We start from the raw sequence: 45,254 nt of genomic DNA, 5'->3' as shown, positions 1-45,254 counted from the left end.
TTTAATTCAGGTAACTGACGCACTCGTCGCGCAGTTTCCAAGCCGTCCATGACAGGCATCAGCAAATCCATTAAAATGACATTTGGTTTAAATTCCACTGCTTTGCGGAGGCATTCTTGACCGTTTTCTGCTTCAGCAATTTCAAACCCCAAACGGGAAAGCAGCTTGGATAACATAGATCGATTTAATTGATTGTCATCCACGATTAGCACTTTCCGCTTGTCGCCCACAAAGCCCACCAGCCAACGTTGTTCCTGCAAACTCGCCACTTCTAAGTAGCGTTTTGGTGCGGTCAATTCTAAGTCTATCCAAAAAATGCTGCCTTGACCTAAAGTGCTTTTGACTTGAATTTCGCTACCCATTAGTTTGGCTAATTTTCTGCTAATTGAAAGTCCCAGACCTGTACCTTCAACAAATCTATCAGCACCTACTTGATGGAATGGCAAAAATATTTCTTCTAACTTACTTGAGTCTATTCCCGTGCCAGTATCTTCGATTTGAAAACGAATTTGGAGAGCGTGTTTATCGGCAATTATTTTTTTGCAGAAGCGCAGATAATTCTGTTTCAGTTCCGAACTCAAAGTCGAGAGTTCCGTATTTTCTGCTTGTCCTCGCCTCCAGGCTTCTGTGCCGACATACCCGACTTTGAAAGTGACTCTACCACTGTTAGTAAATTTCACGGCATTTCCCAGCAAGTTTATGAGAATTTGACGCAATCTTTTTTCATCAAAATAGACTGATTGAGGCAGGGGAGATACTTGTTCGTAACTAAAATCAATATCTTTTTGGGAGGCTCGCATTTGAAACAGGTCGGAAATGTTTTTAAGAAAGTTAGTAAGATTTAACTCTGTGGGGTAGAGTTCCATTTTCTTGGCTTCGATTTTGGAAAGGTCTAAAACATCTTCGATCAGCATTAGTAGATGTTTGCCACACTGCTGAATGTTGTTGAGGCTTTCTTGATGATCGGGGCTTAAAGTTTTATCTGTTTTGAGGATTTGAGCGTAACCTAAAACGCCGTTTAAGGGTGTGCGGAGTTCGTGGCTCATGTTGGCGAGAAATTCGCTTTTGGCGCGATTGGCTGTTTCTGCGACTAATGCGGCTTTTTGGAGGGCGGCTTCTGCTTGTTTGCGATCGGCTATTTCGGTTTGTGCTTGTTGAAATAGTGTGGATTGCTGAATGGCGATGGCTAATTGCACGCACAATTGTCTGAGGGATTCTATGTCTGAGGATTCCCAAGAACGTGGTCCGTTGCAATCGTAGGCGATCAGCAGTCCCCAGAGTGGATTTTCGGTGGTAGTTGGAGGGTAGGAAATATTTTGTCCTGCTTTTAAAATGGGGACTATTAATTTAGCTGTGACTTGAAATTGATTTAGAAAATTGATGTAGGGTTCGCTCAAATTTTCTTGATGGATGTTTTCTATAGCTCGCACCCAACCTTGTTGGTAAAGCTCAACAAAATTTTCTGCAAAGCAGGGGTATGGAATGTTTAGATCCCTTAGTGGCGTGCGGTTTTGGGCAAGGGACTCGACCACTACCAGACCGCTCCAGTCTGGATTGAAGCGGTAAATAACTGTGCGGTCTGTTTGTAATAATTGTCGCACTTGTTCGACGGCTGTGGTGAGTATTTCTTCTAAATTGAGGGAGGAACGAATGCGATCGAGCATCGCGACTACCAGCCGTTCTCGTCTTAATTGTTGTACCAATGCCTTTTCGGCTTGTTTGCGTTCGGTGATGTCGGTAATTACTCCTACTAACCCGATTAAATTTCCTGTTTCATCTTTAATACTATCGGCTCGAAATAGAGTTGGTACCAGCTCGTTGTTGTTAGTTTTGATTTTGATTTCGCCTTTCCAAGGTTTGCCTTGGCGCAGGATTTTAAATATTTTTAATAATACTTGAGTTTTCGGGTAAATAACTATTGCTCCACCGGCTTTATTTAGTTCTGCTACTGTGTAACCGTACCGCTGAATAAAGGCTTGGTTGTGATAGATCGATCGCCCTTTGAGGTCAGCAATGACGATCGCATCGCTGGTACTTTCGACGGCTTGAGTAACGCGGAGTAGGTCTAATTCTGCTTGTTTGCGATCGCTAATATCAGTAATAGTACCCACATAGCCTTTAATTTCGCCACCATCTCCGATTTCCGCTACTGCTTGACCGATAACCCAACTGACAGCACCGTCTGGACGCAAAAAGCGATATTCTGATTTAAAAGGAACTCGATCGATTACAGCCTGATACCATTCAGTGTTCACTCGCTCCACGTCATCTGGATGTATGGCATTCAACCAGCCTGTGTCTGCTGCTAATTCCGCGTCCACACCCGTGATTTCACTCCATCGTTGATTCACATAAAGGAAATTTCCCAAAGTGTCCGTATGAAATATACAAACTGGCGATGCTTCTGCTAAAGTTTGGTAGCGGAGCTGACTGGCTCGCAGGGCTGATTCGGCTTGTTTTCTGTTAGTAATATCGCGAACTATGGAAATTATCTCGCCACCTGCCAACATTGTCAGTGATACTTCTTGAGGGAAAGTAGTACCGTCTAGGCGCTGGCCAGTAGCTTCTATATGGCAATATCCTTTTTCTTGAATTGCGGGCATTATTTGGGTGTCAAACTGTTGATATTCCGAGGATGTATAGAGCATCTTCCAGTTTTTTCCCAACAAGTCAGATTGTCGAGAAAATCCATACATTTTCAGATAAGCGTGATTTGAATAAATATATTCTTCATGAGAATTGAGGATGGCGATACCGTCATAAGCAGCGGCTATTGCTACTGCTTGCCGCTGGAGTGTGGACTCTACTTGTTTGCGTGAGGTGATGTCGCGACCAACTGCATAAATTAAACCTTCTTGGCTAAATGGTGAGGCAGTCCAGAGCAACCATTTGTAAGAACCATCTTTGCAGAGATAGCGATTTTCAAAGTAAAAAGTGGGAATACCAGCCATTAATTTTTTGACTTCAGCAGCGCTGGCTTCTCGATCGTCTGGATGAACAAAATCCAGGACTGGCTGGGCGAGAAGTTCAGCAATACTGTAGCCTAGGGCTGTTGACCAGGCTGGGTTTAAGCGTTTGAAATAACCGTCAAAATCCAGAATACAAAGCAAGTCTAAGGAGATGGTAAAGAAGCGATCGCGCTCTGCTTGGGCCTGTTTCAATTCAGTAATATCAATCACTAAACCGTCCCAGATCATCTCTGATTTCCTCTCGGATTTTGAATGATTATTCAGTATTTCCGGTCTCGAACATCCTTGGAGCCACTTAACTTTCCCTGATGGCAAAATGTGCCGCCACTGTTGCTGCCATGGCTGCATAGTGGCAGCGGAAATGGCAATGGATTCTTCTACCTTTGAGATGTCTTCTGCATGAATTCTGGTGAAAATTAATTCGGCATTTTCCTGTATTACTTCTGGCTCTAGTTCATAGAGTTCGCGACAACCACAAGATACATAAGGAAAAGATTTTTTTCCCTGGGATGAGAGTTTAAATTGATAAATGGCTCCGGGTAGGTTGGCAACAAGTCTTTGAAATCTAGCTTCGCTTTTTTCTAGGGCTATTTGTTGAAGTCTGTATTCAGTGATATCTCGAATTGTACCTACTAATATTTTACTGCCGTCTGTTTTTTTAAAGACAGTTTTTTTGGTAGAAATAATGTGTTTTTTTCCGCTGATATCTGTAAAATTTTCTTCGGTTTCGTTAGGAATATCAGTATGCAATACTTCTTCATCTTTTCTCCAAAAAAACTCAGCTTCAGCTTGGGGGAAAAAGTCATAATCGGATTTACCGATAAGTTCTTGTCGTGGTTTGCCAATCAACTCACAAAAAGCATCGTTTAAAATCATCCAGCGATGTTGCTCGTCTTTGACAAAAATTGGATCGGGAATGACATTGATAGTGTGGTTTAAAAATTGCTCGGATGCTTTTAGTTGGGATTCGTATCGGTAGCGATCGCTCACGTCCAAGACTACTTTAATCATCCGATCGATCGACCCATCGCGACGACGAATACAACGAAGAGAAACTCGCGTATAAACTATTTCCCCGTCTTTTCGTACCCACCTTTTATCGGAGATATACCCGTCTATCGTACCTGCTAAAACTTGAGATAATTGTTCAATGTTATTGCTATAGTCATCTGGATGAGTCAAGTCCAACCAGTTTTTTTCTATGAGTTCGTCACGGTCATAGCCTAGCAAATTGCACAAAGCATCGTTAGTTTCGATCCAGTTAAAGTTTTCAGAAATGGCTGGTTGAATAATTGGAGCAACGATGGCAATTCCAATCAGAGAATTTTCAACTACAGAACGATATTTTTCTTCGCTTTTTCGCAAAGCATCTTGACTGTTTTGGCGCTCGATGGCGTAGCGGAGCGATCGCATTAAAAGTTCGCCATCTATTTTTCTTTTTACTAAATAATCCTGTACGCCCACGGAGATTAACCGCAGTGCAAGTTCCTGGTCATTTTGACCTGTCAGCACCACAATTGGCACACTGACACCATGCTGTTGTATGCTAGTTACTGTCTCAATGCCCCGACTGTCTGGCAGTGAAAGGTCTAATAAAATTATGTCAAATTTTTCTTGATTCAAATGGAGTATTGCTTCACTGAGGCGCTCTACTTTTGTGAGCGATATCTGCTGTGCATCGCTATCGCTCATTCCTGACAGCAAATCTTCAATCAATTCTGCTTCATAAGCATTGTCTTCCACCAACAACACTTTAAAGCAGGTAGGAGGTAAAGATAAGTCAAAAACTGCTTTCATAATAGTTAGTTATTAATCTAAAGATTATTGGTAAACCTAACTTGGATTGCACCTTTGTTGAGGAAGGTATTTACTAAATTGTAGCTACACATACATTACTATTAGAATGGCAGTGCAATGTCAGGCTATAAAAAATCTTGAAGCCAGACAATTATATCATAAACTAACCGTGATGTCAACGCACTTTTTTTTCCTAACTTGTTACTTTAGTAACTGACCAAAAAGTTGTTTTTTTATTTAATCCAAATAATAAAAATCACAAATTAACACTATTTTCATTGAGAGTAAAGTAAAAAGTTGAACCTTGACCTGGTTCCGAATTTACCCAAATACGTCCCCCATGAAGTTCCACAATTTTTTGACAAATTGCCAAGCCAATACCTGTACCAGAATATTCTTTTTGAGTGTGCAATCGCTGGAAAATTTGAAATATGCGTTCTTGATGCTGCCGTGCAATCCCAATGCCATTATCTGCCACAGAAAATAGCCAATGATCGTGCTGTTTGCAAACACTGATGGAAATAGCAGGCGGTTCATTTTTGCGATATTTAATGGCATTGCCGACTAAATTTTGGAATAATTGCACGAGTTGGGAAATCTCGCCATTAACTACGGGTAATTCACCATAGGAAACTACAGCTTGGGTATCACGAATCACCCCTTGTAAATTAGCGAGAGCTTGCTCTAATAGCTGATTGCAATTAGTAGGTTTAAAAGGCTTCTGACTGCGACCGACTCGCGAGTATTCCAGCAAATCATCAATTAAAGCTTGCATTCTCGTGCAGCCTTGAACAATATTCCCAATAAACTTATTAGCTTGACTATCTAGTTGTTCTTGGTAGCGTTTTTCTAAAAGCTGAGCGTAACTAGCTATAGTAGCCAAAGGCGCTTGCAAATCATGAGAGGCCACATAAGCAAATTGTTCTAGTTCGGCATTAGAACGAGCCAATTCTTGATTGGATTTCAAGAGAGCAGATTCGACGCGCTGGCGATTCCCTATCTCTTTTTGGAGCAACAAATTTTGTTCTTGCAGGGTTTTTTCAACAGCACAGCGAGTGCTGATTTCTTGTTGCAAAATTTGATTTTTTTCGTGGAGAACTTCTTCGACGGCTAAGCGGCTGCTGATTTCTTCTTGAAGAAGTACGTTTTGTTCTTTTAGCTGTTTTTGCAAATTCCGCAGGGTGAGATGACTTTCGATGCGTACCAACACTTCTTCAAACTGAAATGGCTTGCTGATGTAGTCTACGCCCCCTACGGCAAAGGCATTTACTTTGTCAAATACTTCATCTTTGGCGCTGATAAAAATTACCGGAATATCGCGAGTTATAGCATCATTTTTGAGATGTTGACATACTTCGTAGCCATTCATTTCCGGCATCATGATATCGAGCAAAATCAAATCCGGCGGATTAGAATTGCAGGCTCTCAGAGCCATTTGCCCGTTAATGACGCAGCGCGGCACATAACCCCGCTGACTTAACATTGTAGACAAAAGACGCAGATTTTCTGGCGTATCATCTACTACTAAAATGTTGCCTAGTGAGGTTTTTTGTTCGTTATTATTCATGAGATTTTTTTGTTTCAGATTTAACTAAAGACAGTTGTGGATATTTAATTTTAAATTAAGTGATGGGAAATTTTGTTAGCTTTTCATTATAATAGACTACCTTCCCCTATTTGACGCTTTTTTTCTAACATTGCTTCTAATTTTTGAAATATCTCTATATCTTTAGGTCTGATTTCTAAGGCGATGGAGTACAATACTGTGGCTGCGTCAAGCCGATCGCTCTCGGCAAAATTTTGCGCTACTTCACAGTAAAATTCCAGAGGATATAGTGGCTGCTTTCCATGATGATAGTAGCTAGTTACTATGTCTGAATTTACCGGAGTTCTTTTTGTTAAAGCTTCGCCTAACTTTGTGTAAAGATTAGGGAGATTTTGGTCTAGTTGCAGCGCACCCAGGTAGGCGAAAACAGCATCGTTCCAGTTGTGGATTTCCCTCAAAGCATCACCTAAATTGTAATGAGACCAAGAAATATTTGGATTGAGTTGAATGGCGCGCTGGTAAGCGGTAGCTGCTGCTTTCCACTGTTTGGTTTTTAACAGGAGTTCTCCTAAATTATGGTAAGTCCAAGAGAATTCTGGATTGAGGGCGATCGCCCGCTGATAGGCAACTATTGCGTCGGGAAAATTTTCCATTTTAACTAAAGTCAAAGCTAAGTTATATTGAGACCAGAATAATTCTGAATTAAGAGCGAGGGCTGCTGTGTATGCAGCCAAGGCTTCCGACCATTTTTCTAGTTTTAAAAGAGCATCTCCCCATTTGTGAAATGCTATAAAAGAGTTGTGATATAATTCAGTAGCGCGCTGATAAGCGGTTGCGGATTCTGACCATTTTTCTAATTTGTCGCAGGCTTCACCGATGCTGTAGTAACCCGATGAACAATCGGGGTCAATTTCAACACTGGTGCGGTAGGCAATGACAGCTTCTTGCCATTTTTCTAATTTGAACAGAACGTTGCCTAAGTTATAATAATACGAAAAAGAGTTGGGATTCAAATCAATACTTTCCCGGTAGGCTGTGACCGCTTCATGCAACAGTCCCTTTGCTTGCAAAGCATTACCTAATTTATAATAAATCTCGGAAATTTCTGGTAATATTTTGATAGCTTGGCGGTAGTTAGCAATAGCTTCATCCCACTGTTGTAGCTGGGTAGCAGCGTCTGCTAATTTATAATAAGCTTCGCAACAACTGGGGTTTAAAATAAGAGTACGTTTGTAACAATTTATTGCTAATTCTGGTTTGTTTTGTGCGGATAAAGTATTGCCTAAATCGAGGTATTCTTCTGGTATTTCTACAGGTGTCAGCATGAGTGCTTGATACCAACAATTGGCGGCTTCCTCAGCTTTGCCAACTTGGGTAAATACGCGGCTTAAATTACGGTAAAATCCTGCAAAGTCTGGTTGTAGGGAGATGGCTGTTTGGTAACAGGCGATCGCCTCTTGCCATTGCTCCAAGGTAGCACAGAGAGTGCCGAGGTTGGCAAAAGCTTCGGCAAAATCGGGTTTGAGGGCGATCGCAACTTTGTACCAATACCTTGCGTCTTCTAGTTTACCCTGAGCTTGCAGCGCCTTCCCTAGGGTTTTGCAAGTCTCGGCGGAATTGGGATCGGATGCCAAAACTTGTTGACAAAGTGCGATCGCTTCGTCTAATTTCCCTAAAGCCAAATATATTTCTGCTTGTTGTTGAAAATCGAGGGCTACTATTTCTGAATTCACTTTTTGCATTCCTGTGGAGTAATAATTACCTGTCAAAGTATATGTTACAACTTACCTAAGTTAAAATTCAACCAAGTACATCTACTGACCGACAAAAGGCGATCGAAGTCTGCAACATTAATATAAACTAAATAATAATACATTAACAGGGAGATAAATAATGTCAAAGGCCAAGGGGACACCGGAAGTAAGCGTAATTATACCTGCATATAATGGCGATCGCTACATCGTGCAAGCTGTAGAAAGCGTCCTGAACCAAACCTATACAAACTGGGAAATTATCGTCATCGACGACGGTTCTCAAGATGAGACCCATCAAGTGTTACAGCCTTATTTTGACAGAATTCGCTACATTTATCAAGAAAACCAAGGAGTAGCGGCCGCCCGCAATAGAGGAATAAAAGAAGCCACAGGTAACTTAATTGCTTTTTTAGATCAAGATGACTTTTTTTTGCCAAATAAGTTAGCAGCACAGGTAGCACTATTTACCGCATCACCTTCCTTGGGGATTGTCCATAGCGGGTGGCACTTAGTTAACGAACAAGGAGAGATAATTTCAGATATCAAACCTTGGGAATATTTCCCCAAATTAGACCTAGAAACATGGATAGTACAAATGCCCGTACTTCCCAGCGCGATGATGTTTTCACGCAAATGGTTAGAAATTGCAGGGGGATTTAATTCAGAGTTTGATTCCGTAGATGATGCCGATTTAGTCATCCGTTTAGCTGTCTTAGGCTGCGAAGCTGCTTGGCTACCCCAGGTGACAGTCGGTTATCGCCAGCATGACAAAAATGTGTCAATAAAAAAAGCTCTCCAACAAGCAAATCTGTTTATTAAATTAAAACATAATTTCTTCAATAAACCAGATTTGCCACAGCCCATCCGCGATTTAAAAAATCCTGCTTTCTACGAAGCATTGACATGGATGGCATGGCAATTGTACTATAGCGGCTATCCCGTGGCCGCAGTTGAGTATTACCAAAAATCTTTGCCATATACTCCTTACTCTGCTACAAAAACCGTAATAGATTGGATAAATCGTCTAGCTTCTATTTCTAAAGCTTATGGATTTAGCCTCGATCTGCAATCTCTAAGAAACTTATCAGAATGGAAACAGTTAATGTCTAGCATACTACCAAAAAAAACAGTACGAGTCAGCGTCATTATCCCAGCATATAACTGCGATCGCTACATTGTCAGAGCCGTAGAAAGTGCCATAAACCAAACTTACCAAGACTGGGAAATTATTGTCATTGATGATGGATCTACCGACAATATTCGCCAAGTGTTAGAGCCTTACTACGATTCAATTCAGTACATATATCAAGCAAATCAAGGAGCAGCAATAGCTCGAAATCGAGCCTGCGAACTAGCCAAAGGAGAATTTTTAGCATTTCTAGATGGAGACGACTTTTTTCTGCCAGAAAAGCTGGAAAAACAAATTGCTTGTTTTGATGCCGACCCCTCTTTAGATATGGTACAAAATGGCTGGCTAATAGTCGATAAAAATGGCAAAGACCTCTATCCAGTTATGCCTTGGGAAGAATCGCCCAAATTAGATTTAGAAACCATAGTTTTGTACAAATTTGTCCGTCCCAGCGCCATAATGTTGCGGCGAGAATGGTGGGAACGCTTAGGGGGGTTTGACTCTCGCTTTCCGCCAACGGAAGATTTAGATTTTGTCTTACGTTTAGCGTTAAAAGGTTGCAAGTCAGTTTGGCTAAAAGAGATATTAACCTGCTATCGTCAGCACGAGACTAATCTCATGTCCGGTGGATTTAAAGTAATGCAAAATATGGAAATGGTGATGGAGCAATTTTTCGCTAGGCTAGACTTACCTCAGCACATTCGCGAATTGAAACGGGCGGAACGTTACAAGTGCTTAGTATGGATTGCGTGGCGGATGTATCGCGATGGATATTTAGCAGAGATGGTTGAGTGTTTGGAAAAATCTCTTCATTACACTCCTTATACTGGTAGTGAAACTGTTTTTAAATGGTTGGAAACTTTTAGGGTTTCTGCCCAAAGTAATGGCGACCCCTTTGATTCCTATGCCTTAACTAATTTAAAAGAATGGCAAGATATCGTAGTGCTAGCTGTTAATAATCCTTATCAATTTCAAGCTGCATCTAGTTCAATTTACCAGCCGCAAAAAGCGCGGATATTAATGTACGCTGAAGACCACGGAGTGGGAGGTTTAGCTCAGTTTAATCACTCTCTCATGTGTAAATTGGCGGCGGAAGGCTACCAAGTTGTTAGCGTGCAAAGTAAAACTGACAACCCTTTAATTGCTGAACAAAAACAGCTAGGTATAGAACATATTTGGCTAGAGTTTGACACGATGAAAGAGTTTTTGCGGATTGCTTATAACTTAGGAGATGCTAAAAAGATTTATGCCCTGGCTAAACCGGATTTAATTATATTTAGTGACGGCTGGCCAATCGCCAATTTTGCAGCCAAGCAAGTTGCTATTCAGGAAAACATACCGTACATAGTTACTCTGGGTTATGTCGATGGCACTTATCAAACTTTCAATCGTGGCGATCGAATTCCCTATTTTGATGCAGTCTCCTATCAGTACGAATTAGCCAAGGCCGCAGTAGCAGTTTCACAGGAAAACTTAAACTTGTTCAAAAGCCTTTTTAAAACGCCTCTAGAACGAGGAAAAGTTATCTATTACGGCAGACATAACATTTATTTTGAACCGCCAAATCTTTCAACTCGCCAACGCCTGCGTCAAGAACAAGGAATTCCTGAAGATGCGATCGTTTGTTTCACGGCGGCGAGATTGACTCCCATTAAAGGATTTCAGTATCAATTGCAGGCGATCGCCCAACTCAAACAACTTCCAATTTGGCCACAAATTTACTTTGTTTGGGCCGGTCCTGGGTCTACTACTCACGACAACATGGAGCCTGAATTAAGAGCCACTGCGAGCAAATTGGGAGTAGAGCAACAGGTTAAATTTTTAGGACAGCGCTGGGATATTGCTGATTGGCTCGATGCCAGCGATATCTTTATATTATGTTCTGAAGCAGAGGGAATGCCGCTAGCAATTATGGAAGCAATGGCGAAAGGATTACCCGTAATTGCCACAGCAGTCAGTGGTATTCCCGAAGAATTGGGAGACACGGGAAAGTTGCTGCCCGATCCTAAAATAAATCCTGAAGGAACAGTCAAAGAGTTGGTAGAAACGGTGGAAATCTGGGTAGGAAATCCCGAATTGCGACGAGTTGCAGGACAAGGGTGTAAAGCGCGAGCTGAACAACTATTTAAAGAAGAGCGGATGCTGGGAGAATATGTAGAAGTAATTGAACAGGTTCTGGCACCGGACGCTCAAAACAACAGTCTTTCTCTGAGTCCGAAAGTTCAAAAGCAGATACAGGAAGTGGATAAGCTGCTAAAATATTATCATTTAGTTTGGAAAGCTTGGGATGCTTGCGATCGCGGAAATAGGTCGGAGATGGTTAAGCATTTGCAATCTTCTTGGGAGTGTACGCCATTTTATACCACAGAAACTCTCTTGTATTGGGTGACTATTTTTGGGATTTTGTCTTCAGAAAAGGGTGCTAAATTTGATACTTGCGAGTTAATTAACTCAGGAGAGTGGCAACAATTGATGGAATCAATACAGGGTTTTGAAGTTGTGTCATCTGTTCTTTAAGGTCATCGGCGATTGAAATCGCTGCTACACCTACAAAGCTGAATCGGCGATTGAAATCGCTACTACACATACAAAGTCCGCCTCCGCGGACTAAAAAAAGAACATAAAAGATTATGCAATTTACATTCAAGTTCCCATCTCTTCATAAACTGCTGCCAATTTGTTTGGCTCTTGTCACTGTTTTGTTAATCGTCTACTTGGGACAGCAAAGAGCGATCGCCCAAATGCGATCGAACGTCACAGTAGATTTCGGACTCCCAGCAGCCACAATTTCCATGAGTGGCATCCTCCACGGAATCGACACCACCAAGCCCCCAAATAACTCGATTAAACCATTGCAGCCCAAACTTTGGCGGGCTGGGAGACTGGATATTTACGATCGCGTAATCGCCAGCGGAGCCGAGTTTCAACTATTAGTCAGCGACTTGTGGGGCTACGGCAGCAATCCCAAAGGTTGGCCCCATCAAAACTACCCCGCATGGGAAGCATTCATACGGCAATTAGCTCAACAAAATAAAGGCAAAAAAATTATTTGGGATGTCTGGAATGAACCAGATTTAAGAAATCCGTTTTGGAATGGAAGCAGAGAACAATTTTTTGAAACCTACAAAAGAGCTTACAAGATTCTGCGACAAGAATTAGGGCCATCAGCCATGATTGGCGGACCCAGTATTACTAACTACAATAAAGAATATCTCACTGCTTTTTTGGATTATTGCAAAGCGAACAAACTGGAAGTAAATTTCCTAGCTTGGCACGAACTTAATGACACTATGATTTCATTTGTTGACGACCACGTAATTGATGCTAAGCGCAATTTCCAACAAAGTGCCTCTTACAAAGAACTGAAATTGCAAAAGATTTATGTCAACGAGATTATCGGAGACTTAGCTCAGTATCAACCGGGGGAAATTTTAGGTTATTTTTATAACTTGGAATACGCAAAAGCCGACGGTGCTTGCAGAGCTTGTTGGGATACTAAAGGACCAAATAAAGTTAGCAATTGCTTCAACAATACTTTGAGTGGGATGGTAACTCCCAATACTTTTGAGCCGAGAGCTGCTTGGTGGACTTACAAAGCTTATGCTGACGGAGTTAATTCGCGGGTGCTGAGCAAATCGGATAACGATCGCGTTGTCGCTTTAGCCAGCAAGTCAAATCCTGAAGGTAAAGCACAGGTACTTTTGGGTTATTTCGATCGCAATTATTCCTCAGCCACAACCGTCACCTTAAATCTCAAAAATTTACCACAGCTAGGTATTCAAAGCGGTCAAAAAATCCGTCTCAAATTAGAAAAAATTCCCAACAATCAAGAAGGCGCAGTGCAAAAACTGGTTAGTGTCAAAGAAGAAACTGTATCGGTTGTTAAAAATGATTTGAGTTATGTCATTCCTAACTTCAATCTACATGAAGCTTATTTATTAACCGTTAGTAAATGATTGAGGGCGGGTACGATATCCCACCGGACAATAAAATTGATTGTTTGTGAATTGATATCAAATCCGGTAGCATCTGAATTATTCAGATCTCTATTCTCTCCCTCTGTGTCCTCTGTGTTCTCTGCGGTTAAATCATTCCTATGCAAAAGTCAACGATATGATTGTTTGTAGAACGGGCATATTGCCCGTTCTTTTATATAGGCAAGATGTCACTTTGAACACATTTATTGAGCGCGGATGTTAGAGTTTAACTGGCATTGCTCAAAGACTGTTGTACCGATTCCAACCATTCTGTGACTGTTTGATTTTCGCTGCTGGGATCGTAGTAACATCCTAATTCTTCCAGAATCAATGTTTCTAAATCTGGTTCTGCGATCGACATTTTTAGCAGTTGGTTAAGTTCTGCTAATACAGCTTCAATAGTTTCTGGCGATTCGCTATGGAGGTAATTTTCCACTACTTCGCTAGCATTGCTGGCTTCTAGTGGCCAGTCTTGATGAAAGTAAGAACTGAAAAATTGGGTTAATTCAGGAAATCGATCGTTCATAGGGGATAAGCTGTGAGAATAAAGTATCCGGGAGATAATTTGGTGCTGCGCTGGAGGACAATTTTCAGTCTAGATGTGGAACTTGCTTTGGAAACGCGGCGGGTGAGTGTAATGCCAATTATTCTGTGGGTATCATATTCGATTGTATAACGATTGCTTCGTTTTTTTACCCAGGAGTCGATCGCACTTTTCTTTTCTTCCATTGCTTCGGCAATCGCCGATTCAGCCACGGAACGATAGGTAAAGGAAGACGCGGCAGAAATTCTCTTATCCTTGGCTAGTCGCTGTGCTAGTTCCGCTTCTGTTTTACCAACGTGTTTCTCTAAAGTGTGTCCTCCGGCAGCTTCGTGAAAATCTAATCCCCCCCCCGGTATGTTGGGTGCAAAGGCTACGATGGTTTGTCCAGGTATGCTGGAGATATGCTGTGCAGAAACAGGAGTTATCGCCGACTGAAATAGGACAATTATTGAGGCAATACTGCACAGGATACCTAAAAATTTTTGCCCGCGAGCGAGTTGATTTTTCATTGTATTTCGTTTAATTTTTATTGTTAGTATAGCCTCCCGCAGTATTTCCGAGCAATAGACATCTTCACACAAGCTGGTCTTGAACAGGCAGGATGCCTGTTCTACAGTAATTATGGCCTAGGTCTATTAGTAATTTTTATTTAAATATATTTATTAAAATTAGGAAAATTTAAATTCTTTTTTTATCAATGAGTTTATAAAGATTAGATAAAGTTTAAAAAGTAATATTTATTTAAACTTATTCCGCGAAATAAATGATAAGTTAGTTGATTATCTTTAAAAAATTGAAAAAATGCAAGTAGTTATCCTAGCAGGTGGCCTTGGCACTCGTCTCAGAGAAGAAACAGAATTTCGCCCCAAACCCTTAGTTGATGTGGGCGGGTATCCGATTCTGTGGCACATCATGAAAATATATGCACACTACGGCTTCCATAACTTTCTGGTGTGCTTGGGCTATCGCGGCAACATGATTAAAGAATATTTCCTTAATTATGAAGCCATGAACAATGACTTTACTATCTGCTTAGGTCGCAAAAATACCATCACGTATCATGGGGAACATCGAGAACAAGATTTTAATGTTACCTTGGCTGAAACTGGCGCAGCAAGTATGACTGGAGGGCGGGTAAAACGGATTGAAAAATATATCGATCGCGATAATTTCATGGTGACATATGGGGATGGAGTTGCTGATGTAAATATTGAAGAACTACTCGCTTTCCACAAAGCTCACGGTAAACTGGCAACTGTGACTACGTTTCGCCCTATTTCTCGTTTTGGAATTTTAGATGTAGATAGTCAAGGGCGCGTACTCCAATTTGCTGAAAAACCGCAAATAGATGGCTGGATCAGCATTGGATATATGATATTTAATCGCCGGGTATTTGATTATTTGGGCGGAGATGATTGTATCTTAGAACAGGAGCCAATGCAGCGTTTGGCGGCCGAAGGAGAGTTGATGGCTTATCGCCATGAGGGCTTCTTTTTTGCGATGGATACTTATCGAGAATACAAGTACCTAAATGAACTTTGGGAATGTGGTGAAGCTCCTTGGAAAGTTTGGTAATAGGGAATGGGGAATGGGGAATGGGGCATATTGATAGCTGTCTCTCCTCCTCTCCCGGTAACTGATTATTGCTAATTAAACCAGCCCTAAAAAATAGAATACCGAGATTCCCCACTTCTTAAATAAGTCGGAAATCTAACAGTCCGAGCATTTTATGTTAATTAGATTAGATGGATTTTACAGATATTTTAAACAACACAGAAACCTACCTAAAAAACTGCGTTGCAGCCGATGCTGAAATGATCGACAGCGACTCGGAAGCGCTGAAAACAGCGCTGGTAGGATTGGAAGATAGATCGCTTTTAGCTTTGCGAGTTCCCCAAAAATGGGGCGGCGCAGATATCGATGCGCAAACTTTTTATGAATATCAGGAATTGACAGCGCGATATTCCGGCGCTTTAGGTTTTCTGCAAACTCAGCATCACAGTGCAACTGCCATGCTTGCTAACAGCGACAATGAACTGCTACAAAGTATATGTTTGCCTGCGATCGCCCTGGGAGAGTTGCGATTGGGTGTGGGATTTTCGCATTTAAGGCGATCGGGAAATCCCGCTGTCACTGCTACTCCTGCACAAAATGGCTATTTACTATCAGGTAAAGTTCCTTGGGTAACAGGTTTTGGATTATTTCAAAATTTTATTGTAGCTGCGTTATTGCCTGACGATCGCGCTGTATTCGGATTACTACCCTTGGAAAATATTGCATCAGCATCGGGCAAAATTTCCTGTAGCGAAATCATGCCCTTAATCGCCATGAGTTCCACTAATACTGTAACAGTAACTCTGACTAATTGGTGGTTGGATGAATCCCAAATAATTTCATTTCAACCAAAAGACTGGATTGTCAAAAACGACACTAAAAATATCCTAAATTTTGTCCCCGCTACTTTTGGATGTATTCGAGCCGGATTGGATATAATTCAAGCAGCAGGCGAGACTAAAAAAGCATCTTTTATAGTTAGTGCTTATGAAAAATTAGCCCACAAGCTCGATCGACTAAAACAGAATTTCCCACAATCTCAACATAGCTCGAAAGCAGAACAATTAGCCCTGCGAGCCCAAGCAATTGACTTAGCGGTGCGTTGCGGGCACGCGGCGGTAACAGTTTCCAGCGGTGCCGCTAATAGCCAAAAGCACCCAGCCGGGAGAGTTTATCGAGAAGCTTTGGTGTATACTGTTTCCGGGCAAACTAAGGATGTGATGGCTGCCACCCTCGATGAACTAATCAAATTTTAGATATTCGATATGAGTGACAAATTAAACTCAAATAACCTCAAAACCATCGCCTACAGCAAAATTGTAGATTTAACTCATTCAATTCACCCAAATATTCCCCTTTGGCCAGGAGATCCAGCCCCAGAATTTGAAACAGTTGCTCAAATAGAAACAGAGGGATATTTCCTGCGAAAATTCTCGATGGGCGAACACAGCGGGACTCACATGAATGCACCCAACAGCTTTGATTCAGGACGGGAAAGTATTGATAATTATCCGCCGCAGTCCCTAGTTGTGCCGGCAATTGCGATCGACATCCGCCGCCAAAGTCTTGCCAATCCAGATTATAATTTAACAATCGAGGATGTATTAAATTGGGAACAGGAACATGGATTGATAAAACCAGGATGCCTGATTATATTAGATACCGGATGGCAGGAAAAATGGGAAAATCAAGCAGCTTTTTTAAATCGAGATGGTGACGGGATTTGCCACTTTCCCGGATTTGGGAAAGCAGTAACTAAATTTTTGCTAACAGAAAGGTTAATAGCAGGAGTTGGTACCGATACTCACGGAGTAGATCCGGGACGAGATGAAAGTTTATCTGTCAATAAACAAGTTTTAGAGCATCAGGGAATCGTTCTAGAAAATTTGACAAATCTCGACCAGTTACCAGCAGCAGACAGCACTTTAGTTATAGGAATATTGCGACTTGTCGGAGGTTCCGGTTCCCCGGTATCCGTGTTAGCTTTTGTGCCTTGATGGTGTAAAATTAGATTGATAGAATTCCTGTAAAAAAATCAGATTAATGATTGAACTACCAAAGGACCTCAACGAGGCGATCGCCCAATCCCGCACAGCCACTTCTGCCGCTCTCTCCGACGGCAAAACTCTACTGCAAGTCGAATTAGTATTCCCAGAAATCGCCCTCCAAGCACAGTCCATCGCCGCACAATTCGTCCCAGAATTTGAAGAAATGTACTCCGGTGTCAAAGTCTTATTTCCCGATACCGGTGCAGCAGCCCTCGCCCGCCGCGACTGGGGACAAACAGAATTTAAAGTCACAGACTTGGGCAGCAGCCGCACCCCGGTTGAAGATAAAATAGAACCGGAAGACCAACTATTTCTGCTGGTGAATCCCGCAGCGATAGAAGTTCCTCAAGTCGAAAAATTGTACATAGCTGCGGGCGATCGCCCAGTAATTATACTCAACCCCCGGCTGGAAGACGTTGCCACCATAGGTATAGGCTATGCAGGACGCCAACTGCGCGATCGATTCTTGAACAAAATAGAATCCTGCTACTACATCAGATCTCTAGAAAGTGCAGTCCTATTCCGCTGTTACCCCCAATCCTGGCAAGTTTGGCTCTCAAAAAACGACGACTACGAACTAATTTCCGAAACCGCCCAAAAACCAGTCGGAGACGATTTAGATCGGATTTTAGCTAAAGCCTTGGGAATAGCAGATCCAGATAGCACCGCCCCCACCAAACCGTTAAAAAAGACAGGCTTCATGGCAGACTTACAGAGATTTCTCAAAGCTTTGACTCAGTAACAATGGGTAGTCAAAAACAGGGTTTGGGAGAGAATAGTCAATGACAAATTTAGTTTTCTGAATTTGCAAAACCTAACAAGTTTAACAGTAATAACTATCAAATCCGGTAGCATCGTCCTGTATTAATCTCTCTCTTCTCTTCCTTCGCGTACTTTGCGCCTTCGCGGTTAAATCACCAGACGATACAACCGGAATTGATATTATTCAGAATTCTATTCTCGGACTCTGCTTCCTCTGTGTTCTAGGTCCGGTTAAATCACCTGACAATGCAACCGGAAACCCAATTTAAATTGGTCATAAATCAGAATCCTTTCGAGCCAAACCTTGAATACTAACTTGCAAAATCGACAAACCCAAAATCAGCAAAAACAACACCAGCCCGATCGTACAAGCATAACCGATTTCCAAATCTTTAAAAGCCCGTTCATAAAGATAATAAACAACAGTCTTAGAATTATTACGAGGCCCGCCTTGAGTCATAATATAAACTTCTTCAAAAACCTTAGTAGCAGAAATAGCCGAAATTACCGCCACCAAAACTAGATAAGGCTTCATCAACGGCACTGTAATATCCCAATGCTTCCTCCAACCATCAGAACCATCAATAGCAGCCGCCTCGTAAAGTTCCGCCGGAATAGCTTGCAGCCCAGCCAAATAAATTACCATATAATAACCCAAGCCTTTCCAGATAGTAACTGTCATGACACTAAAGATTGCCAACTTCGGATTAGCCAGCCAAGAAACAGCAGGCAAACCGACCATTTGCCCCAACTGATTCAGCAGTCCATTTTCAGCAAACAGCCACTTCCAAGCAATCCCAGCGACAACCATGGAAATCACCGCAGGCGTGTAATATGCTGCTCTAAACCAGTTCATCCCCCGGAGTTTCTGATTGCACAAAATCGCCATTCCCAGTGGTAAAACAACCAATATAGGCACAACCCAGGTGAGATAGAGTAGGGTGTTGCTCATAGTTTGCCAAAAAATGCGATCGCCCGCCAACCTCTGAAAATTCTTCAACCCTACCCACTGTGGCGCTTGAGTTAAGTCATACTCATAACTGGTAAAACTCAAATAAAAAGCCTGCAACGCCGGCCACAAAACAGTCAAACTCAACACAAATAAAGCGGGAAACAAAAATAAATAAGGTATTAGGTTGCGTCGGAAAAAAGTCAAAAACATAATGGGAATTGGGCATCGGGAATGGGGCATCGGGAATGGGGCATCGGGAATGGGGCATCGGAAATACTCGTTCCCATTTAATTTCTTGTCCCCCCCTTGTTAAGGGGGGTTAGGGGGGATCTAGCCTTCAATACAAACAATGGTTATTTAACTCCAGAAAACAAACCTTTCCAATCACCAGGAGCATTGCCATTTTCCCCCTCTTTCACCTCAAAAGTAACATTACAAGCTTCTGGGAAATCCAAAGCTTCCACGCACAATTGGGCAATATCTTCCCGACTAACTTTACCCTTAATATTGTCACCCTGGTCAAAGATTAAAGCTTTACCCCCCGGCTCTTCCGTCAAAGCACAAGGTCTAATCACAGTATAAGGTATCCCGCTCGATCGCACAGAATCCTCCCCCTTCAACTTCCAAGTCAAAATTCCCCCCAACATATCATTCATTCTCACAGCAGGTGGCTCTTCCTCCAAATTAATTCCGGGGCGGCCTGGGCGCGTAACACCAGCAGAACTCACCATCACAAATCTGGGCAATTCTTGTTGAGAATAAGCTTTAACAGATTCTAATTGCAGTTGAAAACCACCCGGTGTAAATTTCGGGTTCAGCGCGCCATCATACTCAAACTTACTCAGCATTAACTGAAAAGAATAAATAGTCTGAGTATTTAACCTAGAGCCATCTTTCACAGTCTTAGCGCGGAAGACAGGAATCAGTTTTTCAAAGGGAATTGTGACAGTAATCCAGATATTGTAAACCGTATCAAAAGAATAGCAATAGCCAATGCCATCCCATTTCGCTTCGCTGCGAACAATCAGTTTATAGCGCTTACCATCACCTTTCACTCGCAATTGAATTCCACTAAATCCTGTTAAATCAAGAGCACTTTCAAAATTCCGAGTCCGCACCGAAGCAAACCCCCCAGAATTGGCCGTAGAAACATTGCCTGTGAATAAAGCTGTATTATCTATCAGTCGGATCGAACTTTCGCTGACTCCACCCATCACAATATCATCAAGTGCGCCCCAAGTTTCTTTCAAATCTTCAGTGGGTTTTGTGAAGTCAAAAATAGTTTTTTCTCCGGCTTTAATTAGCTGACTGCGAACAGCTTGCACTAAATTATTCACGCCTTTGTACTCGACTATTTCGGGAACATCTACCACTTCTGGCATATAAAATTTGATGCCTTGATAGTATTTTTCACGGTTTGGGGTGTCTCCTTCTACCGGTTGAACACGAGTGCCAGTACAGCAGATAACGGCTTCTACACCCTCAGTTACTAGCGGTGTTAAGGTTTCCGCTAGGGTGATATCTCCCTCGACTAATTCGACATTTTTACCCAGAATTTCTTGAGCTCTTTTGCTATCTCTCACCAGGGCGCGCACTCTGATTCCCTGCTGTTGCAGCCGCTTCACCACACGTTTACCAACACCACCAGTAGCACCGGCTACCAGTACCAGCTTGGGTTGGTCTTTTTTAGTGTTCCCACTGCTGCCAAATAGTTGTTGCAGCCAGCTAATGCTGCCAATGAAGGGAATGACACCGAAATAAGCCAAGGTTTTGACAAATCTGCCGGCATCCCATTGGGCGGTATTTTTTTCAGTCACAGTCGCTTCCTCAGAATTTGCTCAAATCTACTTAGCCATTTGTCTACTTTAATTTTAATCTAAACTGCACGCACATTTTGTGACTTCACCGCTGCACTTTATTCATAACTTGGCTCAAGGGAATCTCAACAATAAACTCCGCTCCATCTCCGGGGGCGGAAATGCAAGTCAGTTGGCCACCGTGTTTTTCTACTACAATTTCCTTGCCTATAGCCAAACCAATTCCCGCCCCTTTACCGACGGGTTTAGTAGTAAAAAAAGGCTCAAATATTTCTGGTAGCTGCAACGCCCATATTTTGCAGGTATTCTATGTGAATGGGAGAAACACTTCTCAAAACGCTGAAACTGAGGTCTAGGGGCTGGTTAGTAACAGGATTATTTGGTGAGACAATGGGGACTGGTTTGTAGTTAATATCTGGAATTAATCTCAGCCAATTTAACAAATAAAGTTTTCTGGCTTGTTTGGGTATATCTGAACTTGGGTAGTTTAATCCTAAAAAAGGACTCAGGGTTTCTGCTTTATGTTCGGCAATAATTGCGCCGTTATATTCACTATCAAATTTATATATCATTACTCTGTCAAATCCTGTAATCTTTCTAAATTCTGATACAGTAAGTTGACATAACTTATTTAAGTTCTTGGCGTTTTGAATCTGGCTTACAGTCGATCTAACTGAATGATAAAAGCTAAATACTGAGAGATTTTCTAGGGATTGGGCTAATTCTATCTCAATGATTAATACTCCTTCCCACCTGTGGAGGATGCAGTCAAATTCTAAAATTGTTTCTGCTTTTTTTACTGATATTTTAATAGGATTGATGGTTTTTAAGTTTTCATTCAGCAAACAGGCTTTTAGCTGCTCTAGCTGAGCTTGTTCTAAGAATAAACTCAAATTTTGACCGATCGCACTTTTAGCAGCAATTCCCAGTAACTCTTGCGTATTTTCACTGATTTGCAGTATTTCTAGTTCTGGTTCGCTTACAGCCATCAGTACCCCGTGGGGCTGAATCTGTCCCGATATATGAATTGGTTCTCTGTCGCAGTTGGTCAAGTCAACTTCTTCGAGTGGTAAGATTGTGCTTTGTCTATTCATTTTCTGTGTTTTCCGTTGTACAATGTAAAGAGGGTTGTAGGGATTTCTGCTTTAATCTCAAATCCGATTCTGAGCGCGCTCCTCCCGATGGACTAACTAGGGACACTTGAGCTTGTCACTACCGCAGACTATCGCTCTACCGCTCATCCTTGACTCCCGCATCAATGGGTAGAATATTAGCTGAAAGTCCTGTTCCTTGAGCAGCGTCAGTCTTTGCGACATTTGATCAGGTCGATGTCTCCTACAATTATAAATATTCTGTTTTAATTATTACAGTAATTGTTTCCATTACTCAACGGATATTAATTTTTTTCAATAATTCATCTGTTGACAGTTTACCAGCAGTATGAACTGGAGAGAAATATGTCTGGGGAGTGACCTGCGCGATCAAATATTAAGTTATGGTGAGGGTGCTAAGATAGGAAAGTCAAATCAAGTTAAGCTCTTGAAGTATATTCAACAGGTTCCCTAATTAGATTAATGCTCGACTTTAATACAGTGACCGAATTTTCTCATACCTACTGCGTAGCTATCTGTGCATTTTTAGTCCCAGCCAACTTGCTGATGACTTTGCAGACACTGATTTGGACAGGACTAAAGCGACCTCGAATTCAAGTGGGAGCCTCTGTACTTGTTGCTAGTATCTTCGCTATGACAATGATATTTCATGTTTTTAGTTGGTTCGCCATTGGGGTAGTAATGCCTCCCACGTACATCTTACTATTAATGGCAATCACTTGTCTGACAATCAACATCTGGGCGATCGCTCATCCTGGAAGTATCATCAAATTAATGGGAGTTTTGGTCTCAGTTGTTAGGGAAAATTTCCTCAAAAATAAATCAATGGGCTTAAGATTTGATCGACGACAAAATTTACAGTAACTCACAACTGAAAACTCTATGGCTCCTACAGTTTTGATTACAGGCGCTTCTCAAGGAAGTGGCAAAGCAACTGCACTTTTATTTGCCAGTTCAGGCTACGATGTTGTGATGACAGCTCGTCAGCCGGAAAGATTAGCAGCCGCCGCGGCGATGGTGGAACGTCAAGGCAATTCGGTGTTAGCTATTCCCGCAGATGTGGGCGATGTTCAACAAGTGCGATCGCTCGTTGAAAAAGCCCTCTCTTTTTATGGTAACATCGATGTGTTAGTCAACAATGCAGGCATCTGTTTAACCGGACCGATGGAGCAAACTACCACCGAAGATTGGCAGAAATTAATGAATACTAATTTTTGGGGATGTGTTAACACAATCCAAGAACTTTTGCCACATTTCTTATCCCGAAAAATTGGTACAATCGTTAATGTCGGTTCTATTGGTGGCAAAATGCCTTTGCCTCTAATGACTGCCTATTGTGCCAGCAAATATGCGTTGACAGGTTTAACCGACACCTTGCGATTGGAATTAGCACCTCAAGGAATTCAAGTTTGTGCCGTACATCCGGGCTTAATTAACAGTGATTTTTTAGAAAGAGCTCAGTTTCGCGATCGCCACGAACCAGCAGCCGAACTGCGTCGTCAGGAAATGAGCGAAATGCTGAAATCTAACTGGGCAAATCAGCCGGAAGATATTGCCAAGGCTATTTGGGATGCGGTGAAAAATAAGCGTTCTGAAGTCACCGTCGGCCCTGCATTTATAGCCGCCGAAGCCTATCGCCTATTCCCCGGTTTAATGCAGTGGGCAATGGCAAAGGAGAAATGATAGTGGTAGAGAAATGCCACTTATTTTAACAATCTAGTTTCTCTGATTGATAAATCATTGACAACTGTTATATACTGACTAAAACACCAGGAAATATCACCATGAAAATTCAAGCATTAGCCGTCAAAAAATCTGGTGGAATACTTGAAGAATATAGCTTCGATGTCGCATCACCAAAAGAACAGGAATGCCTGATAAAAGTGTTAAATTGTGGCATTTGTCACTCCGATATACACATGATTGACAACGATTGGGGTCAATCAAAATATCCCCTAGTTCCCGGTCACGAAGTCATCGGAGAAGTGGCGGAAATAGGGGCGCAAGTGACTCATTTAAAAGTAGGCGATCGCGTTGGTGTCGGCTGGCAAAGATCCTCATGTTTGCAGTGTCAGGACTGCTTGCGAGGCAACGAAAACCTCTGCGATAATAACCAAGGATTAATTGTCACAGGTCCAGGGGGTTTTGCTGACCATTTAATGATAGATTCCCGGTTTGCTTTTCCAATTCCCAAAGGCATCGATTCCAAAGCAGCAGGGCCGCTGCTGTGTGGCGGAATTACTGTTTATGCAGGTTTGCGGAATGCGGGCATGAGTTCCGGTCAAGAAATCGGCATTCTCGGTATCGGTGGTTTGGGACACATGGCCGTCCAATTTGCGAAAAAATTAGGCAATCGCGTCACCGTTTTTACTACTTCTACAGACAAAGCAGAATTTGCCGAACAGATGGGGGCAGACGAAGCTATTGTAGTAGGAAAAGGCGAAATTCCTCCATCCCCCAGCAATAAATTAAATATCTTATTGAGCACAGTTCCTGTTGCTTTAGATTGGGTTCCTTACATCGATCTTCTCGATTCTGATGGTACGCTGGCTTTTGTGGGAGTTCCCGACGCACCGCTGACTATTCCGTTATTTCCACTGCTGATGAAGCGTCGCCGAATTGTGGCTTCCCCAACAGGCGGTCGCGCTATGATTAATGATATGCTGTCACTTTCAGAGAAATTTGGGATTGAGCCGATTGTTGAAGTTTTTGCCATGACCCAAGCCAATGAAGCTATGCAGAAAGTGCGCGAAAATAAAGTACGTTACCGAGCAGTTTTAACTGTTAGTTAAAACTCATATCTTGCACGATTTTAAGAAACCTGTAGGGCTGGGCAATGCCCAGCCCCTACCCCCAGGAAGATTGTTTAAGCTATAATTCAAAGCACAGAACTAGCATTAATAAAACGACCAGTTAAATCTGCTGGTGTTACATTCAACACAGTCCCTAACAAAGCATTGGTAAAACCGAACCTAATATTAGTAGCTTCCACACGGCCATTACCATCGGGATCGAGGTCTCGCTGGGAGATACCACCCTTGGCTAACAAGCTAGTGCCACCTGCTACAGTGGCGGGATCGATCAGCAACAGTCTGGGGTCATTTAGGCTATAATTTACCTGTTCAAAAGAGATATTACTGGTGGTAAATGCCGTGCTAATTCCCAGGGAATCATTAAATTTATCAAAATCCACAATTACGGCATCAGGAACTTCAAAGCCCAGGATTTTTTGTCCGGCTTGATCGACTCTCAACACAAAAACATTGCTGCCTGCACCACCTTTGTAAACATCAACATCTCTGTCACCAATTAAAGTATCATTGCCATCACCACCAACTAACAAATCAATACCTTGACCCCCACGCAACAAATCATTTCCCACGCCACCATCCAGGAAATCACTATTTCTGTCCCCGGTGAGGAAATCATTGCCAATTTCTCCTAAAATATCGTCATCACCCTTACCACCATAAATAGAATCATTACCCGCACCACCTAAGAGACTGTCTTTGTCATCGTTGCCAAAAATTCGTTCGGCATCCGATGAACCTGTAACAGTATCATTCCCGCCCAGCAGCCAAACTCCCCCAGGAAAATTAGCAACTTGTCCCGGTGTAAGTGTAATATTTTCGGGAGAATTGTCTCCTACCAAACGAGGAATGCCGGAATTATCTGGTTTAAGTGCCATAGTTGTAAACTGATTGAGATGTAATATTGAATATGTTGCAATATTCTGATTCTACAGTCCGTAAGGATTGATTCTGGAAGAATCTGACACAATTTTTAACTATTGCATCTTCGCACCTGCCAGCCGAGAATATACTAGATTGAAATAAAAGTTAAACCTTAAGCTAATGCCAATTATCTTAGTTGAAGACTTGAGCAAAATTTATCCCATCGCCATTAAAGAACCGGGACTAAAAGGAACTCTCCAACACTTTTTTAAGCGCACTTACCGCAATGTGAAAGCCGTTGAGGGAGTTTCTTTCAGTATTGAACCGGGGGAAGTTGTGGGCTTTCTGGGGGCTAATGGCGCGGGCAAAACTACGACGCTGAAAATGCTGACTGGTTTAATTTATCCGTCTACTGGTACTGTGAAAGTGTGCGATCGCATTCCATTTCGCCGCCAAGCCGATTTTTTGCAAAAAATCACCTTAGTCATGGGGCAAAAACAGCAGCTAATCTGGGATTTGCCAGTGCTAGACTCTCTGAGAATCAATGCCGCTGTCTACGGAATCCCTGAGAAAGATTATCGACTGCGAGTGGGGGAACTGACGGAGATGTTATCCCTAGAAGGCAAGTTAAATCAGGCAGTGCGAAAGCTTTCTTTGGGTGAACGAATGAAAGCGGAATTGATGGCAGCATTGTTGCACCAACCGGAGGTATTATTTTTAGATGAACCGACGTTAGGCTTAGATATAAATGCGCAGTTTAGTGTGAGAAAATTCCTGGGAGAATATAACGAACGCTATCAAGCAACGGTGCTGTTGACGAGTCACTACATGGCAGACATTACTGCTTTGTGCAAGCGAGTTTTGTTAATCCATGAAGGGCAATTAATTTATGATGGTAATTTGGATGGATTGCTAGATAGATTTGCACCTTATCGACAAGTTCAGGTAGAATTAGCCAATCCCCTGTCTCAAGATCGTGCTGCTGCTTACGGGGAGGTAGAATCTATTGAAGGACAATCGGTGCGATTTTTGGTAAAAAGGGAGGAATTGATGGTGGGGGTAGCGAAGATGTTGGCGGAGTTGGAAGTGGTGGATTTGACTGTTACCGATCCGCCCATTGAAGAGGTAATTGGGAGAGTTTTTCGCACGGGAAAAGTGTAATATTTTTGAATAAGCTCATTCTCAATAACAGGCAAGATGTCTGTTCCACCATAGTTTTTGTGGAATGGGCTTCTAGCCCGTTGCTAAGATGGACAAATTAAATCTAAAATTGACATGAAAAAATTTATCAGAATTGCTAAAACTTTGCTAACTGCCTACTACGCTTATATGCTAGAATACCGAGCAGAATTGCTGTTGTGGGCGCTGTCGGGAGTTTTGCCGTTTATCTTGATGGGTGTGTGGATGCAGGCAGCCGAAACTGGTCAATTTGGGCTGAAGTCGATCGACTTTGCCCGTTACTTTTTAGCAGCTTTTATCGTCAGACAAACAAATGTTGTATGGGTAATTTGGGATTTTGAAAAACAAGTAGTACAAGGAACTTTATCTAATAAGTTGTTGCAGCCTCTCGATCCAGTATGGCATCACTTTGCCTCTCACGTTTCGGAAAGGTTTGCGAGGCTACCCTTTGTATTCGGATTAACCCTGATATTTTTTGCGCTTTACCCGCAGTCTTTTTGGTTGCCGAGTGCTGGCAGATTTTTGCTGTTTGTGCTAGTAATTGCATTGGCTTTTTGCCTGCGATTCCTGATTCAGTATACCTTTGCACTGTTTGCTTTTTGGTTAGAACGGGCCAGTGCGATCGAACAATTCTGGTTTTTAATTTATCTATTTCTCTCTGGACTGGTTGCGCCCCTAGAAGTGTTTCCTGCACCAGTACGCGAAGTAGTTTTGTGGACTCCTTTTCCTTATTTGATTCATTTTCCTGCTGCAATTTTAATTGGATTACCTGTTGATATAGGGCGCGGTTTGTTGGTAATGTTTGCTTGGGGTGCAGTGTTTTTTGTATGGAATCGGTGGCTATGGCGACAGGGTTTGAAACAATATTCGGGAATGGGAGCTTAAATAATAATTAAAATTTGGCAAAAAGTAAGCATAGTCACTGAAAAAAAAATATGATTTTTCCTATCAGAGATACATAGAGATGATATTATGCAAAAAATCAATATATCTTGTTCATAAATTGCATAACAATTAATATCCTGTATCTATAAATACAAACTTTTCGTCAAAATTCTTATATCAATAAAAGAAGGACTGATAGAAGCGATTAAATAGATTCTAATGACAGCCAAAAAAAACCTCGTTGTAATCGGCAATGGCATGGTAGGCCACAAATTCCTAGAGTTAATGGTCAACTCAGATGCTGGGAAATACTGGAATTTAATTACTTTCTGCGAAGAACCTCGCGTCGCCTACGATCGCGTCAATCTCAGCGGTTTTTTCTCTGGAAAAACAGCGGGAGATTTATCTCTAGTTGCACCAGGATTTTATCAAGAAAATGGCATTCAAATTCACATCGGCGACAAAGCAGTTGCGATTAATCGGGAACAAAAAACAGTCTCTTCAGCAAATGGTTTAGAAGTTCCCTACGACAAAATTGTTCTCGCCACTGGTTCCTATCCATTTGTGCCGCCTATTAAAGGTAAAGAGGCTGAGGGGACTTTTGTTTATCGGACAATTGATGACTTGGAGGCGATGTCAGATTACGCTAAAAATTGCCAGGTTGGCGTAGTCATCGGTGGCGGTTTATTGGGATTAGAATGTGCCAATGCTTTGCAAAATATGGGTTTGAAAACTCATGTAGTTGAGTTTGCACCGCGACTGATGCCTGTACAGGTTGATGATGCTGGTGGTGCAATTCTTCGCAACAAAATAGAAGAGTTGGGAGTTTCGGTTCATACCAATAAGTCTACTACTGAAATTGTCAGTGAAGATGGCAAAGTTACCACAATGCTGTTTGCTGATGGTTCGGAATTAGCCACAGATATGATCGTGTTTTCTGCCGGGATTCGCCCCCGCGATGAAATTGCCAGAGGTTGTGGCATTGAAGTGGGTGAACGGGGTGGTATTGTGATTAACGATCGGTGCCAAACTTCCGATGCTGATATTTATGCGATCGGGGAATGCGCGCTTTATGACAATCGGATTTACGGCTTAGTTGCTCCCGGTTATACAATGGCTGGAGTAGCAGCGAATATTTTAAGCAGTTTAGTAGATGACGGCGCAGATGCCGGTGCCACAAGCACTTTTACTGGTGCGGATATGTCCACAAAACTTAAACTTTTGGGGGTGGATGTTGCTAGTTTTGGAGATGCTTTTGCTAAGTCTCCCGATGCTAAGGAAATTGTTGTGGCTGACACCTTCCAAGGTGTTTACAAAAAATTAGTTTTGAATCAAGATGGGAGCAGAATTTTAGGTGGAATTCTCGTGGGAGATGCTTCTGCTTACGGCACTTTGTTGCAATTTATGCAAAATGAAATTGCTCTGCCTCCCCATCCTGAAGATTTGTTGATGCCGCCACGAGCAGGCGGAGTCCTTGCTGGTTTGGGAGTGGATAGTTTGCCGGATTCTGCTCAAATTTGTTCTTGCAATAATGTCAGCAAAGGGCAGATTTGTGATGCTATTCGCGATCGCAATTTAACTGATGTTGCCAGCGTCAAGAAATGCACCCAAGCTGGTACGGGCTGTGGGGGTTGCGTACCTCTGGTGACAGATATCTTCAAGTCAGAGATGAAAAAAGCTGGGGTTGCTGTCAAAAACAACCTCTGCGAGCATTTTGAATATTCTCGCCAAGAATTGTACCATTTAGTGCGCTCTCAGGGGATTAAAACTTTTGAAGAGGCGATCGCCAAACATGGCAAAGGCAAGGGCTGCGAAATTTGCAAACCTGCGGTTGCTTCCATGCTGGCTTCTACTTGGAACGAACATATTTTAGAGAAGTCTCATGTTGGTTTGCAAGATACAAATGATTACTTTTTGGCAAATATTCAACGCGATGGTACTTATTCCGTGGTGCCACGGGTTCCGGGTGGAGAAATTACTCCCGATAAGTTGATTGTTTTGGGGGAAGTTGCCAAGGAATTTGGACTTTATACTAAGATTACTGGCGCGCAACGGATCGATTTGTTTGGGGCGCGTGTGGATCAGTTGCCGCATATTTGGCATCGGTTAATTGATGCGGGATTTGAGTCGGGACACGCTTATGGTAAGGCTTTGCGGACTGTAAAATCTTGTGTGGGTAGCACTTGGTGTCGCTTTGGGGTGCAGGATTCTACGAGTTTGGCGATCGAGGTTGAATTGCGCTATCGTGGTTTGCGATCGCCCCACAAACTAAAATCTGCTGTCTCTGGTTGCACTCGCGAATGTGCGGAAGCTCAAAGCAAGGATTTTGGGATTATTGCCACTGAAAATGGTTGGAATTTGTACGTGTGTGGCAATGGTGGCATTAAGCCACAGCACGCGGTTTTGCTGGCGACGGATATCGATAAGGAAACTTTGATTAAGTATATCGATCGCTTTTTGATTCTCTATATCCGTACTGCTGATCGCCTGGAACGCACCGCTACATGGTTTAATAAACTTGAGGGCGGGATTGAATACTTGAAACAGGTAATTATTCAGGATTCTCTGGGTATTTGTGCTGAGTTAGAAGCGCAGATGGAGCATTTGGTGAATACTTATCAATGTGAGTGGAAAACCACGATTGAAGACCCTCACAAGGTGCAACGATTCCAGCATTTTGTAAATTCTGATTTGCCAGATCCGAGTATTGTTCGTGTTGCGGAAAGGGGACAAACACGGCCACCTTATGAACATGAAAAGGCTTTGGTTGGAGTTTCGGAATAAACCCTCCCCAGCCACTCTTGGCAACGACGGGGGGATTGCCCCTACAGGTGTTTCAGGAATTTGGGCAGTCACGGGGGGCTTCTCCTAGAAGAGATTGAAACACCCTTGCTATAACCCCACTTAATCAGGCAGGGCTGTTTCATTCTCAGGAAAATCAGGCTGTTGTAGGGGTAGTTCCCCCGTGGCTACCCTCCCACTAGATAGAAGTAAATTAACAGGAAAAAAACATGATTCAATCATTATCGGTTGCCGATACAGTCACAACTTGGGTAGATGTCTGTTCCCTGGAGGCGATCGCCCCGAATACAGGAGTTTGTGCTTTAGTAGCCGACAAACAAGTGGCGATTTTTCGAGTAGGAAATGGCGATGAACTTTATGCAATCAGCAATTACGATCCGTTTAGCAAGGCTTTTGTGTTGTCGCGGGGACTTGTGGGCGATCGCCACGGCATTCTGAAAGTAGCTTCTCCCATTTACAAGCACAACTTTAGCCTAACTACTGGACAATGTTTGGACGATGAAACGGTAAAAATTCCCACTTTTGTGGTTAAAGTTGTAGGCGATCGCGTACAAGTAGCTATTGCCTAGATTTTCCCCTGTGATTATTTGAGCCAAATCCGCCACCAGCTCAGACTTTTCTGAATGGTGGCGGATTTTGCATTAAAACGATGCCGAACCAGAGGTTTTACTATAAAATACAGGTAATTTGCTCAGTAAAACCCCTTAACTAATACCATTTCCAAAAACAATGCAACAGAAGCGACAGGATGTTGACTTGAGGCCACAAAGCCGACATAATTAACTGTAGCAATAGTTTATAGAATTGGGATAGCTTGGAAATACTGGTTAATTTTCTCTATGGGAATGCCGAAGCTAGAAAGTATAAATTTTACTTTAACTTCTTAAAACCTCAAAAAAACTAGAGATTTTAATCAGGTAACGGGGAGTAGATTTCTGATTTTAAAGACAAACAAGTTTCAGGGGGGAAAGCATCGGTATGTTACAAACCAAGATGGCAGATCAAAAATTCCAGACATCGACTGAGTTAATTAATCTACAATTAAACACAGCTAAACTGAGTTTATCGGAACTAAAATCCCAAGTTTTCGATCGTCACTGGCGACAGGAATCTTGGCATGAGATTTTGGTGGAAATAGCAGCCAGCCTCGACCCAGAAACCGCCAGCGAAATCCTAGAATATTTAACAGATAAAAACGGTCAGGAGCAAAAGTTTGTCAATTTATTTTTGGCAGCAAAATGTCTTTCAAGAATTCCGGGAAAAGTAAATAAAAAAACAGAAATTAAACTGTTAAAGGCTTTAAAAAAATTATCGCAATATGGCATGGGTTTCCTGATTCTTTATCAAACAGGCCAAGAATTGCAAGAAACATATCAAATTCGTTCCCAAGCGATCGCAGCGATCGCCACAACTTGGAAAAATGACCCCCAAACTTTGCCCTGGCTCAAAATACTCGCTCACTCCAACGACAGTGGCGAAATCCGAGCTACCGCCGTAAAAGCCCTAGCCCGCGGTTGGTCAGACAATCCAGAAATTTACCTGATGCTCAAAAAGTTAGCCACATCCGATCGCAGTTGGGCCGTGCGATCGACCGCAGTCACAGAAATCGCCCTTGCTTGGCCAGACTCCAACGATATCAGACCGCTGCTGACTACGCTGGTTCTGTCCGATCGCAGCCCCGCTGTCCGCACCTGTGCACTGTATATTTTGGCCGAGAAATGGCACGATCGAACCGACACCTTACTATTACTCAGAAGCATCGCTGACACCGACGAAAATTTGGGAGTCCAAGTCGCAGCTTGGCGAGCCATAGCCTCTGCTTGGCGATCGGTTTTAGGCACTTTTTCCCTACTCAAAAACCTCGCCCACACAGGAAGTTCTACTCTACGAACAGTAGCAGTGCAGGAGTTGGCATCCGGTTGGCCCACAGCGCCCGATGTTTGTCTGCTGCTAAAAACCCTAGCTTGTGAGGATAGCAGCAAAGAAGTGCGGATAGCGGCGATCGCAGAATTGGCGGCGCGCTGGCGGGATGAACCAGAGATTTATCCGCTGCTGAGAACTCTGGCGGAGTCCGACGAAAGTTCGGCAGTCCGACTCGCGGCAGTGCAAGCAGTGGCCTCTGGCTGGCGCGACAACCCCGCAACTCTACCTTTTTTGCAAAATCTAGCTAGGGGCGATCGTGATTCCGAACTGCGAGAAATAGCCCTACAACAGATAGCCGCAGGTTGGCCAGATAGCCCCGAAACCCTGCCCCTGCTGCAACAAATAGCTGATTCCGAAGATTACTGGACTGTGCGGGAGGTAGTGGTGGAAGCCGTGGCTGCACTACCCTCTGCGAGTCTGGAAGTGTTTGTCTGGTTGCAAAATCTCGCCCAGTCGGACAGACATCTCAACGTCCGAGAAACTGCTGTGAAACAAATAGCTTCTCGCTGGTCTTATTTAGGCGACACCCTACCTTTTTTGAAAAGCCTAGTGGACTCGGAGCAAGATTCTCACCTGCTGAGTGTGCTGGTGTGTGCGATCGTGGGCGGATGGCCAGAGGACTCGGAAACCTTACCTTGGCTGAAACTTCAGCTTGATTCTGGGGATGCGGTGGTTCGCCAAGCTGCGGTGCAAGAGTTGGCTCGCCACTGGCCGGACAATCCTGAAACTTGGATGCTGTTGGAGGCTAAAGCAGAGGGCGATGAGAGTCCGGCTGTCAGACAAATGGCTTTGCAAAAGTTAGCGCGCGGTGGGACAGATGAATCGCAGATTTTTCAGTGGCTCCAGATGAGAGCTCAACATGATGAAGATTCTCAGGTGCGGGCGATCGCCCTGGTAGAGTTGATGCGGGGATGGAAAGACTCGCCGGGAATGTTTGAGTTTTTGCGCGATCGGGCCCTGAGCGATCCCTACGGTCAAAAAGGTTCTTTTCCATACAATCCCAGGTTTACAGCTTTGGAAGCCATTCTCGAACATTATCCCGAAAATTCCGGTGTTTTGCCTTTGTTGCGATCGCTTGCAATTTCCGACACCGACGAGCAAGTCCGGGCCTTGGCCAGTCTCCGGCTCAAAAGTGAAGAATGGTAGACGGAAACAATCTTTTATCTCAAATCCGGGGCGTGAGTAACCCGGATTTAGCATGAGTAGTCCCCAACTTAAAAAGCTCAAAAAGCTCAAGTTGTTGGCTTGCTTTATGAGATTTGTAATAAATAAATTCCTTGCTAGTTTTACCTGCAACACCCTTGAGATCTAGTAAAGGCTTGAATGGCAAATAATCTCCGCAATCCCCTTCGCAAAATATAACTTCTCCCTTCCTATTCTTTGCCCACACTGCCAATTTATTGTAATCAATAAGTTTGCTACCATATCTATAACCTTTACCAGCATTTTCTTTATAGGGCGGGTCAATAAACCAAGTTGCTTCTATGTCAGGAGCTAGCGTATAATCTCCGCTAATAATTTTCCAATGCTTAACTTTGAAGAGATTTTCAGCCATATATCGTTTACTAACTGCCCAATTTCTAGCTAAAACAGGAGTTACTTTAATAGTCTTGTAATGAAAAGCCATTTTCGTAGCAGCATGAATAATGTGAAGTAACTCGGAACTCTTTTCACCAACTGCTAAATCAGGTAAGTTACTAATTTTTGATGGTGTCGCCTCATCGATCAACCACTGCCAAATTTTAGAAACTTCCTCATCTCTCTCAATCAGGATAACTTCCTTCTGCCAATAATTTCCATAGAGTGAATAAGCTGCTGAACCTGCAAACGGTTCTATAATTGCATCAAAGTTAGGACCAGGGTAATGTTTTGCTATTTGCTTTTTTCTGCCGTAGTAGTAGAACATTTACTATTTATTTAAGATTTAATATATTTGAAAATTATAGTAAAAAAATAAACGATTTTTCAAGATGTTTATTCATTCCCATAACAGTGCGATCGCCAACCGTACCGCTTCCCCCATCATCGAACAACGAACTCGATCCGATGCAGTTTTTTCCCAGTGCAGCAACTGTCCCCGAAAACCAGCATCTTGCTTCGCACGCTGAACTATCGCCTGACAAATCACTTTTTTCTGAATCTGTTCAGTCGGGATACCTTGCTGCTTCAAATAATCCAACAGTCGCTGTACGCTATCTGTGAATTTATCCGGTGTCTGAGACATCAAAATAAAAGAAATTTGGCGCACCATTTTTTGATAGATTTCTTGTCTTCTCTGCAACACATCCTGTGGCGGTGGTGGCGGTGGTGGCGGTGGCGGTGGTGGCGGTGGCGGTGATGACGTAGACTGCTCATCCCCATTGGTTTGGGCAACGGCCAAGTCTAGCAAACCCAAAATTGCAGTACCCTGAGCTAAAACCTTTTTCAACATATCTGGATAAAGCTCCAAAATGCGATCGCTCAAAATCTTGCCATTCACCAAACGATTCGCACTCAACCGCAATAAATGCTGCTCCTGTGCCGACTCAAAAAAATGAACATTCAACTTCAGTTCGTAACTCTCCAACTCCAGCCGTATCAACGTAAAAATCAAAGCATTCCAATTAGGAGATTCAGCAAAATAAACCTCAAAAATTGAACTTTCATCTTGATGGTGCTTCCCAAATTCTCCCAACTCAAAATCCCGATCCACCGGAAAACGATTACCCGGAACTTTCGCAGCATAATCAAACTGATTAAAAACATATCGGCAGTCAACCTTAGACAAATCAACATCTTGAACTTGCCAATTTTGAATACAACAACCAGTAAGCTGCGCCCCCTCCAGATTCGTCCGAATCAAACGGCACTCGATCAAAAAAGCATCTCTTAAATCCGCCTCCGCCAACATCGTATCCATCAAATAAGCACCACTCAAATCAGCCTTCCGCAAATCAGCATTACGCAAATTAGCTTCACTCAAATCAGCCCGCAGCAAATACACTTGTTGCAAGTTAGTTCGCAGCAAATGTGCCTTTTTAAAACTAGCCTTCAACAGATAAGCACCGGAAAAATTAGCTCTACTCAAATCAGCATTATCCAGCACCGCTTCCGTTAAATCAGCCCCAGCCAGGATAGCCCGGTGCAAGTCAGCTTCACTTAGATTAGCCGATCGCATTTGAGCACCATTGAGATCGGCTTCAATCAGATTTACACCCCTTAAGATTGCCGCTCGCAAATTCGCTTCAACCAAGTGAGCTTCCCGCAAATTAGCACCAGTTAAATTAGCACCAACAAGACTAGCGCGGTTGAGATTTGCCTCCATCAATTCCGCCCCAATTAACTTAGCCCCGTCGAGTTTAGCCCTTTCCAAATTAATTTGGTCTGATTTCACATAGCTCAAATCCGCCCCGCCCAAATCCGCCTCTTGTAGCACCACCCAATTCATGTCTGCACCTTCGAGACAACACAAACGCAAATCCGCTTTCGCAAAATTTGCGCCGCTCAAATTAGACTTACTCAGATTCGCCCCTGTGATTACCGCACTGCGGAGATCCGCGCGCCGTAAACAAGCCCCAATTAACTTAGCATTACTCAAATTTGACCAGCTTAAATTAGCACCAGTCAAATTAGCACCAGTCAGGTCTATTTCTTTCAGGTTGACACCGCTTAAACTAGCACCACTGAGGTCAATGTGAGCAAAGTTCCGCTCTCCCTGTTGATAGCGCTGTAAAAATTCATGTATTTGCATTCGGCAGATTTGTGGGCTAGCAATGAAGGCGTTGTATTACCAGCTTTACCAAAAAGCTGGGTTTAAAGCCCCGTCCTTAGAGGACGGCTTTAATTTAAGTGTAAAGATTTCTTGCAATCCGTAAGTTTATAGCCACAATTGCTCGTAAGCATGATAAAATCCTCCCATGATTGTACTAGAGTTCAAATTAAAAGGCAAGCCACAGCAATACCGGGTCATTGACGAAATGATTCGCACAGCTCAGTTTGTCCGAAACAAGGCTCTCAGATACTGGATCGACAATCAGGGAGTTAAATTATCAGACCTGTACAAACAATGCGCCATCATGGCGAAAGAGTTTGAATGGGCGGGTAAACTTAACTCAATGGCGCGTCAGGCTTCTGCCGAACGTGCCATTTTTGCTATTCAACGTTTCTTCGCTAATTGTAAAGCTAAAAAGCCAGGGAAAAAGGGATATCCGCAATTCAAAACGCATACCCGTTCCGTAGAATACAAGACATCAGGCTGGGCGCTTTCCACCGACAAAAGATCTCTGACTTTCACGGATGGTTTTGCTGCTGGGAAGTTTAAGTTAATTGGCTCTCGTGATTTGCATTTCTATGCGCCCAACGAAATCAAGCGAGTCAGAGTAATTCATCGTGCCGACGGTTACTATGCTCAGTTCTGTATCAACGTAGAACGAACAGAGGAATTAGTTCCTACGGGTAAAGCCATTGGCATAGATGTAGGGTTAAACCATTTCTTGACCGATAGCGATGGGGAAAAAGTCCCAAATCCCCGGCATCTTCGTCAAAGTGAAAGAGCTTTAAAACGGTTGCAGAAACGAGTTTCTCGGAAAAAGAAAGGTTCTGGCAATCGCAAGAAAGCCATCAATAAGTTAGGTAGAAAACACTTGAAGGTCAGCAGGCAGCGTAAAGACTTCGCCATCAAAACGGCGTTGTGCGTAGTGAAATCTAGCGATTTCGTAGCCCATGAAGACCTTCAAGTAAGAAACATGGTGAAGAACCACAAGCTTGCTAAATCAATTAGCTCAGCAGCATGGTCACAGTTTGCTCAATGGTTGCAATATTTTGGCAAAGTGTACGGTAAAACAGTGGTTGCTGTAGCGCCTCAATACACTTCCCAAGATTGTTCAAATTGTGGGAATCGCGTTCTCAAATCCCTGTCCGTTAGAACTCATGTTTGCAGTTGCGGTGCGGTATTAGACCGCGACCACAATGCAGCTTTGAATGTTTTGGCTAAAGGATTGAAACAGGCAGGAATTAATTTAAATACGGCGGGGCACGCCGGAATTAACGCTTGGGGACAGATCGACCTCTACTCGTTGGTGGTGACATCAACGGGCAAGTTGACTGGTTGAGCCAAGAATCCCCGCGCGTTCACGCGCCCGGAGTGTCAAAGAGCTAGTACCTAGCTAGCTATTAAACAGAAAGCTAAAGTCCAGCTAGGGAAACATCATGCAAAAATAGCAAACCTGAGAAAAAACACTCTGCATCAAATCACTACTTACTTATGCAAAAACCACGCAAGGATAGTAGTAGAAGATTTGAAGGTCAGTGGGATGCTAAAGAATCACAAGCTAGCGCAGGTAATAGCTGACTGTGGATTCCATGAATTCAAACGTCAGTTAGAATACAAGGCTAAAAAGTTTGGTTGTGAAATAATCATTGCTGATCGTTGGTTTCCGTCAACCAAAACCTGTTCAAATTGCGGACATATACAAGATATGCCACTAAAAGAAAGGACTTACAACTGTGGAAGTTGCGGTCATGGGATGGACAGGGATTTGAATGCAGCCATTAATTTATCGCGGTTGGCTAAACCGTGAAAGCTTGCCCAGGGATAGCCGCTCCCATGCTCCCAATGAAGCAAGAAGCAAATGTCTAGACTTGTCTAGGATTTGTCTAGCAGAAAGCGCTGCAATTCCTGCTGTAAATATTGGCACCATTTAGTCGCTAGAGGAATTTCTGTAAAGGGAACCTGGACAGCAGCAGCATCTTTAGTATCTTTTAACAAAAATTCTAGGAATATCGGACTTCCAGCACTAGGCGGATTTTCTAAATCTACCACAGAGCCGTTAACTAAAAGTTGCAGCGACTGCACATTTTTCAAGGAAAAAGTTTGCAAGTTCACAGGTCCACTGCGAGTAGGCTTTCCCCAGGTTAAACAATCTTCTTGCTGACCGAGTACAGCATAAATATCGTACTTTGCCCGATCGAACTTTTCGGCCCACACACGATAGGCTTCCAGTTTTTGATACTCGTTCCATCCAGCCCAAGCCAGAAAAATAAAAATTGCTAGCAGTGGCAGCCACATTAAACCTCTTTCCATATTAATTGATTGTTGATTGTTGATTGTTGATTATTGACTGTTGACGGTTGATTGTTGATTGTTGACTGTTGATTGTTGATTGTTGATTGTTGATTGTTGACTAACAACCTATTAAATTGGGATTAACCATAACCAATAACTATTAACCAATAACTATTAACCAATAACTATTAACTAATAACTATTAACTAATAACTATTAACTATTAAGGTGACGTGCTCTGCGGGGGGGGTGGCAGTTCAGGTGAGGGTGAGGGAAGCTCCGACGGAGTAGCAGAGGGACTTTCCGGCGGTGGCGGAACTTGACCCGGTACTGGTTCGGAATTTTGGAGGCTTCGCACCCACAAACCTAAACCACCGCAAACCAACACGATCGCCAACAGTCCCAGCAGCGGGAGCAAACGCTGCAATCCTGGTTGTTTTTGAGCCGGTTCCTCGGCGGGGGCAGTTTCTGGGTACAGCAACTGTTTGGAGGATTCGGAAAGTTGAGACTGAGGCTGTGTCTGAGGCATCGAGAGTGATTTCTTCAATGACACCGAACCCGACATGGGCTTTGACATCTGCAATGACACCGACGGCGACATCGGTGCTGACTCCTCAGTCGGTTGAAATAAGATCAATTTCTCCGGCGACATCCGACAGTGAGTCATGACTACAGAAGTGTTGTCATAACCGTTTTTCTCATTTCCCAGGTTAATCAGATACTCAACGGCCACCTCCAAAGACATTTCGCCCTTAAGTACCGCAGGGCCATAACTCTCCCAAGATTGCTCCACCCAGTCATTGTCGCTTAAACCGTCGGAACATAGCAGCAACAAACCTTCATCTTCCACAATAAATCGCTGAATCGTGGGTTGCAGGAAATCGCCGTCCCGCGTGCCCAAGGCTTGAGTCAGAGCTCCTGCATCGCTTCGCCTTTGACTTTCCCAATACAAACTATGTCCCAGTCGCACTTCCCTAGAAGCCACATCGTCATCCACAGTCAGCCGCTGGCAAGAATTTTCTGCGATCCAATAGGCGCGACTATCTCCCACATTCACCAAATAGAGCTCGTGGCCGTTATTCGATCGCACATCCTCCGAAACAACCTTAATTTTTTGAGGTAACTGGAGAGCCATCACCAAAGTTGTCCCCATCCGCTCCCGTAACTCCTTTCCCTGCTCGTTATTCTGAGCGGAAATCACATTATTGACAACTCTCACAATCTCTTGAAGTTGTTTTGTGACCATTGTCGGTATCATCAACTCATCTTGTTCAGCGATTTCTGCCATGAAATTTTGAATCAAAGCTTTCAGAGACTGCACCGCTAATTGACTGGCAACTTCTCCACCTTCGTGACCTCCAACCCCATCGCAAACTATGGTCAAATAAGGAAGCAATTTGTCACTTCCAGAAATTTTGCTAAATTTAAAATCCGCAGCATTCGGATAGCAACTATCTTCATTTTGAGAACGTTGAGGTCCGGTATCCGTCATACCAAACACATCTAAATGTAAAGGTAATTGGGCGGCTTGTTCTAACAGTAAATCATTGAGTTCGAGGACGATCGCCTCAAAATTCATGCTGCTGCGGCGCATAAACCGACAAATTTCTCCCAGTCTCGACTTTACCTGGGGTTGAGCCGATTCCACCAACCCAGACCACACATCTCCCAAATCCCGCAAAGTCGGCACAAAATTGCCCTGATGCAGTTCCAGCAACCGCACCCGCCAGCCTTCCACCCGTAAATTTTCCGGTACTAGCAAACTAGAAGCCACTCCCTGTTCCGATAATGGTGTCCACAGTTGCAGCATTTGCCAAAGCCAATAAACTTGTCGCACAGCGCTAGTTTTCGACCAAGCTTCTAAGATAGAAGGATATAGGCGACCAAAAGTGGTGATGGGTACATTTTCGAGCAAGAGTACATCGAAGGTTTGGGCTGCTTCTGCCAGTTGAAAAAAACCGTATACTTCAGGTATATGCAGCCTTTGGGGATATAAGTGGAGGTAAGGCATAATTGCATCCGGCAGTTCTTCTGGGACACTAGGAAGCAAATCGGGACGGCTATCGAGCCATATTTGGGGCGCGATCGCCAAATAGCGATCGCCGATCACCTTACCCTGCGGCACTTCCTCCACATCTGGTCCCACCGCCCACAAATGTCGATAAATTAGAGGTGTGGAGCAAGCTGCACAGTGCTGTCGCCCAAAGGTATTGCGGGGTTCGGGACAGGCAAGATTCGGGCAATAAATGGATTCGGAGAAAGTGTTCATCATATCGGGTAGTTTGTGTAAAAACATTCTGAAGATATATAGTTCCCTCGCCGCTTATAAAAACCTAGGGAAACCAGGGTAAGCTCTGCGGTATAAGCTTTAAACGTTCTTTCTTAGCGCTTACGCTTCCTCGGCATCGAGGTTGACCAAGAAACTCCAGTTAGAAACACTATTTTCTAGAAACTTGATTCACAGGCTTGGGAGTAAATTGCACGGCAATCACCCACTTTCCGTTTTTACGGTAGAAATGCCAGGTCTTAGCCCCGCATTCTGGTAGTCTATTTATGTTGCGATTGAAATCACCAACTTCGGAAGATACAGCTTTCCCGAATCGTGACTCTAAGCATTTGGGAACTCTAAAAGTTATTCTGCTCCCATTCCACTGGGAGACTTGATTGCCAAAAAACTCGTCTTTAGAGCCGACGACAAAAATATCACCGTGAGGGACGAAGACTTTGATTGGCTTGACTCTTAAGTGTTTTAGTCTATTCGTTAACAGGGTCAGTCTACGCTTTTTATTGTGTATTTGAAAGCGTAAACTCTGCCAATTGGTAGATTTGTATTGGAGCGAGCAAGCTATGGGAAAATTACAACCTGTCTTTGAATTATGCCATTTTTTATTGGCATAAAATTTACGGGCTAATGCCAACTTACGTTCGGCTTTCTTGAGCCATGCACTAATGGATTTAATCTTGATTTCAAGAGTCTTTATGTGTAAAACTCTGTGTTCTTTAGCGCCGGCTACACGACATGAGGCCGCACTAATTACGCCATTTGCATGGCGCTTATTGATGCTGTAGGTTTGCTGTAAGTGTGTGTTCCAGTCGGACTTGTTGCATTCTGTATTTAAAAGTAAGTGGTTGACTGTTTCAATACTTGCCGCCCTGAAAATTGGGGCGTAAGCTTCTAAGAACATCTCGAAATCTGTAAATCCAAGTTCGTTGAGTTCATCTGCTGGCGTGAGCAAGCCTTTACAATAAGTTAAGGTAGCCATTGATTCGACCTCTCAATGTGGTTGCATCCTAGTATATTAATCGCTTCGCGCAGGATTTGCAAGTTTTTCAATGAGTTTCTTTTATTTCCGAAACGTCGCTGGCGAGGTCTTTTTCAAAGGTTGCACCTTCTCTTTCGATCGAAATCACCAACGCTAATTAGTCTGTTGGTCAATTTACCGAGAATTTAGTAACTAAAACTTAGGCAAATCTAGGTAAAATGTCAACTGCTGTGAACCCCTATCACTTTCTTAATTCCTAGAAATTGTCATTTCCACCACGGTCGATCGGCTAAAATTGTAATCTAAGTTACTAAAACTGGTATTCAGGGCGATCGAAGGCTCAGTCTGGCGATCGCCCCATCAAGTTCATCCAGCTACCTCCAAAATCTAGCAACGATTGGAAATTCGCCAACCTTTACGGAGTTAGTCTTTCGCCATTCTGTAATCCTTTAATTCATCAATCAAAAATACTATTACCCCAACTCTTGTTATGCTGTGGAATCCTACGCTATTTTGGCTGATATCTGGGGCATTGCTCTGTTTAGCAGAACTATTTCTCCCCACTGCTTTTGTAGCTTTCATGATGGGACTTAGCGCCTTCGTCGTAGCTGCAATTTCTTTAGCTTTACATTACGTTAATTTACAAATATTCCTGTGGATGCTCTTTTCGGTAGTTTTTGTGCTAACTACCAGGCGTTTGATACCAAAAGGCAAGACAAGGGCGATCGAAGATGACAAAGAAGCCAAAACTTTAACAGAAATTCCCCCCGGAGAAGCGGGACGAGTAATTTATGAAGGCAATTCTTGGCGAGCACGTTGTGAAGATTGCGACACCGCTATTCCTCCTAACCAAAATGTAATTGTAGTCGGACGGAAAGGCACTACTCTGATAGTAGTTCCAGAAAATTTGCTGAATTCCTAAAAAAATGCCAAATGGTTCATGGTTCATGGGGAATCGGGAATGGGGAATGGGGAATTGGTAGTTGGGAATGGGGAATTGTTGATGCGGCAATCCCCCCCCTGCCCCCCCAAGGGGGGAAGGAATGGGGAATGAAAGTCAACACTCAAAAATTATGAGGAGTCCACTGTGGAACAATTGTTTTTGTTTGTATTTTTAGCATTAGGCGGCTCTGCCCTCGCAGGTTCCGTCAAGATTATCAATCAGGGTAATGAAGCCTTGGTAGAAACTCTCGGTAAATACAGTGGGAAGAAACTAGAACCGGGTTTGAATTTTGTAACTCCGTTTCTCGATCGAGTAGTTTACGAACAAACTATCCGCGAAAAAGTCTTAGACATTCCTCCCCAAGCTTGTATCACTCGCGACAACGTTTCCTTCACTGTGGATGCTGTGGTTTACTGGCGGATTGTGGACTTGGAAAAAGCCTGTTACAAAGTCGAAAATCTTCAGTCAGCAATGGTTAATATGGTTCTGACTCAAATTCGGGCGGAAATGGGTCAACTAGACCTTGAAGAAACCTTTACAGCTCGTTCTCAAATTAATGAAATCTTGCTCAGGGATTTAGACATTGTTACCGATCCTTGGGGAGTGAAAGTGACGCGGGTAGAATTGCGCGACATTATCCCTTCTAAAACTGTACAGGAATCCATGGAATTGCAGATGGCAGCCGATCGCCGTAAACGGGCGGCAATTCTGACATCGGAAGGGGAACGGGAGTCGGCAGTTAACAGCGCCAAAGGTAAAGCCGAAGCCCAAGTTTTGGATGCAGAAGCGCGCCAAAAAGCGACTATTTTGGAAGCAGAAGCTCAACAAAAGGCGATCGTCCTGAAAGCTCAAGCAGAACGCCAAAGTCAGGTTTTGAAAGCTCAAGCTACTTCTGAGGCTTTACAAATTATCGGTAAAACTCTACAAAACGATCCCAATGCTCGCGAAGCTTTACAATTTTTGTTAGCTCAAAACTATCTCGATATGGGCTTAAAAATTGGCAGCAGCGACAGCAGTAAGGTGATGTTTATGGACCCGCGGAGCATTCCCGCTACCCTGGAAGGAATGCGATCGATTGTTGGGGAAGGTAGTAGTAATGAGGTAAAAAAATAGTCTGAAAATTGATAGTTTGTAGTAGGTTTAACTGGTTCCCCGGAAGAGCCTGGGAACCAATGCCTAGAGGCTCTGCCTCGCTTTCCCCAGAAGAGCCTGGGAACCAATGCCTAGAGGCTCTGCCTCGCTTTCCCCGGAAGAGCCTGGGAACCAATGCCTAGAGGCTCTGCCTCGCTTCTTAGCACAAAAATTGGAGGCAGAGCCTCCGGATATGCGTTACCAGGCAGAGCCTGGGAACGAGTAATTGCCAATTACCAATTACCAAATTTAAGATTGTTGAGCGAGAGTACATCGATCGCACAATCCGAAAAATTCCAAAGTGTGATAATAAATCTTAAAAGAATGAGATTGCTGCAATTGGCTTTCTAAGTGGTGAACCGGACATTCATCGATCGGAATTGAGGCGCCACATTCCAGACAAGTTAAATGATGTTGATCTTGGTGGGCGGCACCGTAAAGAGACTCGCCACTAGCAAGAGTTCTGACGTGAACGAACCCCTCTCGCTTTAAACCGTCGAGGGAGCGATAAACGGTTGCTAAGCCCATGCTTTGGTCGCTGTTACGGAGTTCTAAGTATATATCCTGCGCTGAGAGCGATCGATTCAAGTGCTTGAGCAAGTGTAAAATACGCTCCTGACTACGGGTGCGGTTGGTTCTCATAATTTTTTTGTGTAATCTGCTGGAATCAAATCTATCGCTGTTTCTAGGCTAGCTTACTTGGGGGAAAGGGCGATCGAGCAATAGCCACCTAGTTGTAGGATAAAATAGCTCTAACTTTCGCATCACCTACACATTGCTGTGACTCAAAAATATTTTGCCCAAATTTATGTTACCCTCCGCCCTTCGGTTTTAGACCCCGCAGGCACTGCTGTTCAGTCTGGTTTGCAACACATGGGATACGACAATTTTGAGCGCGTGCGAATCGGGAAATACGTTGAAGTGACTCTGACTGCTGCTGGCGAGTCGGAGGCGCGCGAACAACTCGATCGCATTTGCGACCAACTTTTGGCCAATCCAGTGATTGAAAACTATTCCGTTGAATTGACTGAAGCTCCTGCGGTAGTGGAGACTGTGGGGGCTTAAAGTGCGATCGACCGTAGGGTATGTTTTTCAACCCGGAGACCCCCCTAGCCCCCCTTGGTAAGGGGGGGACAAGAGAGTTCTCAAAGTCTGCCTTAAAAAGCGGAGACAAGAGCATTCAAAGTCTCTGTTAAAAACACAAGAACTCGGAACACTCAAAGTCCCCCTTATTAAGGGGGATTTAGGGGGATCGAGACTTCGATACCAACCAAGGTACTATCTGTTTTCTATCTAATTTCGATCCCCCCTAGCCCCCCTTGGTAAGGGGGGGACAAGAGAGTTCTCAAAGTCTGCCTTAAAAAGCGGAGACAAGAGCATTCAAAGTCTCTGTTAAAAACACAAGAACTCGGAACACTCAAAGTCCCCCTTATTAAGGGGGATTTAGGGG

The 45,254-nt window shown here is 43.3% G+C and carries 35 protein-coding genes; 19 read left to right on the top strand and 16 right to left on the bottom strand.

Annotated elements, in window-relative coordinates; translation table 11 throughout:
- The 3 genes from AAFP11_RS09705 to AAFP11_RS09695 all read right to left on the bottom strand — a co-directional run.
- A partial coding sequence (locus tag AAFP11_RS09705) for a PAS domain S-box protein (RefSeq protein ID WP_341736866.1) occupies positions 1-4,766 on the bottom strand: 4,766 nt, incomplete at its 3' end.
- Positions 4,767-5,022: 256 nt separating this feature from the next.
- Positions 5,023-6,333, bottom strand: a complete 1,311-nt coding sequence (locus AAFP11_RS09700; protein WP_341736865.1) for an ATP-binding protein — start codon at positions 6,331-6,333, stop codon at positions 5,023-5,025.
- Positions 6,334-6,419: 86 nt separating this feature from the next.
- Entirely contained in the window at positions 6,420-8,045 is a 1,626-nt protein-coding gene (locus AAFP11_RS09695; protein ID WP_341736864.1) for a tetratricopeptide repeat protein, read from the bottom strand.
- 160 nt (positions 8,046-8,205) lie between these two features.
- On the opposite strand from AAFP11_RS09695, the gene AAFP11_RS09690 reads away from it, so the two are divergent.
- Both AAFP11_RS09690 and AAFP11_RS09685 read left to right on the top strand, forming a co-directional pair.
- Complete coding sequence (locus tag AAFP11_RS09690) at positions 8,206-11,712, top strand: glycosyltransferase (RefSeq protein WP_341736863.1); 3,507 nt, start codon at positions 8,206-8,208, stop codon at positions 11,710-11,712.
- 113 nt (positions 11,713-11,825) lie between these two features.
- Complete coding sequence (locus AAFP11_RS09685) at positions 11,826-13,151, top strand: beta-xylosidase (protein ID WP_341736862.1); 1,326 nt, start codon at positions 11,826-11,828, stop codon at positions 13,149-13,151.
- Between the two features lie 247 nt (positions 13,152-13,398).
- Here AAFP11_RS09685 and AAFP11_RS09680 read toward each other — a convergent pair whose 3' ends face one another.
- On the bottom strand, positions 13,399-13,698 hold the full coding sequence (locus tag AAFP11_RS09680) for a contact-dependent growth inhibition system immunity protein (RefSeq protein WP_341736861.1): 300 nt from the start codon (positions 13,696-13,698) through the stop codon (positions 13,399-13,401).
- Positions 13,695-14,225, bottom strand: a complete 531-nt coding sequence (locus tag AAFP11_RS09675; RefSeq protein WP_341736860.1) for an RNase A-like domain-containing protein — start codon at positions 14,223-14,225, stop codon at positions 13,695-13,697. Before AAFP11_RS09675 ends, AAFP11_RS09680 begins: the two co-directional genes overlap by 4 nt.
- Before the next feature lie 292 nt (positions 14,226-14,517).
- On the opposite strand from AAFP11_RS09675, the gene rfbF reads away from it, so the two are divergent.
- From rfbF to AAFP11_RS09655, 4 genes are all read left to right on the top strand, one after another.
- On the top strand, positions 14,518-15,291 hold the full coding sequence (gene rfbF, locus AAFP11_RS09670) for a glucose-1-phosphate cytidylyltransferase (RefSeq protein WP_341736859.1): 774 nt from the start codon (positions 14,518-14,520) through the stop codon (positions 15,289-15,291).
- A 170-nt stretch (positions 15,292-15,461) separates the two neighbouring features.
- The gene (locus tag AAFP11_RS09665) at positions 15,462-16,526 is read left to right on the top strand and encodes an acyl-CoA dehydrogenase family protein (RefSeq protein ID WP_341736858.1); all 1,065 of its coding nucleotides are present in this window, start codon (positions 15,462-15,464) and stop codon (positions 16,524-16,526) included.
- A gap of 9 nt (positions 16,527-16,535) precedes the next feature.
- The gene (locus tag AAFP11_RS09660) at positions 16,536-17,267 is read left to right on the top strand and encodes a cyclase family protein (RefSeq protein WP_341736857.1); all 732 of its coding nucleotides are present in this window, start codon (positions 16,536-16,538) and stop codon (positions 17,265-17,267) included.
- Between the two features lie 46 nt (positions 17,268-17,313).
- Positions 17,314-18,060, top strand: a complete 747-nt coding sequence (locus AAFP11_RS09655) for a DUF1995 family protein (RefSeq protein WP_341736856.1) — start codon at positions 17,314-17,316, stop codon at positions 18,058-18,060.
- Between the two features lie 294 nt (positions 18,061-18,354).
- Here AAFP11_RS09655 and AAFP11_RS09650 read toward each other — a convergent pair whose 3' ends face one another.
- The 4 genes from AAFP11_RS09650 to AAFP11_RS09635 all read right to left on the bottom strand — a co-directional run bounded on the left by AAFP11_RS09650 (position 18,355) and on the right by AAFP11_RS09635 (position 21,943).
- On the bottom strand, positions 18,355-19,242 hold the full coding sequence (locus AAFP11_RS09650) for a sugar ABC transporter permease (RefSeq protein WP_341736855.1): 888 nt from the start codon (positions 19,240-19,242) through the stop codon (positions 18,355-18,357).
- A 143-nt stretch (positions 19,243-19,385) separates the two neighbouring features.
- Positions 19,386-20,849, bottom strand: coding sequence for a CIA30 family protein (locus AAFP11_RS09645; RefSeq protein ID WP_341736854.1), 1,464 nt, complete (start codon positions 20,847-20,849; stop codon positions 19,386-19,388).
- 85 nt (positions 20,850-20,934) lie between these two features.
- Positions 20,935-21,135, bottom strand: coding sequence for a HAMP domain-containing sensor histidine kinase (locus tag AAFP11_RS09640; protein ID WP_341736853.1), 201 nt, complete (start codon positions 21,133-21,135; stop codon positions 20,935-20,937).
- Positions 21,113-21,943 carry a hypothetical protein gene (locus AAFP11_RS09635; RefSeq protein ID WP_341736852.1) on the bottom strand — a complete coding sequence of 277 codons (831 nt, stop codon included), beginning with the start codon at positions 21,941-21,943 and terminating at the stop codon, positions 21,113-21,115. The genes AAFP11_RS09640 and AAFP11_RS09635 overlap by 23 nt, the downstream gene beginning before the upstream one ends.
- A 480-nt stretch (positions 21,944-22,423) precedes the next feature.
- Here AAFP11_RS09635 and AAFP11_RS09630 point away from each other — a divergent pair, with 480 nt between their 5' ends.
- The 3 genes from AAFP11_RS09630 to AAFP11_RS09620 all read left to right on the top strand — a co-directional run bounded on the left by AAFP11_RS09630 (position 22,424) and on the right by AAFP11_RS09620 (position 24,753).
- Positions 22,424-22,825 carry a hypothetical protein gene (locus AAFP11_RS09630; RefSeq protein WP_341736851.1) on the top strand — a complete coding sequence of 134 codons (402 nt, stop codon included), beginning with the start codon at positions 22,424-22,426 and terminating at the stop codon, positions 22,823-22,825.
- A gap of 18 nt (positions 22,826-22,843) precedes the next feature.
- Positions 22,844-23,644 (top strand): SDR family oxidoreductase, encoded by an 801-nt coding sequence (locus AAFP11_RS09625; RefSeq protein WP_341736850.1) that lies wholly within the window; start codon positions 22,844-22,846, stop codon positions 23,642-23,644.
- A gap of 101 nt (positions 23,645-23,745) precedes the next feature.
- Positions 23,746-24,753, top strand: coding sequence for an NAD(P)-dependent alcohol dehydrogenase (locus AAFP11_RS09620; RefSeq protein ID WP_341736849.1), 1,008 nt, complete (start codon positions 23,746-23,748; stop codon positions 24,751-24,753).
- 86 nt (positions 24,754-24,839) lie between these two features.
- Here the strand turns inward: AAFP11_RS09620 and AAFP11_RS09615 are convergent, their stop codons facing one another.
- Positions 24,840-25,649, bottom strand: a complete 810-nt coding sequence (locus AAFP11_RS09615; RefSeq protein ID WP_341736848.1) for a calcium-binding protein — start codon at positions 25,647-25,649, stop codon at positions 24,840-24,842.
- Positions 25,650-25,815: 166 nt separating this feature from the next.
- Here AAFP11_RS09615 and AAFP11_RS09610 point away from each other — a divergent pair, with 166 nt between their 5' ends.
- The 5 genes from AAFP11_RS09610 to AAFP11_RS09590 all read left to right on the top strand — a co-directional run bounded on the left by AAFP11_RS09610 (position 25,816) and on the right by AAFP11_RS09590 (position 33,570).
- Positions 25,816-26,796 (top strand): ATP-binding cassette domain-containing protein, encoded by a 981-nt coding sequence (locus tag AAFP11_RS09610; protein WP_341736847.1) that lies wholly within the window; start codon positions 25,816-25,818, stop codon positions 26,794-26,796.
- A gap of 114 nt (positions 26,797-26,910) precedes the next feature.
- The gene (locus AAFP11_RS09605; protein ID WP_341736846.1) at positions 26,911-27,699 is read left to right on the top strand and encodes an ABC-2 family transporter protein; all 789 of its coding nucleotides are present in this window, start codon (positions 26,911-26,913) and stop codon (positions 27,697-27,699) included.
- Positions 27,700-27,918: 219 nt separating this feature from the next.
- Positions 27,919-30,483 (top strand): nitrite reductase large subunit NirB, encoded by a 2,565-nt coding sequence (gene nirB / locus AAFP11_RS09600; protein WP_341736845.1) that lies wholly within the window; start codon positions 27,919-27,921, stop codon positions 30,481-30,483.
- A 227-nt stretch (positions 30,484-30,710) separates the two neighbouring features.
- The gene (gene nirD, locus AAFP11_RS09595) at positions 30,711-31,070 is read left to right on the top strand and encodes a nitrite reductase small subunit NirD (protein ID WP_341736844.1); all 360 of its coding nucleotides are present in this window, start codon (positions 30,711-30,713) and stop codon (positions 31,068-31,070) included.
- 409 nt (positions 31,071-31,479) lie between these two features.
- Positions 31,480-33,570: a HEAT repeat domain-containing protein gene (locus AAFP11_RS09590; protein WP_341736843.1), complete on the top strand. Its 2,091-nt coding sequence runs from the start codon at positions 31,480-31,482 to the stop codon at positions 33,568-33,570.
- Between the two features lie 19 nt (positions 33,571-33,589).
- Here AAFP11_RS09590 and AAFP11_RS09585 read toward each other — a convergent pair whose 3' ends face one another.
- Both AAFP11_RS09585 and AAFP11_RS09580 read right to left on the bottom strand, forming a co-directional pair.
- Positions 33,590-34,330 (bottom strand): hypothetical protein, encoded by a 741-nt coding sequence (locus tag AAFP11_RS09585; RefSeq protein WP_341736842.1) that lies wholly within the window; start codon positions 34,328-34,330, stop codon positions 33,590-33,592.
- A gap of 72 nt (positions 34,331-34,402) precedes the next feature.
- Positions 34,403-36,154, bottom strand: coding sequence for a pentapeptide repeat-containing protein (locus AAFP11_RS09580; protein WP_341736841.1), 1,752 nt, complete (start codon positions 36,152-36,154; stop codon positions 34,403-34,405).
- Between the two features lie 166 nt (positions 36,155-36,320).
- Between AAFP11_RS09580 and AAFP11_RS09575 the strand changes: the two genes are divergently transcribed.
- Positions 36,321-37,514, top strand: a complete 1,194-nt coding sequence (locus tag AAFP11_RS09575; RefSeq protein WP_341736840.1) for a transposase — start codon at positions 36,321-36,323, stop codon at positions 37,512-37,514.
- A 533-nt stretch (positions 37,515-38,047) separates the two neighbouring features.
- Here the strand turns inward: AAFP11_RS09575 and AAFP11_RS09570 are convergent.
- The 3 genes from AAFP11_RS09570 to AAFP11_RS09560 form a co-directional block, all read right to left on the bottom strand.
- Positions 38,048-38,485, bottom strand: a complete 438-nt coding sequence (locus AAFP11_RS09570; protein ID WP_341736839.1) for a hypothetical protein — start codon at positions 38,483-38,485, stop codon at positions 38,048-38,050.
- Positions 38,486-38,690: 205 nt separating this feature from the next.
- On the bottom strand, positions 38,691-40,739 hold the full coding sequence (locus tag AAFP11_RS09565; protein WP_341736838.1) for a protein phosphatase 2C domain-containing protein: 2,049 nt from the start codon (positions 40,737-40,739) through the stop codon (positions 38,691-38,693).
- Positions 40,740-40,905: 166 nt separating this feature from the next.
- On the bottom strand, positions 40,906-41,730 hold the full coding sequence (locus AAFP11_RS09560; RefSeq protein WP_341736837.1) for a hypothetical protein: 825 nt from the start codon (positions 41,728-41,730) through the stop codon (positions 40,906-40,908).
- 490 nt (positions 41,731-42,220) lie between these two features.
- Here AAFP11_RS09560 and AAFP11_RS09555 point away from each other — a divergent pair, with 490 nt between their 5' ends.
- From AAFP11_RS09555 to AAFP11_RS09545, 3 genes are read left to right on the top strand one after another with little or no spacing between them, the layout of a single operon-like run.
- Positions 42,221-42,652, top strand: a complete 432-nt coding sequence (locus AAFP11_RS09555) for an NfeD family protein (RefSeq protein WP_341736836.1) — start codon at positions 42,221-42,223, stop codon at positions 42,650-42,652.
- An 11-nt stretch (positions 42,653-42,663) separates the two neighbouring features.
- On the top strand, positions 42,664-42,807 hold the full coding sequence (locus AAFP11_RS09550) for a hypothetical protein (RefSeq protein WP_341736835.1): 144 nt from the start codon (positions 42,664-42,666) through the stop codon (positions 42,805-42,807).
- 10 nt (positions 42,808-42,817) lie between these two features.
- Positions 42,818-43,786, top strand: coding sequence for an SPFH domain-containing protein (locus AAFP11_RS09545; RefSeq protein WP_341731645.1), 969 nt, complete (start codon positions 42,818-42,820; stop codon positions 43,784-43,786).
- Positions 43,787-44,053: 267 nt separating this feature from the next.
- On the opposite strand, the gene AAFP11_RS09540 is transcribed toward AAFP11_RS09545, so the two are convergent.
- Entirely contained in the window at positions 44,054-44,446 is a 393-nt protein-coding gene (locus AAFP11_RS09540) for a Fur family transcriptional regulator (protein ID WP_341736834.1), read from the bottom strand.
- A gap of 138 nt (positions 44,447-44,584) precedes the next feature.
- Here AAFP11_RS09540 and purS point away from each other — a divergent pair, with 138 nt between their 5' ends.
- On the top strand, positions 44,585-44,869 hold the full coding sequence (gene purS / locus AAFP11_RS09535) for a phosphoribosylformylglycinamidine synthase subunit PurS (RefSeq protein WP_341736833.1): 285 nt from the start codon (positions 44,585-44,587) through the stop codon (positions 44,867-44,869).
- Positions 44,870-45,254: the final 385 nt, after the last annotated feature.

Origin of the sequence: Microcoleus sp. CAWBG640 (assembly GCF_020883015.1) — a bacterium.
In the GTDB taxonomy this organism is placed as follows: domain Bacteria; phylum Cyanobacteriota; class Cyanobacteriia; order Cyanobacteriales; family Microcoleaceae; genus Microcoleus; species Microcoleus anatoxicus.
This window is presented reverse-complemented; position numbering and strand designations above follow the sequence as displayed.

Excerpts from the sequence above, each read along its gene's own strand:
- AAFP11_RS09610 (WP_341736847.1), top strand. The coding sequence starts at position 25,816 with ATGCCAATTATCTTAGTTGAAGACTTGAGCAAAATTTATCCCATCGCC.
- nirD (WP_341736844.1), top strand. The coding sequence starts at position 30,711 with ATGATTCAATCATTATCGGTTGCCGATACAGTCACAACTTGGGTAGAT.
- AAFP11_RS09605 (WP_341736846.1), top strand. The coding sequence starts at position 26,911 with ATGAAAAAATTTATCAGAATTGCTAAAACTTTGCTAACTGCCTACTAC.
- AAFP11_RS09540 (WP_341736834.1), bottom strand. The coding sequence starts at position 44,446 with ATGAGAACCAACCGCACCCGTAGTCAGGAGCGTATTTTACACTTGCTC.
- AAFP11_RS09620 (WP_341736849.1), top strand. The coding sequence starts at position 23,746 with ATGAAAATTCAAGCATTAGCCGTCAAAAAATCTGGTGGAATACTTGAA.
- AAFP11_RS09585 (WP_341736842.1), bottom strand. The coding sequence starts at position 34,330 with ATGTTCTACTACTACGGCAGAAAAAAGCAAATAGCAAAACATTACCCT.
- AAFP11_RS09625 (WP_341736850.1), top strand. The coding sequence starts at position 22,844 with ATGGCTCCTACAGTTTTGATTACAGGCGCTTCTCAAGGAAGTGGCAAA.
- AAFP11_RS09655 (WP_341736856.1), top strand. The coding sequence starts at position 17,314 with ATGATTGAACTACCAAAGGACCTCAACGAGGCGATCGCCCAATCCCGC.
- AAFP11_RS09665 (WP_341736858.1), top strand. The coding sequence starts at position 15,462 with ATGGATTTTACAGATATTTTAAACAACACAGAAACCTACCTAAAAAAC.
- AAFP11_RS09575 (WP_341736840.1), top strand. The coding sequence starts at position 36,321 with ATGATTGTACTAGAGTTCAAATTAAAAGGCAAGCCACAGCAATACCGG.
- AAFP11_RS09580 (WP_341736841.1), bottom strand. The coding sequence starts at position 36,154 with ATGCAAATACATGAATTTTTACAGCGCTATCAACAGGGAGAGCGGAAC.
- AAFP11_RS09675 (WP_341736860.1), bottom strand. The coding sequence starts at position 14,225 with ATGAAAAATCAACTCGCTCGCGGGCAAAAATTTTTAGGTATCCTGTGC.
- AAFP11_RS09590 (WP_341736843.1), top strand. The coding sequence starts at position 31,480 with ATGTTACAAACCAAGATGGCAGATCAAAAATTCCAGACATCGACTGAG.
- AAFP11_RS09555 (WP_341736836.1), top strand. The coding sequence starts at position 42,221 with ATGCTGTGGAATCCTACGCTATTTTGGCTGATATCTGGGGCATTGCTC.
- AAFP11_RS09570 (WP_341736839.1), bottom strand. The coding sequence starts at position 38,485 with ATGGAAAGAGGTTTAATGTGGCTGCCACTGCTAGCAATTTTTATTTTT.
- AAFP11_RS09660 (WP_341736857.1), top strand. The coding sequence starts at position 16,536 with ATGAGTGACAAATTAAACTCAAATAACCTCAAAACCATCGCCTACAGC.
- AAFP11_RS09630 (WP_341736851.1), top strand. The coding sequence starts at position 22,424 with ATGCTCGACTTTAATACAGTGACCGAATTTTCTCATACCTACTGCGTA.
- AAFP11_RS09565 (WP_341736838.1), bottom strand. The coding sequence starts at position 40,739 with ATGATGAACACTTTCTCCGAATCCATTTATTGCCCGAATCTTGCCTGT.
- rfbF (WP_341736859.1), top strand. The coding sequence starts at position 14,518 with ATGCAAGTAGTTATCCTAGCAGGTGGCCTTGGCACTCGTCTCAGAGAA.
- AAFP11_RS09560 (WP_341736837.1), bottom strand. The coding sequence starts at position 41,730 with ATGGCTACCTTAACTTATTGTAAAGGCTTGCTCACGCCAGCAGATGAA.
- AAFP11_RS09690 (WP_341736863.1), top strand. The coding sequence starts at position 8,206 with ATGTCAAAGGCCAAGGGGACACCGGAAGTAAGCGTAATTATACCTGCA.
- AAFP11_RS09685 (WP_341736862.1), top strand. The coding sequence starts at position 11,826 with ATGCAATTTACATTCAAGTTCCCATCTCTTCATAAACTGCTGCCAATT.
- AAFP11_RS09650 (WP_341736855.1), bottom strand. The coding sequence starts at position 19,242 with ATGTTTTTGACTTTTTTCCGACGCAACCTAATACCTTATTTATTTTTG.
- AAFP11_RS09615 (WP_341736848.1), bottom strand. The coding sequence starts at position 25,649 with ATGGCACTTAAACCAGATAATTCCGGCATTCCTCGTTTGGTAGGAGAC.
- AAFP11_RS09550 (WP_341736835.1), top strand. The coding sequence starts at position 42,664 with ATGGTTCATGGTTCATGGGGAATCGGGAATGGGGAATGGGGAATTGGT.
- AAFP11_RS09635 (WP_341736852.1), bottom strand. The coding sequence starts at position 21,943 with ATGAATAGACAAAGCACAATCTTACCACTCGAAGAAGTTGACTTGACC.
- AAFP11_RS09680 (WP_341736861.1), bottom strand. The coding sequence starts at position 13,698 with ATGAACGATCGATTTCCTGAATTAACCCAATTTTTCAGTTCTTACTTT.
- nirB (WP_341736845.1), top strand. The coding sequence starts at position 27,919 with ATGACAGCCAAAAAAAACCTCGTTGTAATCGGCAATGGCATGGTAGGC.
- AAFP11_RS09700 (WP_341736865.1), bottom strand. The coding sequence starts at position 6,333 with ATGAATAATAACGAACAAAAAACCTCACTAGGCAACATTTTAGTAGTA.